53 protein-coding genes (2 of these 53 cut by a window edge) are annotated in these 57,032 nt (G+C 70.6%); 30 read left to right on the top strand and 23 right to left on the bottom strand.

What is annotated here, in order from left to right; all coding sequences use genetic code 11:
• The 9 genes from ACZ6TI_RS41470 to ACZ6TI_RS41430 form a co-directional block, all read right to left on the bottom strand.
• Positions 1 to 1,715, bottom strand: the 5' portion of a protein-coding gene (locus ACZ6TI_RS41470) for a polymorphic toxin-type HINT domain-containing protein (RefSeq protein ID WP_465350766.1). Its footprint begins 4,114 nt before the window's first position; 1,715 of the gene's 5,829 nt are visible here — the first part of the coding sequence; the start codon lies at positions 1,713 to 1,715; its stop codon lies beyond the left edge, outside the window.
• An 897-nt stretch (positions 1,716 to 2,612) separates the two neighbouring features.
• Positions 2,613 to 6,089, bottom strand: coding sequence for a LamG domain-containing protein (locus ACZ6TI_RS41465; protein WP_465350765.1), 3,477 nt, complete (start codon positions 6,087 to 6,089; stop codon positions 2,613 to 2,615).
• A 277-nt stretch (positions 6,090 to 6,366) separates the two neighbouring features.
• A complete protein-coding gene (locus ACZ6TI_RS41460) occupies positions 6,367 to 7,431 on the bottom strand; it encodes a Gfo/Idh/MocA family protein (RefSeq protein ID WP_465350764.1) in 1,065 nt (354 codons plus the stop codon).
• Positions 7,431 to 8,402, bottom strand: a complete 972-nt coding sequence (locus tag ACZ6TI_RS41455; RefSeq protein ID WP_465350763.1) for an ABC transporter permease — start codon at positions 8,400 to 8,402, stop codon at positions 7,431 to 7,433. The genes ACZ6TI_RS41460 and ACZ6TI_RS41455 overlap by 1 nt, the downstream gene beginning before the upstream one ends.
• Complete coding sequence (locus ACZ6TI_RS41450; RefSeq protein WP_465350762.1) at positions 8,399 to 9,364, bottom strand: ABC transporter permease; 966 nt, start codon at positions 9,362 to 9,364, stop codon at positions 8,399 to 8,401. Before ACZ6TI_RS41450 ends, ACZ6TI_RS41455 begins: the two co-directional genes overlap by 4 nt.
• Positions 9,357 to 10,919, bottom strand: a complete 1,563-nt coding sequence (locus ACZ6TI_RS41445) for a sugar ABC transporter ATP-binding protein (RefSeq protein ID WP_465350761.1) — start codon at positions 10,917 to 10,919, stop codon at positions 9,357 to 9,359. Before ACZ6TI_RS41445 ends, ACZ6TI_RS41450 begins: the two co-directional genes overlap by 8 nt.
• 31 nt (positions 10,920 to 10,950) lie before the next feature.
• Positions 10,951 to 12,030 carry an ABC transporter substrate-binding protein gene (locus ACZ6TI_RS41440; protein ID WP_465350760.1) on the bottom strand — a complete coding sequence of 360 codons (1,080 nt, stop codon included), beginning with the start codon at positions 12,028 to 12,030 and terminating at the stop codon, positions 10,951 to 10,953.
• Positions 12,031 to 12,184: 154 nt separating this feature from the next.
• Complete coding sequence (locus ACZ6TI_RS41435) at positions 12,185 to 12,970, bottom strand: DeoR/GlpR family DNA-binding transcription regulator (protein WP_465350759.1); 786 nt, start codon at positions 12,968 to 12,970, stop codon at positions 12,185 to 12,187.
• Between the two features lie 76 nt (positions 12,971 to 13,046).
• The gene (locus ACZ6TI_RS41430) at positions 13,047 to 14,423 is read right to left on the bottom strand and encodes a rhamnulokinase (RefSeq protein ID WP_465350758.1); all 1,377 of its coding nucleotides are present in this window, start codon (positions 14,421 to 14,423) and stop codon (positions 13,047 to 13,049) included.
• 267 nt (positions 14,424 to 14,690) lie between these two features.
• Between ACZ6TI_RS41430 and ACZ6TI_RS41425 the strand changes: the two genes are divergently transcribed.
• From ACZ6TI_RS41425 to ACZ6TI_RS41380, 10 genes are all read left to right on the top strand, one after another.
• The gene (locus ACZ6TI_RS41425) at positions 14,691 to 15,863 is read left to right on the top strand and encodes a glycoside hydrolase family 76 protein (protein WP_465350757.1); all 1,173 of its coding nucleotides are present in this window, start codon (positions 14,691 to 14,693) and stop codon (positions 15,861 to 15,863) included.
• A 130-nt stretch (positions 15,864 to 15,993) separates the two neighbouring features.
• On the top strand, positions 15,994 to 16,989 hold the full coding sequence (locus ACZ6TI_RS41420; RefSeq protein ID WP_465350756.1) for a hypothetical protein: 996 nt from the start codon (positions 15,994 to 15,996) through the stop codon (positions 16,987 to 16,989).
• 7 nt (positions 16,990 to 16,996) lie between these two features.
• On the top strand, positions 16,997 to 17,845 hold the full coding sequence (locus tag ACZ6TI_RS41415; protein WP_465350755.1) for a hypothetical protein: 849 nt from the start codon (positions 16,997 to 16,999) through the stop codon (positions 17,843 to 17,845).
• A 36-nt stretch (positions 17,846 to 17,881) separates the two neighbouring features.
• Positions 17,882 to 18,571, top strand: a complete 690-nt coding sequence (locus ACZ6TI_RS41410) for an LppX_LprAFG lipoprotein (protein ID WP_465350754.1) — start codon at positions 17,882 to 17,884, stop codon at positions 18,569 to 18,571.
• Complete coding sequence (locus ACZ6TI_RS41405; RefSeq protein ID WP_465350753.1) at positions 18,561 to 20,096, top strand: MFS transporter; 1,536 nt, start codon at positions 18,561 to 18,563, stop codon at positions 20,094 to 20,096. The genes ACZ6TI_RS41410 and ACZ6TI_RS41405 overlap by 11 nt, the downstream gene beginning before the upstream one ends.
• 107 nt (positions 20,097 to 20,203) lie before the next feature.
• The gene (locus ACZ6TI_RS41400) at positions 20,204 to 20,584 is read left to right on the top strand and encodes a GntR family transcriptional regulator (RefSeq protein ID WP_465350752.1); all 381 of its coding nucleotides are present in this window, start codon (positions 20,204 to 20,206) and stop codon (positions 20,582 to 20,584) included.
• Complete coding sequence (locus ACZ6TI_RS41395) at positions 20,581 to 21,423, top strand: ATP-binding cassette domain-containing protein (protein WP_465350751.1); 843 nt, start codon at positions 20,581 to 20,583, stop codon at positions 21,421 to 21,423. Before ACZ6TI_RS41400 ends, ACZ6TI_RS41395 begins: the two co-directional genes overlap by 4 nt.
• 1 nt (position 21,424) lies before the next feature.
• On the top strand, positions 21,425 to 22,144 hold the full coding sequence (locus tag ACZ6TI_RS41390) for an ABC-2 transporter permease (protein ID WP_465350750.1): 720 nt from the start codon (positions 21,425 to 21,427) through the stop codon (positions 22,142 to 22,144).
• Between the two features lie 191 nt (positions 22,145 to 22,335).
• Positions 22,336 to 22,806 (top strand): hypothetical protein, encoded by a 471-nt coding sequence (locus ACZ6TI_RS41385; protein WP_465350749.1) that lies wholly within the window; start codon positions 22,336 to 22,338, stop codon positions 22,804 to 22,806.
• A gap of 10 nt (positions 22,807 to 22,816) precedes the next feature.
• Positions 22,817 to 23,683, top strand: coding sequence for an alpha/beta fold hydrolase (locus ACZ6TI_RS41380; protein WP_465350748.1), 867 nt, complete (start codon positions 22,817 to 22,819; stop codon positions 23,681 to 23,683).
• A gap of 505 nt (positions 23,684 to 24,188) precedes the next feature.
• Here ACZ6TI_RS41380 and secD read toward each other — a convergent pair.
• Both secD and ACZ6TI_RS41370 read right to left on the bottom strand, forming a co-directional pair.
• Positions 24,189 to 26,447 (bottom strand): protein translocase subunit SecD, encoded by a 2,259-nt coding sequence (secD, locus tag ACZ6TI_RS41375; RefSeq protein WP_465350747.1) that lies wholly within the window; start codon positions 26,445 to 26,447, stop codon positions 24,189 to 24,191.
• A gap of 81 nt (positions 26,448 to 26,528) precedes the next feature.
• Complete coding sequence (locus tag ACZ6TI_RS41370) at positions 26,529 to 26,846, bottom strand: hypothetical protein (protein ID WP_465350746.1); 318 nt, start codon at positions 26,844 to 26,846, stop codon at positions 26,529 to 26,531.
• A 144-nt stretch (positions 26,847 to 26,990) separates the two neighbouring features.
• On the opposite strand from ACZ6TI_RS41370, the gene ACZ6TI_RS41365 reads away from it, so the two are divergent.
• The gene (locus tag ACZ6TI_RS41365) at positions 26,991 to 27,182 is read left to right on the top strand and encodes a VOC family protein (RefSeq protein ID WP_465350745.1); all 192 of its coding nucleotides are present in this window, start codon (positions 26,991 to 26,993) and stop codon (positions 27,180 to 27,182) included.
• Here ACZ6TI_RS41365 and ACZ6TI_RS41360 read toward each other — a convergent pair.
• Positions 27,124 to 27,744, bottom strand: coding sequence for a hypothetical protein (locus tag ACZ6TI_RS41360; protein WP_465350744.1), 621 nt, complete (start codon positions 27,742 to 27,744; stop codon positions 27,124 to 27,126). The two genes, ACZ6TI_RS41365 and ACZ6TI_RS41360, sit on opposite strands and share 59 nt — an antisense overlap.
• Positions 27,745 to 27,847: 103 nt before the next feature.
• The gene (locus ACZ6TI_RS41355; protein WP_465350743.1) at positions 27,848 to 29,029 is read right to left on the bottom strand and encodes a cytochrome P450; all 1,182 of its coding nucleotides are present in this window, start codon (positions 29,027 to 29,029) and stop codon (positions 27,848 to 27,850) included.
• Positions 29,030 to 29,169: 140 nt separating this feature from the next.
• Between ACZ6TI_RS41355 and ACZ6TI_RS41350 the strand changes: the two genes are divergently transcribed.
• Positions 29,170 to 31,650, top strand: coding sequence for a helix-turn-helix domain-containing protein (locus ACZ6TI_RS41350; RefSeq protein ID WP_465350742.1), 2,481 nt, complete (start codon positions 29,170 to 29,172; stop codon positions 31,648 to 31,650).
• 65 nt (positions 31,651 to 31,715) lie between these two features.
• Here ACZ6TI_RS41350 and ACZ6TI_RS41345 read toward each other — a convergent pair whose 3' ends face one another.
• Positions 31,716 to 33,530, bottom strand: coding sequence for an endonuclease/exonuclease/phosphatase family protein (locus ACZ6TI_RS41345; protein WP_465350741.1), 1,815 nt, complete (start codon positions 33,528 to 33,530; stop codon positions 31,716 to 31,718).
• 4 nt (positions 33,531 to 33,534) lie between these two features.
• Positions 33,535 to 35,598: a hypothetical protein gene (locus tag ACZ6TI_RS41340; RefSeq protein ID WP_465350740.1), complete on the bottom strand. Its 2,064-nt coding sequence runs from the start codon at positions 35,596 to 35,598 to the stop codon at positions 33,535 to 33,537.
• Positions 35,599 to 35,789: 191 nt separating this feature from the next.
• Between ACZ6TI_RS41340 and ACZ6TI_RS41335 the strand changes: the two genes are divergently transcribed.
• From ACZ6TI_RS41335 to ACZ6TI_RS41305, 7 genes are all read left to right on the top strand, one after another.
• A complete protein-coding gene (locus tag ACZ6TI_RS41335) occupies positions 35,790 to 36,401 on the top strand; it encodes a hypothetical protein (RefSeq protein ID WP_465350739.1) in 612 nt (203 codons plus the stop codon).
• Between the two features lie 10 nt (positions 36,402 to 36,411).
• Positions 36,412 to 36,855, top strand: coding sequence for an OsmC family protein (locus ACZ6TI_RS41330; protein ID WP_465350738.1), 444 nt, complete (start codon positions 36,412 to 36,414; stop codon positions 36,853 to 36,855).
• 123 nt (positions 36,856 to 36,978) lie between these two features.
• Positions 36,979 to 37,890: an SPFH domain-containing protein gene (locus tag ACZ6TI_RS41325; protein ID WP_465350737.1), complete on the top strand. Its 912-nt coding sequence runs from the start codon at positions 36,979 to 36,981 to the stop codon at positions 37,888 to 37,890.
• 45 nt (positions 37,891 to 37,935) lie between these two features.
• Entirely contained in the window at positions 37,936 to 38,292 is a 357-nt protein-coding gene (locus tag ACZ6TI_RS41320) for a nitroreductase/quinone reductase family protein (RefSeq protein WP_465350736.1), read from the top strand.
• The gene (locus ACZ6TI_RS41315) at positions 38,292 to 38,711 is read left to right on the top strand and encodes a hypothetical protein (RefSeq protein WP_465350735.1); all 420 of its coding nucleotides are present in this window, start codon (positions 38,292 to 38,294) and stop codon (positions 38,709 to 38,711) included. Before ACZ6TI_RS41320 ends, ACZ6TI_RS41315 begins: the two co-directional genes overlap by 1 nt.
• A 52-nt stretch (positions 38,712 to 38,763) precedes the next feature.
• Positions 38,764 to 39,663, top strand: coding sequence for a GyrI-like domain-containing protein (locus ACZ6TI_RS41310; protein ID WP_465350734.1), 900 nt, complete (start codon positions 38,764 to 38,766; stop codon positions 39,661 to 39,663).
• 95 nt (positions 39,664 to 39,758) lie between these two features.
• Positions 39,759 to 40,355 (top strand): VanZ family protein, encoded by a 597-nt coding sequence (locus tag ACZ6TI_RS41305; RefSeq protein WP_465350733.1) that lies wholly within the window; start codon positions 39,759 to 39,761, stop codon positions 40,353 to 40,355.
• Here the strand turns inward: ACZ6TI_RS41305 and ACZ6TI_RS41300 are convergent.
• A complete protein-coding gene (locus tag ACZ6TI_RS41300) occupies positions 40,344 to 40,958 on the bottom strand; it encodes a response regulator transcription factor (protein WP_465350732.1) in 615 nt (204 codons plus the stop codon). The two genes, ACZ6TI_RS41305 and ACZ6TI_RS41300, sit on opposite strands and share 12 nt — an antisense overlap.
• On the bottom strand, positions 40,955 to 42,184 hold the full coding sequence (locus tag ACZ6TI_RS41295; RefSeq protein ID WP_465350731.1) for a sensor histidine kinase: 1,230 nt from the start codon (positions 42,182 to 42,184) through the stop codon (positions 40,955 to 40,957). The genes ACZ6TI_RS41300 and ACZ6TI_RS41295 overlap by 4 nt, the downstream gene beginning before the upstream one ends.
• Positions 42,185 to 42,276: 92 nt before the next feature.
• Between ACZ6TI_RS41295 and ACZ6TI_RS41290 the strand changes: the two genes are divergently transcribed.
• From ACZ6TI_RS41290 to ACZ6TI_RS41280, 3 genes are read left to right on the top strand one after another with little or no spacing between them, the layout of a single operon-like run.
• Positions 42,277 to 42,723, top strand: coding sequence for a hypothetical protein (locus ACZ6TI_RS41290; protein ID WP_465350730.1), 447 nt, complete (start codon positions 42,277 to 42,279; stop codon positions 42,721 to 42,723).
• Between the two features lie 11 nt (positions 42,724 to 42,734).
• Entirely contained in the window at positions 42,735 to 43,259 is a 525-nt protein-coding gene (locus ACZ6TI_RS41285; protein ID WP_465350729.1) for a hypothetical protein, read from the top strand.
• Positions 43,260 to 43,275: 16 nt separating this feature from the next.
• On the top strand, positions 43,276 to 44,775 hold the full coding sequence (locus ACZ6TI_RS41280) for a flotillin family protein (RefSeq protein ID WP_465350728.1): 1,500 nt from the start codon (positions 43,276 to 43,278) through the stop codon (positions 44,773 to 44,775).
• Here ACZ6TI_RS41280 and ligA read toward each other — a convergent pair whose 3' ends face one another.
• Positions 44,776 to 46,755 (bottom strand): NAD-dependent DNA ligase LigA, encoded by a 1,980-nt coding sequence (ligA, locus tag ACZ6TI_RS41275; RefSeq protein WP_465350727.1) that lies wholly within the window; start codon positions 46,753 to 46,755, stop codon positions 44,776 to 44,778. It abuts the gene before it with no gap.
• 86 nt (positions 46,756 to 46,841) lie between these two features.
• Here ligA and ACZ6TI_RS41270 point away from each other — a divergent pair, with 86 nt between their 5' ends.
• Positions 46,842 to 47,276, top strand: coding sequence for a hypothetical protein (locus tag ACZ6TI_RS41270; protein WP_465350726.1), 435 nt, complete (start codon positions 46,842 to 46,844; stop codon positions 47,274 to 47,276).
• Between the two features lie 16 nt (positions 47,277 to 47,292).
• Here ACZ6TI_RS41270 and ACZ6TI_RS41265 read toward each other — a convergent pair whose 3' ends face one another.
• Together ACZ6TI_RS41265 and ACZ6TI_RS41260 are read right to left on the bottom strand one after the other, a co-directional pair.
• A complete protein-coding gene (locus ACZ6TI_RS41265) occupies positions 47,293 to 47,601 on the bottom strand; it encodes a hypothetical protein (RefSeq protein ID WP_465350725.1) in 309 nt (102 codons plus the stop codon).
• 19 nt (positions 47,602 to 47,620) lie between these two features.
• On the bottom strand, positions 47,621 to 48,199 hold the full coding sequence (locus ACZ6TI_RS41260) for a dihydrofolate reductase family protein (protein WP_465350724.1): 579 nt from the start codon (positions 48,197 to 48,199) through the stop codon (positions 47,621 to 47,623).
• A gap of 109 nt (positions 48,200 to 48,308) precedes the next feature.
• Between ACZ6TI_RS41260 and ACZ6TI_RS41255 the strand changes: the two genes are divergently transcribed.
• A complete protein-coding gene (locus tag ACZ6TI_RS41255; protein WP_465350723.1) occupies positions 48,309 to 48,515 on the top strand; it encodes a hypothetical protein in 207 nt (68 codons plus the stop codon).
• 12 nt (positions 48,516 to 48,527) lie between these two features.
• A complete protein-coding gene (locus tag ACZ6TI_RS41250; RefSeq protein ID WP_465350772.1) occupies positions 48,528 to 49,781 on the top strand; it encodes a protein kinase domain-containing protein in 1,254 nt (417 codons plus the stop codon).
• Here the strand turns inward: ACZ6TI_RS41250 and ACZ6TI_RS41245 are convergent.
• Entirely contained in the window at positions 49,778 to 50,464 is a 687-nt protein-coding gene (locus ACZ6TI_RS41245; RefSeq protein ID WP_465350722.1) for a M15 family metallopeptidase, read from the bottom strand. The genes ACZ6TI_RS41250 and ACZ6TI_RS41245 overlap by 4 nt on opposite strands.
• Before the next feature lie 26 nt (positions 50,465 to 50,490).
• A complete protein-coding gene (locus ACZ6TI_RS41240; protein ID WP_465350721.1) occupies positions 50,491 to 51,303 on the bottom strand; it encodes a ThuA domain-containing protein in 813 nt (270 codons plus the stop codon).
• A gap of 119 nt (positions 51,304 to 51,422) precedes the next feature.
• Here ACZ6TI_RS41240 and ACZ6TI_RS41235 point away from each other — a divergent pair, with 119 nt between their 5' ends.
• From ACZ6TI_RS41235 to ACZ6TI_RS41220, 4 genes are all read left to right on the top strand, one after another.
• Positions 51,423 to 52,016, top strand: a complete 594-nt coding sequence (locus ACZ6TI_RS41235; protein ID WP_465350720.1) for an RNA polymerase sigma factor — start codon at positions 51,423 to 51,425, stop codon at positions 52,014 to 52,016.
• Positions 52,013 to 52,999, top strand: a complete 987-nt coding sequence (locus tag ACZ6TI_RS41230; protein WP_465350719.1) for a CU044_5270 family protein — start codon at positions 52,013 to 52,015, stop codon at positions 52,997 to 52,999. The genes ACZ6TI_RS41235 and ACZ6TI_RS41230 overlap by 4 nt, the downstream gene beginning before the upstream one ends.
• Positions 53,000 to 53,128: 129 nt before the next feature.
• Positions 53,129 to 53,332 carry a hypothetical protein gene (locus tag ACZ6TI_RS41225; protein ID WP_465350718.1) on the top strand — a complete coding sequence of 68 codons (204 nt, stop codon included), beginning with the start codon at positions 53,129 to 53,131 and terminating at the stop codon, positions 53,330 to 53,332.
• A complete protein-coding gene (locus ACZ6TI_RS41220) occupies positions 53,299 to 56,037 on the top strand; it encodes an ATP-binding protein (protein ID WP_465350717.1) in 2,739 nt (912 codons plus the stop codon). The genes ACZ6TI_RS41225 and ACZ6TI_RS41220 overlap by 34 nt, the downstream gene beginning before the upstream one ends.
• A gap of 45 nt (positions 56,038 to 56,082) precedes the next feature.
• Here the strand turns inward: ACZ6TI_RS41220 and ACZ6TI_RS41215 are convergent, their stop codons facing one another.
• A complete protein-coding gene (locus ACZ6TI_RS41215) occupies positions 56,083 to 56,448 on the bottom strand; it encodes a hypothetical protein (RefSeq protein WP_465350716.1) in 366 nt (121 codons plus the stop codon).
• 92 nt (positions 56,449 to 56,540) lie between these two features.
• Here ACZ6TI_RS41215 and ACZ6TI_RS41210 point away from each other — a divergent pair, with 92 nt between their 5' ends.
• Positions 56,541 to 57,032: the 5' portion of a TetR/AcrR family transcriptional regulator gene (locus ACZ6TI_RS41210; protein WP_465350715.1), read on the top strand. Its footprint extends 144 nt past the window's final position; the window shows 492 of its 636 coding nt (coding positions 1-492); its start codon is at positions 56,541 to 56,543; its stop codon lies off the right edge, out of view.

The following is a 57,032-nucleotide window of genomic DNA, read 5'->3' as shown; positions in this document are numbered from 1 at the left end:
GTGGTTCGCCAGCCGCGTTCGCCGTTCTCGCCCAGCGCGGTGACCTCGTAACTGACCCGGGTGTCCACGAAGTGGGCGCTGGCGTCGTCGCGGGTGGCGGTCGCGGTTGAGCGCCACGGCACGTTGACCTGCTTGGTGATCGGCTTGTCCTCGATGCCGTTGTAGGTGACCTGCTCGCGGACCATGCCGGCGAACTGGTCCTCGTCGTAGACCGTTTCGTCGCCGATGGTGGCGTCGACCGTCACCGTGCGCTTCCCGCCGGCGGCGTTGGCTCGATCGCCGTGCATGCCGCGCAGATACTTCGTTCTGGTCAGCGTCTGGTTGCTGTCGCCGACGCGGACGGCCACGATCCGGTAACCGCGGAACTGGTCCCATGTTCGCCGGCTGGGCTTGGTCAAGCCGTCGTCGTCGGCGTAGTGCCACGCCGGGCTGTCCTCGTACTGGTAATAGGTGTTGACCGTCGGTCCTTGCCGTCCGTCCTGGAGCTGGACGTCGGCCTGGGACACCTTCTCCACCACGTACTTGTGCCAATACTCGGTGATGTCCGGCCCACCCGGGTCGTATGGGTTGGGCCCCTCAACCGGATAACAACGGCGTTCGTTGCTTTGTGGCGACGACGGCAGGTCGCCCGACGTGCAGTCGGGCAGCGAGTAGGTGACCTGGACCATCGCGCCGGTCTCGGTGGTGATCTTGTTCAGCCGCTGCCAGTTGTTGGTGGTGTTGGTCCGGGTCAGGACCCGGTTCGGCAGCGACTCGGGGAGGAACGTCACCGGCGGCAGCGTCACCGCCGGCGTGTCATCGGTGCCGTCGCCGTCAGTGTCGGTCACGTGGCCGGTGCGCACGACCGAGTCGAGCCACAGGCCGGCCTTCTGTCCGTCGCCCGGCGACGGAAAGGCCGGGTTCAACCTGTACGAATCGACGTCCTGCCAGCGCGCCGGACTGCGGGTGGTGTCCCAGACTCTCGTGACGATCCTGGCGAGGCGCTTGGTGGACCAGAACGTCGGCGTGTAGTCGTCGCAGGTCGTGGCGTCCGCCTTGCACTCCTGGTCCCAAGGCGTGTCCGGCCAATGGTCGCCGTCGTGCTCGGAGCATCCGGACAGGCAGCGGTCGCCCAGCTCGAACTGCGCCTGCGCCTGCGGTTGGACGGACCGCTGCACCACGCCGTCGACGATCCGATCCCACGTCCCGTAATCGATACGGCTCAGCGACCCGCCACGGGTATAGGACACGTTCTTGCTGGACGTCACCTCGGCGGCGTACTGGTTCTGCTCCTTGGCATACCAGTACGACGTCGTGTTCCCGCGGGTGTCGACAACGTAGTCGAGGTTCCAGCGCCACGCCTGAGCGCAGTCCGAGTCGGTGAAACTGTCCTGATGGCACCACTCGCCGGCGTGGTTGCCGTAGACCGGGACCGTCCAGGTCGAGCCCGTGGCATTGCTCTGGCCGGGCAGATTCGCCAGGCCGAAGTAGTAGACGATGCCGTCGTTGGTGGTGACCTTCCAGTGTTCACCGTTCTCGTCGCCGTTGTCGGCGCCGGTCAGCTTGACGATGTCGGCGCCGTTCTCGGTGCGCGCGTGCCAGCCCTTGCCGGACTGCCAGATCAACTCCGTGCTGGCGCCGTTCAGGGAGAGGGTCGCGTTGTCCGAGCGCCAGCACAGGTCGCCGGTCTGGGCCGGGTTGTTCGGCGAGCCCGACGTGTCCTCGGCGCAGGGCACGTAGCGCCGCTCGATATAGCCCGGGGAGTACTCGAAACCCTCGCCCAGCCAGGAGGGCTGGTTGTTGGTGGCGACGTTGCGGCCGTCCGCCGAGGCTGACGAATACGACAACGAAACCTGCGGTGCGGCGCCGCCGATCGCGGGCGGCGTCCGGACGTCGTAGTTCCACGAGAAATCGCCCGAGCCGCCGCCGACCGACCAGGTCGACGACGGGGCCAGCGAGGTCGCGCCGAAGTCTCCGGCCGGTCCAGAGGGTCCGGCGGCGAGCGTGACAAGCCCGGCGGCCTCACCGGTGACGGAGCCGGTGGCCGGGTCGTTGCGGGATCGGATCGGCGTGGCCCGGCACTCCGGCCGGTCGGGAGTGGTCAAACCGCACTCCGGAAGCTGCCACAGGCGAAGGCGCGACGCCCAGTCACCGCCGTAGGCGTACTGGAAGGCGCGGTAGTCGAACACCGCGGTGGACTTCATGGAGAGCCGGGCGACCAAGCCGTCTCGCCACACCTCGGGCACCAAGGCCCGATCGAGGAGTTCGACGCGTACGGTGCCGCCGGCCTTGGCCGCTGTCGACGCGACCTTGATCGGCAGTGAACCTGCGACGGTCAAAGACTTGCCGGCCACCAACGGGACCTCAGCCACGCCCGCGGCCGGCCACACCGGCGCGGGCAGCCGCACCTCCGGCGCCTTCTGCTGCGTGCGGGCGACACCGCGAACCGGACCGCCGTCGGCGTCGAGGTAGGTGGCAGCGTTCGACACGACCGGAGCGGCGGGCTCGGCGCTGGCCGGCGGCACCGCCAGCGCACCCATGGCGACCACGACCGTCAGCAGCCCGGGTGCCAGCAGACGACGAGCAAAGGTATTCATCGACACGCTCCAGGAAGGATGACGCTCAGCGGGCGGCTAGATCGAAGGGATCGCTTGGGACCGATAGAGAGTGAAGACGCGTGCCGGGGTCATCGCGCCCTGATAGGTGGCGACCTCGTCGATGCCGCCGAACCACTGATCGGTCCACGCACCGGTGGCCGTGCTCGCGCCACCGATCTCCAGGGGGCCGCTCGCATGCCAGTTGCTGCCCTGCGCGATCACGGCCTCCGGGTCACCGTTGACGTAGAGGGTGAGGGTTTTCGGTCCTCTGTCCCAGACCACCGCGAGATGTGTCCAGGCGCCGTTGTCCTCCGCGGTCAGCGGATCTGCCGCGATGGCCCGGCCGACGGTTACGCCGGTGTCCTGATCGGCGGAGGTCACCGCGAGTTCCCATCGGTTGCCGGTGACTCCGGCAACCGTCGAGGGCCGTACGCCGACCCTGAAGAACGACTGCCTCGTGCCCTTGGCGGCGATCGCTGTCATCGCCGTGTTGATCTTATCGGGGCGGACCCAGAGCGCCACGGTGAACGCCTGGTCGGTCCGGAGCGTCGGACTCGGCTGCCATTGCGGCTGCCCTTGCGAGACGCCGTGCTCGATCGTGGCCAAGCCGTGGAACGGATCGTCCGGATCCGCGGCAAAGTGGGTGCCGTCGAACTCGGCGGCCCAGCCGGAGAGCCCCTCGCCCACGTCAACGCCCTGGCTGAACCGGAAACGCCGCCCGAAGTCGGTGAGGTCGGGCGCCACACAGGTGCCGTCCAGGCTCTCGTCGTAACAGGCCTTCGCCGAGTCGAACGTCCACCGTCCGGTCAGAATCGGCGCGAGCATGCCCGGCTCGTCGAACCCGCCGGACTCGGGATCGCTCGCGCGCTGCCCGATGAGGTCGTGCTGCGTCAGCGATCGGTCGAAGACCTGCACGTCGGCCACCGAGCCGTGGAAGAACTCAGTACGGCCGGTCGTGGTCAGCCGCCGCGAACCGACCCAGATCCCGCTCGACGCCGCCCACGCAGTGGTGGCGGCCGCCTCGGTCTTCACACCGTCGACCCAGATGCGCAGCCTCTTCTCGGGTGCGTCATAGCTCAACGCGAGGTGCGTCCATCGGCCCACGACCGCCGCGTCGACCGCACAGACGAGGCTCGAAGCCGGCGCCGAATCCACGTCCCCGGCAGTGAGGACAAGGCACCACGAGTAGTCGAGCTGCCCGTCGCCGTCCCGGTCCTCGCGCCGGAACTGCAGCGCGAAGGCCGAGTTGCGCACGCCGTTCTGGGACACCACGGTCTGGTTCGTGGCGTTGCTCGCCACCTGGACCCAGGCGGCGACCCCGAAGCTCTTGTCCGTATCGATGACCTTCGCCGAGCTGACGACCGGGCTTTCGCCGCCGAACGTTGCCACGCGGCCACCGACCAGTCTGGCCCGGTCGGCCCAGGCCGGCGGCGGTGAGGTCAGCGGGGAGTCGGCCGTGACGCCCAGCGCGGGCTGCCGGTCGGCCAGCGCGGCTGCCTCGGTCACGCCGGGATAGGTCTCCAGTCCCCAGTGCGCGACCGGCGGGCGCGGACGGTTGACAACGAACTCGATGGACCCGTCCCCTGGGTTGTTCGCGCCGTCGACGGCTTGGATGTAGAAGACATTGGTGCCGTAGCTGTGCGGGGTGACCGTGATGCGGGCCGACTTGCCGGTATAGCCGGACAGCGTCCCGGCCGGCACCGATCGGGAAAGTGACTCACTCCAGCCGTATCTGAAGGTCACCACATCCGAGGCCGATGAGTTCATGACGATGGTGACCGGCTGCCCGGGGAAGCCGCCCGCGGTCTCCAGCACCGCGGTAGCGGCCGGCACCTTGGTGTCCACCCGGAACTTACAAAGATCGGACCAGGGCCCGGTTATCGAGAACGGAGCTGGATCGGTGCCGCGCACCCGGAAGGCGTACAGCTTGTTTTCGCCCAGCATCGACGGCTGATCGCCGGACCGGCTGACCGTGTTCGCCGGCGTGGACGTCGCCGGTGGGCCGCTCTGGCGCACGTACTCGCCGGACGACAGCACCTCGTAGAGCTCCCAGGACGCGGTAATCGACTGGCCCGCGTCGGCGTCCGGCATCTTCGCCGCGTAATACGGGGTCTCCGTGCCGATCGCGATGCCCGCCGCTGTGCATGCGACGCCGTTGACCCGCAGGCTGCTCGGCTTACCGGGGACCGCGTCGACGGTCGTGATCAGCCGGGCGCTGCCGGGATAAAACTTCTTCCAGCGCTTCTCGTCGTTCTCGAACTCGCCGGACTCGTTCCCGGCGCTCAGGCCGAAAGTCATGCTCGCCACACCGCGTTTCGCGCCGGTCTGCATCAGCGAAGTGACCAGCGAACCGATGAAGTTCACGGTCATGTCCGGCTGCGGCGAGTCGCTGCAACCATCGTCCTCATTGCCCCGTGACGCCGTCGCGGTCAGCCTGCTGTGCAAAGCGGTGGACCACGCCGTACGCGGCGTGCTCTTCAACGCGCCCGAATGGAAGAGATGCGTCCACGTGTCGTCACACGACCAGGAGTGATCGAGTTCGAGCTGCACATACGCCGACTCGACGTGCTTACCTTTGATCGCGGCGGTCGGAAACTCGAAAAAGGAACGGTAGACCTTGCTGCTGTCCGGGTCGGCGCCAACCCGCGCCCGGGAGACATCCTCGTTGTTCGCATTGTTGTTCGTCGCATAAGCCCACCGGCTCTTCCCCGTGCTCCACGCCGGGTCGATGAAAACCGGGTAACGCTGATGATCGCCGAGCATCGCGGCGTCCGGCCGAAGCAGCAACTCCCCATCGGAACCGACTTCGGCAGGGACGGTGACGGTGCGGGCCTCGTCGGCCGGCCCAGCGACATCCGAGCGTCCCCACGCATCCGACCGGCGGGTGTCAGTCGCCGGCGAGTCCCACATCGCCGGCGCCGCCGCGGCGGCCACCAGCTGGTTGCCGGCCACCGCTGAGAGCTCCCCATCGAGTCCCACGCGCACCTGGGCGTCGCCGCTGACATCGAAACCGATCTCGCGCAACGCGTTGTCTTCCGCCGCCTCCGCGCTGCGTACCACCAGCACGTGCGAGAAGCCCAGCACGGTTGCCCGCAGCGACAGGTCGACGTCGGGCAGCACATCGCGGTAGGTCGCGGTGTCCCCGGACAGCACCGGCTCCGGAAGCTCGCCGCCCTGCCAGCCCAGGACGAAGCTGCTGCCGTCCTTGCGCAGGACCACCATAGGGTCCGCGCCTCCGGTGGAGAAACGGACATCGGCCACAGATGCGCGAGGGTGCACACCGCCCACGTCACGGACCAGCTCGAGGTCGACGTCGGCCCAGGTGTTGTCGGCGCGGCGCACCCGCTGCGGCACGGCAGCCGCCTCATAGGTGATCTTGCCGGACGGCTCCAGGAAGGTTTGCGTGTACGACGTCCGCTCGGCAATCAGTTCAGCGCGCTCCGCCGGGGCCGCGCGAGCCGGTTCCTCAGCCGCCCGGCCGACGAAGACCACCGAGGTCAGGACAAGGGACAAGCCCAAGAGACCACGAAACCAGACGTGCGTCATCGGACAGCTCCCCCGCATTGACAACTGTCAGTGGCCGAGAGCCTACGGTGCGCCGCCCGTCGATGTAAACGAGACCCACTAAGAATTCGTCATCCACTGTGCACAGGCGCTTTACGTCGCCGCCCGCACCACCATGGTGCGCCGCGAGCCGTCCTTGGGCGGGCACGCGCTTCGTCTCCAGGGACACCAGCTCACGTCATCCGGCGCGGCGCCGGCGAACGTTGAGCTGGCGGGCACCGGTTTCTCATGGCGAGGGGGAAGGCGTCGTGGTGATCCGGGTGCCGGTTTCGAACGAGCGGATGACGGCGTGCGCAAGCTCCAGTGCGCGCTGTCCGGCGCTCGCGGGCACGGGCGGTTGGCGACCTGCGCGCAGCGCGGGAAGGAGCTCGTCCATGTGCCGGTCGAACGTGGCGTGGAAAGCCCGGTCGGTGTCGTTGAAGTAGCCCGCCTGCCAGACTCGCCCGACCTCGTCACCAGCGCGGTGCATCATGAATCGGCGCACCGAGTCCTCGACCAGCACCCGCGCCTCGGTGCCATTGACCTCCAGCAGATGGGTGCCCGGGTAGGCGTACGAGGAGTCGTAGGTCCCGAGTAGCGAGCCGACCGCCCCGCAGGTGAAGTGCAATGCCACCGCGAGTGTCGTCCAGCCGTTGCCGGACGGGCCGGTCATCTGGGCCATCACCGAGTCGATCGGGCCACACAGGGATTCCAGCATGTCGAATCCGTGGCACTGGGTCTCGATCAGATTGGCGTAGGGGTGGCGGCTGTCGCTCGTTTCGCCTCCGAAGCGCCAGCTCGCGAACACCAGATCGCCCAGGTCTCCGCGAGCGATCGCCTCGGCGGCGAGGCGGACCGGCCGGGCGTACCGATGATTGAAATTGATGGCGAAGAACAAGTCGCGTGCCGCCGCCTCCTCGATCAGCGTCTGGCCCTCGTCGGTCGAGAAGACCAGGGGCTTCTCGACGAGCAGCGGGAAGCCGGCGCGGATGACGCGCAGCGTGGGCTCGAAGTGCGCCTCATTGGACAAGCAGACGGAGACCAGGTCCGGACGCTCGCGGTCGAGCATCTCTTCGAGGTCCGTATAAGCCGGTATGCCGAAGAGGGCGCCGCGGGCGGCGGTTCGGCCGGGGTCGCGTCCGACCACCGCGACCAGCTGAGTGTCGGGTCGGTCGGCGAAGACCTGTCCATGCTGCAGACCCCACCAGCCACCGGTGCCCACCACGGCGACGCGCACCGGCCGGGTCCAGGCATCCGGCGCGGGCGGGTCGGGGGGTGTGACTCCGGGCGCGAACCGGGCGGCGGCTGTCATCACTGCCTCCTTCGGCTGAGGCGGGACTGGATCAGTACGACGACGATCAGGAAGGCGCCGCTCACGACCTGCTGGTAGTACGAGGTGAGCGTCCCGACCTGGTTGATCAGGTTCTGGATCGACTTGAGCAGCAGCACACCCGCGAGGGTGCCGCCGAGCGACCCGATGCCGCCGGTCAGCAGCGTGCCACCGATGACCACGGCAGCGATCGCCTCGAGTTCGCGACCCTCGCCGAGGGTGGGCAGACCGGACGATGTCTGGGCGGCGACCAGGACGCCGGCAAGTCCGGCCAGCAATGCGTTGAGCAGGTAGACGCGTGTCTTGATGCCGGCCACCGGCAGGCCCATCAGCTCGGCCGCCTCCTGATTGCCGCCGACGGCGAACACGTTCTGCCCGAAGCGGGTGCGGTTGAGCACCACCAGGGCGACCAGGAAAAGCCCGACGGAGAACCAGACCGGTGCGCTGATGCCCAGCAGCTTTGCTTGACCGACCCGGGTCAGGGTCAGGTCGGCCGGCATGATGTAGACCCGGTTGCCCTCCTGCGAAACCGCGAAGGCCAGACCGCGGGCGAACAGCAAGGAGGCGAGCGTCACGATGAAGGGCGCGAGCCGGGTACGGCCGATCAGCAGGCCGTTGGCGAGCCCGATGGCACCGCATGCTGCGAGCGGCAGCGCCACCGCGACGATCGAACCCCATTGGGCGCCGTAAGCGGTGAGCACACCGGCCAGTGCCAGCTGCGAGCCGACGGACAAGTCGATGCCACCGCTGATGATGACGAAGGTCATCCCGGTCGCGATGAGCAGCAGGTATGAGGCATCCAGTGCGATGTTGCGGAAGTTCTGCCCGCTGGCGAAGCTGTCGCCGAAGGCCACGGTTCCCGCCACAAGCACCACGACGAGTACGACGGCCGCGCCGGCACGCCTGGCCCATGCGGCGAGGGGCTGGAACCGGATGAGAGCGGCGGTGGTCATGCCCGGCTCCGTCCACGCTGGACGTACACGGCAGCCACGATGATCGCCGCCTGGATCATCCGGGCTGTCGAGTCGTGCAGGTTGTGCTGGATGACGGTCGCGATGATGAGCTGCATCAGCAGCGCACCGGCCAGCGTGCCGACGATGCGCACGCGGCCGCCGGACAGCGGGGTCCCGCCGACGACGACGGCGGTGATGGCGCTCAGCTCGATCAGCAGTCCCACGAAAGACGGGTCGCTCGCGCCGAGCCGGGCAGTGTTGAGGATGCCGGCGACGGCGGCGAGCACCCCCGAGATCACGTATACGGCCAGGAGTGTGCGGCGGACCGGTATGCCGGCGAGGGCGGCGGCCGGTCGGTTGCCACCGATCGCGACCAGCCGTCGCCCGAATGCGGCCTTGTGAACGCCCAGGCCGGCGAGGAGCGCCACCATCCCGGCGACGAGGATCGCGATCGGCACGCCGAGCACAGTCCCGTTGCCGACGGTGTTGAGTGTCGGGTCGAACAGCTCGACCAGTCGGCCGTCGGCGAAGACGAGCGCGAGCCCGCGGCCGGCTACGAAGAGGCCGAGTGTGGCGACGATGGGCTGGATGCCCGCGAACGCCACCAACCCACCGTTGACCAGACCGACCAGCGCGCCCGCGGCCACCGCGATCGCCATCGCCGGCCAGACGCCGTACCCGATGTAGAGCGGGATGAGCGCGGCTGCGATGGCCATGACCGACCCGACCGACAGGTCGATGCCCTCGGTGCCGATGACCAGTGCCATGCCGATCGCCACGATGGCGACCGGCACCATCTGCACGAGTTGCAGACGAAGGTTGGCCACGCTGGCGAAGTTGGGGGTGGCGGCCAGGTTGAAGGCGAGCAGCACCGCGATCGCGACGTAGGCGCCGTTGTCCTGCAGCCATCGGAGCACGTCCGCTCGGCCGCCCGGTGCGCGGGACACCGCGGTGTCAGCCACGGTCGGTTCCCTCATCCTGCGCCGCGGCGGCGATGGCGTGCATGATCTGGCCCTCGCTGATCTCAGTGCCTTGTAACGTGCCGACCACAGCGCCGTCGCGCAGCACCAGCACCCGATCGGCGCCCTCAACCACCTCTTCCAGTTCCGAGGAGATGAGCAGGACGGCGAGTCCTTGCGTGGCCAGTTCGTCGATGAGGGACTGGATCTCCGCCTTGGCACCGACGTCGATGCCGCGGGTCGGCTCGTCGAGCAGGAGCACCTTGGGGTGCAGGCAGAGCATCCGGGCCAGCAGTACCTTCTGTTGATTGCCACCGGAGAGTTCCCGGACCTTTTGGCTCGGATTCGAGATCTTGATCCCGAGCCGGCGGACGAAGGTCTCCACGAGCGCGTCCTGGCGCCGCTTCGAGACGATCCCGAGTCTGGTCAGCTGCGGGAGCGCCGCCAGGACGATGTTGTCGCGCACGGACAGGTCGGGTACAACGCCCTCGGCCTTGCGGTCCTCGGGCACCATGCCGACGCCTCGACGGATGGCGGCGGCGGGCGACCATCGCCGCACGGTCCGTCCGTTCACGCTGACGCTGCCCTCGTCGATGGGTTGCGCGCCGAACACGGCCTTCGCCGTCTCTGTTCGCCCCGATCCGAGGAGTCCGGCCAGACCGACGACCTCGCCGGCCCGCAGGTGGAGACTGACGTCCGCCAGCAGGGGCCGGTGGGTTAGTCCGGTCGCCTCCAGGATCGGCGCGCCGGCCGTGGTGTGGTGTTCGGCACCGAAACTGGTCGCGCCGTGTGCACGGACCTCAGCCAGGTCGCGGCCGAGCATCGTGGCGACCAGGCGCAGCTGAGTGGTGTCGCCGACAGGTCCGGTGTGGACGACCCGGCCGTCGCGGAGCACAGTCACGCGCTGGCAGACGCGGAAGACCTCGTCGAGTTTGTGGGTCACGTACAGGACAGCGATGTTCTGGTGGCGCAGGTGGTCGATGACGCCGATGAGTAGGTCGACCTCACGCGGTTCCAGCGATGAGGTCGGCTCATCCATGATCACCACCCGGGAGTCGCTGGACAGGGCACGCGCGACCGCGACCATCTGCTGCACACCAAGGCCGAGTTCGCCGAGCCGGCGGCGTACGTCCACGTCGATGCCGTACCGCGCCAGCGTGACTCGGGCGTCTCGCCGCATGCGGGTGAAGTCGACGAGGCCGATCCGGTTGAGCGGTTCGCTGCCCAGGAACAGGTTGTGCGCCACGCTGAGTGTGGGCACCAGATTGATCTCCTGATAAATGGTGCTGATTCCGGCCGTCTGGGCGTCCCGGGGACCGGCGAAAGCAACCGGCTCGCCCAGATATCGGACCTCTCCGCTGTCCGGCCGGTGCACCCCCGTGAGCACCTTGATCAGCGTCGACTTCCCGGCGCCGTTCTCGCCGACCAGTGCGTGCACTTCGCCGTGGTTCAGGTCCAGCGACACCTCGTCCAGCGCCCGGACGCCGGCGAACCGCTTGCCGACCGCACGTACCGAGATGGCCGGCCGTTGTGTCGGCGCAGAATGGGGGGTCGCCATTGCACACTCCGAGGGGTCCGGCCGACTGGGGTCAGTACGCGTTCGCCAGCTCGGACTGCGCGTTCTCCGGCGTGTATTCCTTGTCGGAGATGATGGTCTGCTCCGGCACGCCGGTGCCGCTGTAGAAGTCCTCCAATGCCTGGAAGGCCAGTGGCCCGAACCGCGGGTTGGACTCGATGACGCCGGCGATCCAGCCGTCGAGGATGCCCTGTACGGCGCCCTTCGTACCGTCGATCGTGATGATCTTGACGTCGCCGGCCTTCTTGCCCGACGCCTTCAACGCCGCGACCGCGCCCAGTGCCATCTCGTCGTTCTCCGCGTAGATGGCGGTGATCTTGGGATTGGCTGAGATCAGCTGTTCGGTGACCGAGCGGCCCTTTTCCCGGGTGAAGTCGGCGGTCTGCTCAGCGACGACCTTCAGCTTGGAGTTCTTGGCGGCCAGTTGGTCCTTGAAGCCTTTCGTCCGGTCGACGGTCACGTTGACGCCCGATGCGCCGAGCAGGATGGCGACATCGCCCTTGTCCCCGGTCGCCTTGATCATCGCGTCGGCGGCCCGCTCGCCCTGCGTCACGAAGTTCGACCCGGTCCAGCCGATGTAGTCGACGCAGGCCTTCTTGGTCGTCAGCAGGCGGTCGATGGTCATGATCGGGACCTTGGCGTCCTGCGCCGCCTTCAGCGCCGGGTCCAGGCCCTCGGAGTTGAGTGGCGAGATGATGAGTGCCTTGGCGCCCTGCGCGATCATGCCCTGGATGTCGGCGATCTCCTTGTTGAGGTCGGACTGGGCATTCGTGGTGATGAGCTTGATCCCGCGCTTGGCCGCCTCCTCCTTGATGGACTGTGTCTCGGTGATGCGGAACGGGTTGGCCTCCTTCTCGGATTGGGCGAAGCCGACGGTGATCGCCTTGAGGTCCTGCTTCGGCACGCCGCCGTTGTACTTCTCGAACGTGCAACCGTCGGTGCCTGTCGTCGTCTCCACCTGCTGCTGAGCAGAGGAGCCGGTGCTGGGCGCGTCTTCGCCGGCCGGGTTGGTGCAGCCGGCGCCGAGGACGACGACAGGCAGGATGACAAGGGTCAGGGCGTGAGGTCGTCGTAGACGGAGCACGGCAGGCATCCCTTCGGGGGGTACGACCGGTCGGCGCCCAGCACGGTGCGATGGGCGCGAAGACCAGATCTGAAATGCTCTGACAGGATCTGGACAGATCCTAGTTCAGGCCCGTCAAAGGTTGTCAAGAAAAAGCTCCCGGCGAATGAAGAGAGCTGTCCGGCTAGCGCTCGAGCGCGGCGACCTGCACGTCGATGCCGGCGCGGGCGAGACTGCGAACCGCCGCACGGTCGCTCGCCGGATCTGTGACGAGCACGTCGATGCGGTCACTCGGCACCGTCTGGCACATCGTGTCGTGCCCGATCTTGGTGTGGTCGGCCAGGACGACCACCTGCCGGCCGGCGGCCATGAATGCCTGGTCGGTCGCTGCCGCGAAGACATTGGGGGTGGTCAGGCCACGTTCGACGGTGACGCCGTCGCCGGAGAGAAAGACCTGTGCACCGCGCAGACCCCGCAGGTTCTGCTCGGTGATCGGGCCGACCAGCGCTCCGATCGAGCGGCGCAGCGTGCCGCCGAGCAGCACGACCTCGATCTGCGACGTGCCGGAAAGGGCCTGGGTGACCGGAATCGAGTTCGTCACCACCGTCAGCGGGCCACCACGGGCCAGGTGTCGTGCCAGCGCGTGAGTAGTGCGACCCGGGCCGAGCAGGACCGCGCTGCCGGGAGCGACAAGCGACGCGGCATGCGACGCGATCGCCTCGCGCTCCGCCTCAACCGGGTCGCCGTCCGGCGCCGGGCCGGGACCGGCCCGGTCCAGCGGGCCGGCGACGGTTGCCGTCGACACCCCGCCGCGCGTCGACTCCAGCAGACCTTCGGCAACGAGTTGCCGCAGGTCGCGCCGGACCGTCGACTCGGAGGCGCCCAACGCGCCGGCCAGCTCGCGAAATGACGCCCACCCACGCCGACTCACCTCTTCGAGCAGACGTGACCGCCGCTCGGCGATCAGCACCGCCGATCACCTTTCCCATCTGCCGCAGCACGTTCACCCACGGACGCCACCGTATAGCAGAACACGTCATTTTCTATCACGTCGTGTCACCGGCGCGCGCAAGAAGGGCCTGGAACTGGCCGAACGCCTCCTGGGCCTGCGCGCGCCGAGGGCCGGGCACGTATTGCCGGGGCGGCGAGGACCGGGCGACCACCGCGCGCAGTTCCGGCAGCGACCCGATCTCGCCGGCAGCCCACGCTTGAACGAGCAGGTTGCCGACTCCGGTCGCCTCCACCGGCCCGGCGAGCACACGTCGGTCGATCACGTCGGCCGTCAACTGGCAGAGGACCTGATTGGCAGCCCCGCCGCCGACCAGGTGCACGACGCCGGCGCGAACACCCGAGAGCGATTCGGCGCGTTCCAGGGTCAGCCGTTGACGGCAGGCGAGGCTGTCGAGGATGCAGCGCACCATCGCCGCCCGGCTCGCCGGCGGTCGCTGCCCGGTCTCTCGGCAGTAGGCCTCGATTCGCGCGGGCATGTCGCCATGCGCCTGGAAACGGGGGTCGTCCGGGTCGATCAGCGTCGTGGAGGCTAGCTCTGCGGCGACCCTGGTCAGGTCGGAATAGCTCGGCGCGGCCACGCCACCCCAAGCTTCCCGGCAGCGCTGAAGCAGCCACAGCCCAGTGCCGTTGCGAAGGAACCGCACCGTCCCGGCCACACCGAGCTCGTTGGAGAAGCCGGCGCGGCAGGCTTCCTCGGTCAGCACCGGCGCCGGCAGCTCGAGGCCGACCAGGCACCACGTTCCGCTGGCGATGTACGCGATCGGCGGCGAGCCGGGTGTGGCGGCCACGGCCGATGCAGTGTCGTGCCCGGCTACGGCGGTCACCATGACCGGCCCGCCCCCGTCGATGACGCCCTGGCGCAGGTGCCCGACCGGCGTCCCGGGCGGCACCACCTCGTGGTCGAACAGGCGGACCGGCAGGCCGAGCTTGTCGATCACATCGACCGCCCACCGCCGCTGAAGGAGGTCGAAGAGCTGGCTGGTGCTCGCGATGGTCGCCTCGCTCACCTGGACGCCGGTCAGCCAGTAGGCGAACAGATCGGGAAGCATCATCAGGCGGTCCGCCGCCGCCAACAAGGGCGAGTGCTCCATCGACAACAGCTGGCTCGCCGTCGTGATCGGCAGGCTCGGCGTCCCGGTGACACGGTAAAGTTCGCCCGCGCCGACCCGCGACTCCGCCTCACGCGGCATCCCCTCGGTGCGTGGGTCGCGATAGTGGAAAGGATTGCCCAGCAGGTGTCCGGAGCGGTCGAGGAGCCCGAAGTCGTTGCCCCACACATCGACGCCTATGCCGTCTATCGGTCCGGACGCCGCGGCTGCCGCCAGTCCCGCGGTCATGCCGTCGTAGAGGCCGAGCACATTCCAGTGCAAGCCGGTCGGCAGGTGCGCCGGCCGGTTGGCGAAGCGATGCACCTCCGAGACCGTCAGCCGGCCGTCGTCCAGAGTGCCCCGCAGGACTCGGCCACTTTCCGCGCCGAGATCGACCGCTAGGTAGGTGGACACTCTCCCAGCCTAGAGGCTGGCCATGGCTGCCGCGCGATCGTGGTGGATGCGGCGCCGACCACCGTCGTCAGTCGTACGCATTGACCCCTTTGATCACGGGCCGGTAACGTTCGGGATCGATACCTTTCCATGCGCGCCCCGCTCCCGAGCTGGGCCCGCCGGAACGGAGGATTCCACGTGCGATCACATCGGCTCGTGTGCGCGGGCGCCGCTCTCACCGCAGCACTCATGTGGATGACACCCCCGGCGGTGGCGGCACCACACCGCAGCGAGTCAAGCCGGGCCACGCAGACCACCCGCGCGCTGGCCGCCTTCTCGGCCCTGCAGCGATACTTCGGCACGACCGACGGCTCCGGGCTCTATCGCGAGCAGTATCCCGCGGCGCCCGGCGACAACCCGTACTCGTACGAGTGGCCGTACTCGCAGATCCACATCGCCGCGCTGGATCTCACCGTGGCCGATCCGCGGAGCGAACCCATCTACGCCGCGCGGGCCGCCGCCCAGGAGCGCTACTGGAACGCTGCCGGCGGCACGACCGGCCTGCCTGGCTACGACTCCTACCCGGTCGCGCCTTACGGCCAGGGTGGCGACATGTTCTACGACGACAACGAATGGGTCGGCCTGGCCAAGGTCCAGCGGTACCTGCAGACCGGAGACGTCGCCGCCTTGGCCCGCGCCGAGGAGATCTTCGCGCTGGTCGAGTCCGGCTGGGACACCGACGCCGGTCACAGTTCCCCGGGTGGCGTGTTCTGGACTCAGGCCGACTGGAGCCACGACCGCAACACGGTGTCGAACATGCCGGGCGCCGAGTTGGGCCTCCGGCTGTACCAGATCACCGGGCAGCGTCGGTACCTGAACTCCGCGTTGCGGTTCTACCACTGGACGAACACGTACTTGCAGAGCCCCAATGGTTTGTACTGGGACCACCTCGACCTCGACGGCGCGATCGAGAAGACCATGTGGTCCTACAACCAGGGCGTCCCGATCGGCGTGAACGTCCTGCTCTATCAGATCACTCACGACCGGACCTACCTCCGGCGGGCGGAGCGGATCGCCGACGCCGCGTACACCTACTACGTCACGCAGGGCCGGCTGCACGGCCAGCCGATCTTCTTCAACTCGATCTTCTTCAAGAACCTGCTCCTGCTGCAGTCGGTGTCCGGCGACGCCCGTTACCGGCAGGCGATGGCCCGGTACGCCGACCAGGTGTGGTCCACCATGCGCGATCCGCGGACCAACCTCGTGCACTTCGACGCCGACGGTGGCACCCAGGCCATCCAGCAGGCCGCGCTCGTCCAGATCTACGCGGTGCTGGCCTGGCCACGAGCGAAGTGGCCGATCCTGTACTGAGTCGCCAGCTCGTCGTGGTAGTAGAAGGAGGGTGCTCTGGGTACGCCGGGCGAGGTCCGCGGCCGAGCTGGCCGTACGGTCCTTGTTCGCCTTGTGGGGGCCCGCCACACTGGCTTCGGGGGTGGGGACGTTGGGTCGTTACCGGGAGCGAGCTCAGCTCGACGAGGACGAGAAGCTGCAGGCGGACGGGCGGCAGGACACTGCGGCGCCCACCGGCCCGGAGATTCTGTCGATGCATCGGACGGCCGGCAACCGCGCCGTCGCGCAGCTGCTCGGCGCCGCCGGCCGGCGGCGCGGCAAGCCGAGCCGATACACCACGACCGACAGCGCGATCGCCAACGCGGCGTCGCTGTTCGGGCTCGGCGGCTCCGCGGCCGCGGTGACCGGGGCGGTCACCTTCCAGTCCAACGGCTTCAACGCGACCGCGGCCAAGCCGCTGGCCGTCACGAAGACCGCTGCCGACGTCGAGATCGACAGCCAGACCTACAGCGCGACCGGCAGCGTCACCGCGACCGGCCCGGCGGCCCGCATCGGCGACTACGAGATCGGCTTCCTGCAGACGGTCTACCAGTCCACCCGCAATTTCTACTACCAGCCGCCCGGGCACACTCCCGGCCTGCTCGAGCAGCTCGCCCCGATCCTGTTCAGCGACAAGAAGAAGATTTCCGACACCATCGGCGATGCGCCGGTCCGCGACGGCGACGCGGGCGTGGTGCCGTGGTACGGATCGGAGACGGTCGACCAGTTCGCCGCCACCTCGCCGAGCACCAAGACGAGCACGATGCAGGACACCCCGGGCACCGGCGCGCGGGACTGGAAGATCGGCTCCGGCGCCACCGAGCAGCACCTCGTCCGGACCGATGGCCGCGATCGGTTCCGCAGCTGGCTGGCGGTCAAGAACGTCAACGAGACGACGGCCATCCCGCTGAACTTCGCCGACTGGGAGGTCGACTACAGCACCACCGTCGCCGTCAACCCGGGCTCGCCCGCGTCCAGTGTGGTGACACCGGGCCCGAACTCGGGGACGAAGGTCACCGCGAAGGGCGACGGCTCCGGAGGGCAGAGTCCGCTGCACGAGGATCCGGTGGCCAACGACGCGGCGCACGACGAGGAATCGGTATGGTGATCGCCGAATGAGCCGCCGCCGATCGCCGCGGCCGGCGACCTGGCTCAGCATCATCGAGTCGGCAACGGCGGCATTCACCGGCACCGCCCGCGTCGTGGAGGACTCTCCGGCGTCGACCTCCGCGCGCGGCAGCGGCTTCCGGGTAACCGCGGAGATCACCGCCGGCGAGGCGGTCTTCGGCCCGCTGCCGGATGCGCCGGTCACCGCGGACGGTGAGACGAGCCGCCCTCCGGACCGCCGCCCGGACCCGGCCGGACCACGTTTCCCGCCCGACTCGCTGCGCGAGGTCCCGTACTGGGATCAGGCGCGCCCCGGCGCCGGCACGCCGGTCCTTTGTGTGCGGTCGCACCCGCCGGCGGTGCGGGCGCTGCTGGGCGCGGACGACGACCTGCCGCGTGCGGTCGACCTGATCCGGGGCTGGGTCGCGCAGGGCGCCGACGTGATGGGTGGCCTGCCGGGTGCGCCGGCGCCGGCTTTCGTGGCCGGCTTCGAGCTGCTCATGCGTACGACGACAGACCTGCCCGGCCTGCTCGACAGCATCCTGGCGGTCCCGGGCCGCCCGGGCGCCGCCGTCCGTGGCATCGTCGCGCTTCTACCGCCGCACACGAACCTGCTCCCGGACGCCACCTTCACCGCCGTCGCGAGGATCCTCCTCGCGACCCTGTCCACCGAACGCGACCCGGAGGCCCTGGTCGCCTTGCTGACCTGGTTCGACGCGAACCGCGACCGCACGGCCGCCCTCGAGAAGGACATCAAGGAGGCGGCCGGACGCGCGACGACGCTGACCTTCGCCGGGCCGGACGGTGACGCCTGGCACCAGGAGGTGACCCGCTTCGCGATTCCCCTTCTCAGCTGAGCGGCGCGGCTTGCGCGCCGGTCTAGCATTCGCCGTATGTTCCGACTTCGCCCCGTCCTCGTGTTGTCCGCCGCTCTGCTGGCGTTGGTCGCGTGCACCCCCGACAAGGCCGAGAACGGCGGAAGCACGGCGCCGGCGGTCAGCCTGCCCGTCGGTGACACGCTGGTGAAAGAGTCCGCTGCGGCGATGCGTGAGATCAAGACCGCGCAGTTCCTGATCACCGCCGAAGGTGAGATCTCCGGGCTCAGTCTGCGCCGGGCCGAGGGCGCGCTGACCAGGGAAGGCAGCGCGAAGGGCACCGCGCAGGTCAATCAGGCCGGCTCGGACGTCGAGCTGGAGTTCGTAATCGTCGGTGACAAGCTCTATCTGAAGGGCCCGACCGGCGGTTTCCAGACGCTGCCGCTCACGCTGGCGGCCGCCGTCTACGACCCGTCGGCCATTCTCGATCCCGACCGGGGCATCGCCAAGGTGCTCGGATCGGCGACCGGGGCCACGACCGAGGCGTCGGAGCCGGTCGACGGCAAGAACGCCTGGCGCGTCGCGGTCACCACGACCGGCGCCGACCTGGCCGGGCTGATCCCCGGCCTGACCGGCAGCGTCCCGGCCAAGCTGTGGATCGCCGACGCCGACAAGCGCCTGGTCAAGGCGGCCTTCACACTGCCGGGCGGCGCGGCCACGGCGACGTTCGAGGAATTCGACGTACCGGTGAAGATCAGTGCGCCCTAGCACCACCTCCGCCGCGCCGGCATCGGCGCGGCGGCGCCTGGCGATCGGTGTCGGTGGCGCCACCGTCCTGCTAGCGGCCCTCGACGCGTACGTCGTGGTGACCGTCCTGACCGACATTCTGGGCGACGTCCACATCCCGCTCAACCGGCTCGAGCGCGCCACGCCGATCGTGACCGGCTACCTGCTCGGGTATGTGGCCGGCATGCCGCTGCTCGGCTCGCTCTCCGACCGGTTCGGCCGCCGCGCGGTCATCGTCGCCTGTCTGGCCGGTTTCGCCGTGGGTTCGGCGATGACCGCCGGCTCGGGTGAGTCGATCCATTGGCTGGTGGCCGGCCGCGCGGTGCAGGGGCTGGCCGGCGGCGCGCTGCTGCCGGTGACGATGGCCCTGGCCGGCGATCTCTGGACGGCGCAGCATCGCCGCGCGGTCGCCCTCGGAGCGGTCGGCGCCGCGCAGGAACTCGGCAGCGTGCTCGGCCCGATCTATGGCGGCGTGGTCGCCGCGCTGATCGGCTGGAGGGGCATCTTCTGGATCAACGTTCCGCTGGCCGCGCTGGCCGCCGTCGCCGTCCTGTTCGCGCTGCCCCGGGAGACCGCCGCCCGGCCGCACCGACCCGGCGTCGACCTGCTCGGTGGCGTCCTGCTCGCGGCCGGTCTGGCCCTGCTGGTCGTCGGTCTCTACAACCCGGATCCCGAGCGAGCGGTGCTGCCCTCGTGGGGTCCGGCCACGCTCGGCGCGGCTGTCGTCGTACTCGTGCTTTTCGGTTGGTGGGAAAGCCGGGCCCGGACCAAGCTCTTTGATCCGGCGGGCGTGCGCATGGCGCCTCTTCTCGCCGCGCTCGGCGCGAGTTTCTGCACCGGCGCTGCCCTGATGGTGACGCTCGTCGACGTTCAGCTGGTCGCGCAGACGCTGCTCGGCAAGGATGCGTTCGGCGGCACGCTGCTACTTACCCGCTTCCTGATCGCGCTCCCGGTCGGCGCTGTGCTCGGTGGCGCGGTGCTGGCCCGCCTCGGCGAGCGTCTGGTCACCCTGATCGGACTGCTCACGGCCGCTTTCGGGTACGGGCTGATCGCGTACTGGCCGTCCACCGTGCTTGCGGAGCGCTATGCCGGAGTCCTGCCTCGCCTCGACACCGACCTCGCCATCGCCGGCCTGGGCCTCGGCCTGGTCATCGCGCCACTCGCCGCGGCTGTGCTGCGCGTGACGCCTCCCGACCGGCACGGCGTGGCCTCGGCCGCCGCGGTCGTGTCCCGGATGGTCGGCATGCTGGTCGGCGTCGCGGCGCTCACCGCGTGGGGCCTGCACCGCTTCCAGGTGCTGACCGCGAACCTCGACACCCCGCTGCCGTTCGGCGTCGACCCGGCCGAATACCAAGCCCGGCTCGCCGTCTACGAGGTCGCGCTCGAGGCCGCACTGCGAACCGAATACCGAGAGATCTTCCTGGTCACGGCCGGCCTCTGCGCAGTCGGCGCCCTGCTCGGCCTGCTGCTGGGAGGCAGGCACACCGCCACGGGCAACCAAGCCTGAACCTGCGGTTCTCCGCGGGTCTGTCCGGCCATCAGCGCCCCCTTGACTCCGCAGTGGGCACCTGTCCATACTGAACATAGACAGTAGATGTGTTGGAGGCTTTGTGGATGCGTGTCATCGTCTCGCCTGGCCCCGGAGTGCCCCTGTATGAGCAGATCGTTGAGCAGATTCGACAGCAGATCATGGCCGGGGAGCTCGCGGCCGGGACGCCGCTGCCGTCATTACGCGCGCTGGCCGGAGAGTTGCGGGTCAGCCTGATCACGACCACGCGGGCGTACAACGACCTTGCCGCCGAGGGGCTGATCGTGAACGTGCCCGGCAAGGGCTCGTTCGTCGCACAGATCGACCCGGACGAGGCCCGCCGGGCCTCGCTGGAGCGGGCCCGGGCCGGATTGCGGCAGATCGTCGCCCGCACCCGGCACACCGGGCTGGTCTCGCTGGAGAAGCTGACCGCGATGCTCGCGGAGGAATGGGAGCGGGAGCGATGAACACGACAGAGCACGTTGTGGAGACCGTCGGGCTCGTGAAGCGCCGCGGAGACTTCACGCTCGGCCCGCTGGACCTTCGCGTTCCGCGGGGATTCGTCACCGGAATGGTCGGTGCCAACGGCTCGGGCAAGACGACGACGCTGCGCACGCTGCTCGGGCTCGTCCGCGCGGACGCGGGAAGGATCGCGATGCCGCCGATCGGCGAGGTCGGGATCGTGTTCGACCAACCGTTCGTGCTGCCGTACTGGCGGGTCCGTGACGCGGCGTCCGCCTATGCCGCGTCTCGACCCGGCTGGGACCAGGACTGGTTCGACCGGCTGTGCCGCCGGCTCAGACTGGGGGCCGACGAGCGAGTGAACAAGCTGTCGCGGGGCCAGGGCAACAAGCTGATGATCGCGCTGGCGATGGGCAATCATCCCGAAATGCTGATCCTGGACGAGCCCACCAGCGGCCTCGACCCGGCCGCGCGAGCCGACCTGGTCGACCTGCTGCGCGAGCACATGCACCGTCCCGAGGCGTCCCTGCTGTTCTCCACGCACATCACCAGCGACCTGGAGCACTTCGCCGACTACCTGGTGTTCGTCGATGGCGGCCAGATCGTCTACTCCGGCGCCGTGGACGAACTCATCGAGGAGTTCGCCTACGTTCGAGGAGCGTTGACGGACCTCACCGCGGAGAACAAGCCACTGATCCGGGGCCTGCGCCGCGGCCAGCACAACTTCGACGGCATCATCCGCACCGCCGACACCGCCGGGTTCGGCCCGGGCGTCCAGGTCGAGACCCCGACGATCGAGCGGGTCGTCGTTCATCATGTGCGGCCCAGAGACGAGGAGTCCTGACATGCACGCCATTGCTCGCTTCGTCGGTCTGGACCTGCGGTCCATGCGACCCAACGCGAAGTTCTTGATCATCCCTGCGGCGATCATCGTCGGCGCGAATCTGGTGGCCAGCGCAATGCTCCTGCTCAACGCCGACGACGCCGGCGAAGTCGAATCCGCCGGCCTTAGCGTGTACGTGCTGATTCCGGCGCTGTCCTGCTTGGCGGTCCTCAACACCCCGAGCCACCTGTTCGGAAACGACGAACGCGGCCGCCTCGACACCCTCTACGCCGCGCTCGGCATCCGGCGCCAGCACGTCGTCCTCGGCCGTTATGCGACCTGCCTACTGCTGCTGATCGCATTCACCGTCGCAGGGACCCTCGTGGCTCCGGTTGCCGCGCTCGCCTTCGGCGCCGAGTTCGACTGGGCGGTCGCCGCCGCCGTCGCCGCCGCCAGCGTCACACTCATCGGCACGCTGCTTGCCGCCCAACTACCCGCGTTCTTCGCGACCGGCCCGGGCCCGATTCGCATCGTCGCCGTCTTCCCTCCCGCCATCATCATGGCCGTCATATTCGGAGCAGTGGGGTTCCCCACTGTCCGCACTGCGGTGCCGTCGTGGCTCGACGACGCGAACCCCGCCCGGCTCACCATCGCCGCGATCGCCGCAATCGCGACCCTCAGCATCCTCGGACTCGCCACCACCACGCTCTCCGCGCGCCTGTACGCTCGGCGCGATCTCTAGCGCTCGGCCGCTTTCACTGTCAAGGCGTCCGTCCGCGCCCAACCTCCGGCGATCCGCCCAGCCGGGTCACCCCAGGAGGCGGCCGGGTCTTTGTTGTCGATCGTGCGTCCGCCGCGCCCGCAGCAAGGTGCTCGCCGAACAGCGGGGCCGCCCCTGCGAGGGAGGTTGAGCCATCTGGTCATAGTGGATCGATGGCGATGTGGCAGCGGCACTCTCTTCTTCCCGAGCTCGAGGGGTCCCAGGCGGTCCTGGTCGCTTGTGGTGACGGTGGCCCAGAACTGCGAGGCCGTTGGGGGCCGGAGGAGATGGTCCGCAAGCTCGCCGAAGTGCTCACGTCACCCGACGACGGGACGGCCGCGTTCCGTGCCGATTCCGTCCAGGTTCTGGTGGACCCGGAATCTACCGTCGAGCTGGTCGATGTTGTTCGGCGGGCCGGTGATCGCGCGCGGGACACGATGTTGTTCTTCTACGCTGGAAACGGTGTGAGGCACGAGAGGTTGGTCGAGTCAGGCGCGCTGAAAGCGGTGGCCGAAGCCGTGAGCGCCGGCGTCGCGGCCAGACCTGTCGTCATCCTCGACGGCGCGAACGAGCATTGGTTCACCAGGCTTGCTCCGGACTCGTTCGTTCTCGCCGGATCGAGTTTTGGGTCGGGCGATCAGTAACTTGGCGGATGTGGATCGGACGGCTGCCGTTGACGGGTTCCGGCTTGCGTACGAGCGAACCGGTGCTGGTCCCGCCGTGGTGTTGCTGCACGGGTGGCCCAGCGACCGAACCGAGTACCGCGACGTTGTGCCGCTCCTGCCGGCGGCCGACGTGGTGGTACCCGACCTGCGCGGCTTCGGCGCGTCTGACAAGCACGCGGCCGACCCGACGGCCCAATACAGCGCCGACGCGCAGGCGCGCAGCGTCATCGGGCTGATCGAAGAGCTCGGGCTGGACCGGCCGGTCCTCGGCGGGCACGACATCGGCAGCCGGATCGCGCAGGCTGTGGCCCGGCATCGCCCAGACCTGGTCCGGGCGTTGGTGCTCACGCCGCCGCTGCCGGGGATCGGCGAGCGGATCCTGACCCCGTCGGCGCAGCAGGAGTTCTGGTACGTGCCCTTCCACCAACTTCCGCTCGCGGACGAACTCATCGACGGCCGGCCCGACGCCGTGCGCCGCTACCTGCGCCACTTCTGGACGCACTGGTCCGGCCCCAGGTTCACCCTCGCCGAGGACCACCTCGACCATCTCGTCGGCCTGTACGCCGAGTCGGGCGCGTTCACCGCGTCCATCCACTGGTATCGCGTCGGCTCCGGTGGGCTCGCCAGGGTGGTGGCCGAACCGGTGCCGCCGCCGGCGGAGCGGATCACTGTGCCGACCACAGTGCTGTGGCCCGAACACGACCCACTGTTTCCCACCGGCTGGTCCGACCGGCTCGGCCAGTTCTTCGTCAATGTACGGCTGCAGCACCTTGACGGCGGGCACTTCCTACCGCTGGAGTGTCCGCGAGAATTCGCCGCAGCCGTGATCACCGCGGCGGCCACAACGCCCGCTTGAGCGACGACAGCGGAATTCCGTCAACTCGGAAACGTCCTCTGCCGCCGTCCGAGCACTCGGTGGGTTGCAGTGGCCTGGGGTGCATACGTTCTCGAGAGTGCGGCCTGTGAAACAAGCGCGGCCGCGCGTGGGTCTCGTGGGTTTCTGTCATTCGGCGTCGCCACGACGGCGATGAAGTGATGTTCACGTCTATCGTGTACTTCACCAGCATGGACGACATACGCGCCTTCGCCGGGGCGGAGCCTGAGCAAGCCGTCATAGAGGACGCCGCTCGCCGTGCTTTGACCCGATGGGACACGCGGGTTACCCACCATCAGGTCGCGATCGACATCGGGCCGTAGCCAACGCGAGATGTAGCCGCGTCGCGGCCGGGCCGGCAACGCGGCGATATCGAGTTGTTGGTGCGACCGACGTCGCTTTCCGGGCCATCAGACGATGAGTGGGCAGGGCGACTTGCTGACGGCTGGGCCACTCCCGCCGGCGCGGGCCGGCGGGAGTGCTGGTGTCAGCCTTGCCGGGACCGGCCGCCGCGCCGTGACTCGAACATGACGGTCATCGGCGCGGCGAGAAAGATCGACGAGTACGTGCCGGCGGTGATGCCGATCAGCAGGGCCAGCGCGAAGTCGAACAGCGAGTCACCGCCGAGCACGGCCAGGGCGATGAGGATGAAGATCGCGCCGAGGCCGGTGTTGACCGTACGCGGCACGGTCTGCAGGGAGCCGGTGTTGGCCAGCTCCGCGAAGGATCGGCCGGATTTCGCCCGGACCAGCTCGCGCATGCGGTCGAAGATGACCACCGAGTCGTTCACCGAGTAGCCGATCACGGTGAGCAGCGCGGCGAGGAACACCCCGTCGATGGGCCGGCCGAGCCACGCGAAGATGCCGAGCAGCAGCAACACGTCGTGGAGCATGGCGAGCACCGCGGCCGCGCCCCACTGCCAGCGGAAACGGATCGCCAGGTAGGCCAGTTGCGCCGCGAGCGCCACGCCGAGGGCGATGACGGCGTTGCGGCGCAGCTCCGCGCCCAGGGTGGGGCCGATCCGCTCGTCGCGGAGCCGCTGCACCTGCCCGCCGCCCGCATCGGTGAGCGCCGACCGGAGCTCAGCCTCCACGTCCTCGCCGAAGTTGCCGGCGCGGACGCTGATGTTGCCGTCGCCGGCGGTGTTGATCACCGCCCGGTCGAGGCCGGCCGAGGTCACCGCGTCGCGGGCGGTGTCGGCCGGCAGGGGAACGGTGGTGGCGTACTCGACGATCCGCCCGCCGGTGAACTCCACGCCCAGGTTGAGCCCGCGCACCCCGATGCCGGCGAGCGCGGCCAGGGTGGCCACGCCCGCGATCATCAGCCAAACTCGCCGGCGCCCCATGATGTCGGGGTTGCGTTCGGTCAGCTTGCGCCGGACCCAGCCGGTGCCGGCCAGACCGCTCAGGCCCGGCCGGCGCTCGGCCCAGCGACTGCCCATCAGCGGGGATGCGAGCACGCGGGTCAGGACCAGCGCGGTGAACATCGAGACCAGCACGCCGATGGTCAGCGTGACACCGAAGCCGCGTACCGGTCCGGAGGCCAGGAAGAACAGCAGTCCCGCCGCGAGCAGCGTGGTGATATTGGAATCGGCGATCGCGGACAGCGCGTTTCGGAAACCCGCCCGGAGCGCGGTCCGCAGGCTGCGCCGCGAACCGCGGGCGGCGTACTCCTCCCGGGCTCTCTCGAAGATCAGCACGTTGGCGTCGAGCGCCATGCCGATGGCCAGGACGAACCCGGCCAGGCCGGGCAGGGTCAGGGTGGCGCCGATGGCCAGCAGCGCAGCGTACGAGATGAGGCCGTAACCGATCAGCGCGACCGCGGCCACCCCACCGATCAGCCGGTACGCGCCGATGATGAACAGCAGCGTGGCGATCGTGCCCAGCACGGCGGCCGTCGCGGAGGCGTCGATCGCCGCCTGGCCCAGCGTCGGGCCGACCGTGCGCTGCTCGAGGATGTCCACCGGCACCGGCAGCCCTCCGGCACGGACCAGCAGGGCGAGGTTCTTGGCCTCGGCCTGGGTGAACGATCCGGTGATCTGCGTCCGGCCGCCCGCGATGCCGGCCTCGCAGACGACGTCCTCGCCGACCTGCGGTGACGAGATCACCTCCCGATCCAGGACGATCGCCACCCGCCGGGCCGGGTCACCGGCCGCGGCGCAGGCCGCCGTGCCGGTGAGCCGCTGCCAGGCGTCGCCGCCGTCGCCGCGGAAGTCGAGCGTGACCTGCCAGCCGCCGAACTGGTCGCGGACGGCGTCGGCGCCGGCGACCTGCTGCCCCGACAGGGCAGGCGGGCCCAGCCGCAACGGCTGTCCGTCCTCCGACGGCAGGGCGATCTCCTCGGCTGCGTTCTTCGGAGACGCCGGGCTCGGGCCGGTGCTCGGCTGGGCCTCGGCGACGCCGAGGACGGGGCGGAAGGTGAGCTGGGCGGTGCGGCCGATGACGCGTACGGCTTCGGCCGGATCGGTGACGCCGGGCAGCTCCACCACGATGCGCCGCTCGCCGGAGCGGGCCAGCGTCGGCTCGGTCACGCCGAGCTCGTCGACGCGGCGACGCAGCACTTCAAGGGCTTCGTCGGTGGTGACGGCGTTCGCCTCGGCGAACTCGCCGTCACGGGTTTCGAGAACAATCTGGGTGCCACCGCGCAGATCCAGCCCGAGCCGGGGCGTCCGGGTGGCCAGCAGCCAACCGGAAACCACCAGGACTACCAGGGCCAGAACAGCGCGCACGGCAGTAGCGCGCGACATGATTATCGATGCTCCTCAACACGGGATGTCCCGCGCGGGCCGCACTGAGCCCCGCCGCGGGCGAAAGGAAAGGGGACGCTGCTACGCCGTTCGGCGGGGCGGCGCCCGTCCTCTCACTGCGCTGAGAGCGGCCGCGGAAACAGCCGACGAGCCCGTCCGGGCAGCCGCCGACCAGCTGAAGCGCCGCGCGACTCCGAGCAAGAGCGCCGCAACCGCGGCGACCAGAAGGAAGAGCGCACCGACTGAAGGCTTGGCGATCGGCCGCACATCGGGAAGCACCGGCGCCATCGACGCCGGCGCGACCGCCGCGGTCACCGTCGCGACGCGGGGGTGCTCGATCTCGATGCCGGGAGTGAACCCGACCAGGGCGGTGCTGACAACGAGCGCGATCGCGAGCACAGCGGCGTGCCACGCCTGCTGACCCCGCCGCGTACGTTGCACGCCCAACTCCCTCATCCGACCAAGCGCGAGCGTAACCCAGCCGCGCAGCCTATCGGCCATGCGATGGAGTAGCGGCCCGGCGGCGGGGGTAACGGTGGGCTCATGGCGTTGAACAGTTTTCCGGTGAGAGCGTCGATCGCCGTGTCCGACATCGCGACGGCGGTCGAGTTCTACGAAGGCAAGCTGGGCCTGCGGGCGCTGCGGTCCGGCCCGAGCGCCACCATCGGGCCGGGCCTCACTGGTTGTAGGGAGCCGGACCGACGCCGTGCTGTGCCTGCGCGGCGAAATGGTTGAGTGTCGCGAGGAGATGGTCGCCGGTCGTGGTGGTGCCCTGGGTGCCGACCTGCAGGCCCCGCCGGTTCGCATGCCGCCAGATCTGCCGGTCTTCGAGGCCGGACGCGCCGGGATGATCGGGCTGGGTGCCCGGACGCAGCCGGATGCTGAGCACGGTGTGGCGCAGGTGGCCCCGCGCGGTGATCGGGCCCACCGCCGACCAGGGCAGGAACACCGAACCGGCGTCGGACTGCGGCACGGCGAGCCAGATGCCCCGGCGATCGATGACCAGAACGGGGTCGATCACTTGCCGGATCCGCAACCAGGCCAGGGTGCCCCGGCCGAAGACGGTCCAGGCCAGGCCGAAGCTGAGCATCCCGAATCCGGCGCCCAGCAGAATCGCCCACCCCGTGTTGTCCAGGACGCTGGCCAGCAGGCCGAACTGCGCACCGAGCGCCATCGCCAGGAAGGCATTGGCGGGCACCAGGAGCCAGGCCATCCGCCGGCTCAACCGCCGGAGGGCTGCTCGATCGGTGCGCACCTCGAACCGCTCCGGGCCGAGGCCGGCTCTGCTCCCGTCCATCCCTGACACCTGTCCTTCCGCCGGCCCGCCGGGCGAACGGCCACCATACCGACGGTCCGGCCGTGGCGGTGCCCCGTCGCGAGCCCGCGGATTCGACTGCCGCTCAGGGTCGGGTGCCGTCCACCGCGACGCGCAGGTTCGTCACCTCGTAGGAGGAAATTCCGGGGACGGCGCCGACCTTCGGCGACGTGATCATCCGCAGGCCGGGCAGGGCGAGCAGCTTCGTCAGGAAGATGTCGGTCTCCTGGATCGCGACGTGCTCGCCGGGGCAGCGGTGTGGGCCGTCGCCGAAGGACAGCACCGCCTCGCGGACCCCGGCGGCCAGGGGACGGTTCGGGCACACCTGGTCGGGCCGCTCGCCGACCACGTCCGGGTCCACGTTGGCCGCTGCCACGCCCATCTCGACCAGGGCGCCCGCCGGGATCACGGCTCCCGGCACGGTGATGTCGGCGGTGGTCCGGCGGAAGAGGTCGAATACCACCGGCTCGAGGCGGAGGATCTCCTGCAGGATCGCCGTCCGCTGCGCCTGCGTGCCGGTCGTGTAGGCGGCCCGCAGGTCGTCGTCGGTGCACAGATGCCAACTGGCGACCGCGATGAACTCCCTGGTGGTGACCATGCCGGCGGCGCCGAACGTGACACATTCGCCGAGGATCTCGGCGTCGGTGCAGCCCTCGTCGATCAGGTGGGAGATGAGGTCGTCGCGTCGTTCCCGGCGGCGGGCCCGCACGTTCGGCCGGACGTCGCGGTAGTAGAACATCACCACCGCGGCGTTGGACCACGCGCTCTTGATCAACCCGACCAGCGGCACGCGGGACGATCGCTCCATGAAGAAGCGGTCCAGGCGTTTCGGCATGCCGGGAGCCCGTTCGGTCAGGCCCATCACCTCGGCGGTGACGGCGACAGCCAGGTCGAAGGACAACTTCGACAGGTCGGCTTCGCCCCGGCGCCGCAATTTCGCGATCTGTTCGTCGGCGAGACGTTCCATCAGAGACCGGTACGCCGAGTCCACGCGCTTCGGAGTGAAGTATTTGGCCGTCTGCCGACGGTGCTCGCGGTGCTCCGTCCCGTCCCGATAGAGCACCGGCAGCCGCATCCGTTTCTCGGCCTTCTTCGCCTGTTCGGCCCGGAAGCCGGCCTGGCGGGTCTCGGTGTTCCGCAGAATCTCGCGGGCGGTGGCGAAGTCGTGCACCTGCCAGACGCCCTCGGCGGTGCGGTGGACCGGGCAGCCCGGGGTGAGCTCGCCGCGGGGGACTTTGCGCTGGGACACGAGCGGGGGCTCCTTCATCGATCGATATCACGATGATGTGGTGTCGCGTACCCGGAAGCAAATGCCTCGCCGCGACAAGCCGGACCGGAACGGGACAGCGGGGGACCGTCGATCCTTGGCACACTGGGCTTCGGGCTCCGGACTCTCAGGGGAGGCGCATGTTCGGGTGGCTCGTGGTGGATCACCGGCGGCGGCTGGGCCTGACCCAGGAGGAGCTGGCCGCGCGCGCCGGGGTGAGCGTCCGCACGATCCGTGAGCTCGAGGCCGGGCGGGTGCAGGCGCCGAGACCGGCGTCGGCGCGGCTGCTGGCCGACGCGTTCGGCCTGCGGGGCACGCAGCGGGACGATTTCGTGCGCGCCGGCTCCCCGGCGATGGAACACCACGCGGAGACGCCGGCGGCGATGGATGCGCACTGCCTCCCCAGGCCGGCGACCCACTTCAGCGGCCGCACCGGCGAGGTGGCTCGATTGCTGTCCGTCGTCGAAGGCCGCCGGTCCGACCGGCCGCTGGTCGTCGCGGTCGACGGCATGGCGGGCGTGGGCAAGACCGCGCTGACCGTGGAGGTCGCGCACCGGGTCGCGGACGCATACCCCGGCGCCCAGCTGTTCCTGGACCTGCACGGGCACAGCGCGCGGGATCCGCTCGAGCCGTCGGTGGCGCTCGGGCTGCTGCTCGGACAGCTCGGCGTGCCGATACCCGAGTTGCCGGAGGCGCTCGACGGCCGGATCGCCCGATGGCGCACCGAGCTGGCCGCCCGGTGGGTCGTCGTGGTGCTGGACAACGCCGCGGGCAGCGACCAGATCCGGCCGCTGCTGCCCGGCCGTTCGCCGGCCCTCGTGCTGGTGACGAGCCGGCGCCGGCTCGTCGGCCTGGACGCGGACGAGCAGGTGACCCTCGGCCCGATCGAGGAGGCCGCGGCCGTCGCGCTGCTGGTCGGGGTGATCGGTGCGCCGCGGATGGACGGGCAGCACGGCCATGCCCGCGAGGTCGCCGGGCTGTGCGGAAACCTGCCGCTCGCGCTGCGACTGGCCGCGGCCCGGCTGCGGCACCGGCCGGCGTGGACGGTGGCGGATCTGGCCGAGCGGCTGCGCCGCGCGCAGCCGCCGGTGGTCGAGCTGGACGCCGAGGGGGTGACCGTGGCGGCGGCGCTGACCCTGTCGTACCGGCAGCTCTCCGAGCCGGCGGCGGGTCTGCTGCGCGGGCTCGGGCTGCTCAGCGGCGAGGACTTCGACGAGCACGCGGCGACCGCGCTGACCGGCGCCGCGCCGGCCCAGGTGCGCGCCGCCGTCGACGAACTGCTCGACGCGCATCTCCTGCACGAACAGGGCGATCGCCGCTACCGCCTGCACGACCTGGTCCGTGACTACGCGAGCCGGCTCGCGGCCGAGGTGGACGACGAAGCCACCCGCCGGGCGGCGGCTCAGCGCCTGCTGGAGTACTACCTGCATTCGCTGGTCACGGACCTTCCGGACGGCACGGTCATCGACGGGCTGCACACACCGGACTGGGGCGTGCCCTCGCCGCACCGGAGAGTCTTCGCCGCCGAGGCCGAGCGGATCCGCTGGGAGGAGGCCGAGTGGCGCAACGTGCTCGCCGCGGTCGGCGTCGCCGAACGCTTCGGCATGGACCGGCTGGTGTGCCTGCTGGCCCGCGCCGTGTGGGGATTCCACTACCGCCGCGGCAACGCCGGCATCCTGATCACCGTGCAGGAAGCGGCGCTGGCCGCCGCACAGCGTCTCGACGATCCGCAGCTCACCGCCATCGCGCACAACTATCTGGCCGGGGCGCACGCCCGGGGCGGCCGGATGGCTCCGGCGCGACGCCATCTCGAGCACGCGATCGAGCTGTGGCGGTCGGCCGGCTCCGAGACCGCGGAGCTGATCACCCGCAACAACCTGATGTCGGTGGAGTTTCAATGCGGCCGGTTCGACGAGATGATCGCGCACGGCCGGTGGGTGCTTGCGCAGCCCGGGCGGCCGGCCGAGAGCGAGACGGTGCGGCGCCGCCTCGCCATCAGCCGGGCGTCGGTCCTGCGACTTCTCGGCGCGGTCCACGTCACGCGCGGCGATTGCGGCACGGCTCTGCACTACCTCCGGCGGGCGGCCGCACACCGGCAGGACCTGGGCGGCGACTACCGGCTGGCGTTCATCCTGCACGAGCTCGGCCGGGCCCACGCGCAGCTCGGGCACCGCGTGGTCGCGCCACTGCTGCTGCGGCGAGCGCTCACCCTCTTCGAACGGGTCGGCGCGTCGAGTGCCGCCGCCGAGGCGGAAGCCGAGCTCGGCATCATCCACCTGCACGCCGGCGAGGTGGCCGAGGCCGGGCGCCGGCACGAGTCGGCGTTGCGGCGCGCCGAGCAGGCGGGCCAGCTGCACGGCCACTGCATCACCCTCAACCGGCTGGGCGGCACCCGGTGCCGAGCCGGTGACGCGGAGTCGGCCGCCGGCCTGCACCGGCAGGCGCTGGCCCTCGCCCGGCGGATCGACGCCCGCTACGAGGAGGCGGTCGCGCACGCCGGCCTGGCCGCTGCGCTCGCCGGCGCCGACCCCGCGGCGGCCGCCCGGCACGACCACGCCGCCCGGGAGCTGTTCGCCGTCATGCGCGCGTTCGATCCCTACCACCTCGACGTCCGCCGGTGAGTTGCCGGTCGGCGGCCTGTTCCGGATCCAACTCCGGTGGGTGGTGGGGCTGATCCGGCCGCCCCTCATCCCTGCAATGTGACCGAGACCGGCGCGTGGTCCGATGCGGTCGTCGTGCCCACGCGCACGTCGGTCACCCGCAGTCCGCCCCGCACCAGCACGTGGTCGATCTCCTCGACCGGGTGGTCCGCCGGGAACGTCGGCACCGGCCGGAAAGGCGCCAGCCCATCGGTCAGCCCGCCGTTGCGGAAGAGGCCCATCGTGGCGCCTTCCGGCGTGATGTTCAGGTCTCCGGCGACCACGGCCGGGCCGCCGCCGAAACTGTCGGCGAAGTCGATCACGGCGCGGGCCTGTGCCTCCAGGGTGCCGTCCGGTGGCGGTTGCAGGTGGGTCGACACCACGGTCCACTCGCGACCGCCGACCGGCACGGTGACTCCGAGCGCCTGCGCGCCGGTCGGGGCGCCGGCGGCCGGCAAGGCCACACTGCGCACCGTGCCGACCGGCAGGCGGGTGAGGATCGCGTCGCCCCAGACGCTGTCGGCGGCAGGTGCGAAGTAGGACCGCATGTCGAGCCGGCGCGCGAGCAGAGCGAGGTCGTCATGGCCACCGTTGAGCAGCCAGGCCCGGTCGACCTCGGACAGGGTGACGATGTCGGGCCGCTCCGCGCCGATCGCCCGGGCGAGCGCGTCCGGATCGAATCGGCCGTCCAGCCCGAAGCCCATCCGGATGTTGTAGGTGACGAGCCGCAGCCGGGGCTGGTCGAGCGGCGGGCGGTCGGCGCCCTGTCGCGGCAGGGCGGCCAGGCCGATCGCGACGCCGAGCACCACGGCCGTGGTCACCGCCACGGCCGGCCGGACCACGGCAACCTCCGCCGGGCTCGGCGCGCGCCAGGCGTAGACCGCCACGGCGAGGCCGACCGCGATGGGCACCCACCCGTTCGGGTAGCCGATGTCGTACGACGCGTAGTAGGCGATCGCGGCGATGCCGAAGACCGCGATCCCGCTGACGAGCGCGTAGCCGTGGTGTCTGGCGCGGTCGGCGGCGAGTCCCACGCAGGTGCCGAGCGATGGCGCCCCGAGCAGGATCGCGACCGACAGCCAGCGGCCCTCGGCGTACGCGAAAATCACGGTGCTCGCGACGAGTCCCAACCCGGCGGCGAGCCGCAGCCGTTCGACCGGGCGGGCGGCGAGCCAGAGGAAGAGCAGCGCACCGGCGATGCTGACCGGGATGGAGAGGAACGGCCGGTCGGTGCTGCCCAGGTAGGACAGTGCCACCGAGGTGAGGGCCGGTGAGACGGCGAGCATGCCGGCGAGCAGCAGTGCGGGCCCGACGATGAACCAGCCGCCCGCCGGTGACTCGGGACCGTCCCGGCGGGCGAGGGCGAGACCCAGGAACACGGCCACCTCGGCGAGCCCGAGCAGCCACGCCCACCAGCTGGAACGCCAGCTCAGGTCGACCATGCCGAGCAGGGCGTGCTGCACGCCCGCCGCGGCGATCCCGAGCGGCACCCCCGGGCTGACCCGGGTGCCGGAATCGGCGGTCGCGGCCAGCCAGGCGATGCCGGCCAGCAGACCGGCCGAGGCCAGATAGAGCTGCGGCTGACCACCGTCGGCGAAGAGCAGCCCCGCCCGAGCCGCGCCGAGAAGCAGCGCGGCCGCGACGGCGATTTTCCGGGCGCCGAGCCACCGGCACAGCGGGGGTGCGGCGAATCCGCCGAGCAGCCAGGCCAGCCCGAAGGCGCCGAGCAGCCATGCCGGAGTCGAGGCCGCCTGGCCGAAGATCGTGATGATCGACGGCAGCCAGACGCGAAGCACGTCGACGAACAGCAGCACCCCCACCGCGAGCCCGCAGGCTCGGCGCGAAACGCCGGGAAGATCCATCGAGTCAGGCCGTGCCCGCCTGCTCCCACATCCGGACGTACGCCTCGGCGCCGGACGTCAACTGCTGGCGCAGCAGCGGGCTGTCGGCGCCCGCCTGCTGGATGAGGTCCGTCGTCCAGTCGGCGAACAAGCCGTACTGGGCGGCGCCGTCGGTGTTGACGTCGAAGGTGCGCGACCCGAAGACCTGCCTCGTCACCGTGGTGCCGTTCGGCGCGGTGAACGGGTAGGCCAGCGGGTTGGCCGCGGCGTCCGGGCGCGCGTTCGCCTGGTCGCCGAGGCCGTTGACGTCGGTGCCGTAGCCATAGCCGGTGATGGCGCTGCCGTGCGGCGCGGCGCGGTTGGCGCGCCACTCACTGAGGAACTCCGGTACGGAGTGCGCGTAGGTGGCCACGAATCCGCCCAGCGCCAGGATCCGGTCGATCATCGTCGGGTCGGACCAGCTGTGCACCGAGGTCACGCCCGGATAGTCGGCCGCCTCAGCCAAGTCCAGCACCGCACGGGCGGTCTTCACGCTCATGTGGTCGACGTGGATGATCATGCCGCGGTCCATCATCTGCCCGATGAGGTACCGGCCGAGATCGGTCAGCCCGCGGGTGTTGCAGATCTTGCCACTGGGATAGACCGGCAGCACCGCACCCGGCGGCAGGCCCACGACGCCGAAGCTCAGCAGCCGGACCAGATCGTCGTTGACCAGGGGCTGCTCGTTGTCGGACGGGCCGGTGCAGCTGGTGGCCGTCCACCAGTGCCCGGTGGACAGCAGGTTGGCCAGGTTGACGAACGCGCCGCTGACGCCGGAGTCGAATCGGGTGCCGCCGAAGGCGTTGTCGAACTTGTGCACCGGGTACAGACCGGAGACGCCGAGCGACTGCAGCTCGTCGAGGCCGGCGTCGATCTGGGCCGTCGTGCACTGCGGGACGTCGTTGATCTCCCGGCAGCCGAAGATCTCGGAGTTCTCGACGCCGACCGTCACGGCCAGCTTGCCCTGCGCGGCGATGTTGCGCACCTGCGCCGGCGTGGTGGCGATGCGGAACCAGCCCTTGCCGGCGCCGCCGTTCTGCGCGTCGATGTAGTCCTGCATCGAGTGCAGGTAGCGGGACTGGACCCGGATCTGGTCCATCTCGTCGCAGGAGGTGTCGCGGTAGGGGAACAGCTCGCAGATCGGGCGGTTCGCGACGAGCAGCGCGTTGAGCACCCGCTGACCGGCCCGCCAGGAGCGCTCGATGCCCCGGTAGTAGGACTGCTCGTGCAGCAACGAGTTGTGCTGCGGCCAGTCGCCGAAGGTCGGCCAGCCGTCCTCGGGCGAGTTCACCGGATCGGTGCCGCCGACGATCGCCTCGAACAGCGCGCCCACGTTGAGGCTGCGGTGCGTGTCGCAGCCGGCGAGCGCCACCTGCACGCCGCCGGGCGCGAACGCCTCGCCGCAGTGCATCTGGCCACCGAACGCGGCGGCCGCGGTGATGTGGGCGTGTGCGTCGATGGTGCCGACGAGCCGGCCGTTGCCGTCGACGCCGGGCGCGGCGGTGCCGGTGACGCCGGGGTCGATGTCCGGCGGGGTGTAGCACCCGGTCGCGGTCGCCAGCGCCACGGTGTGCGACGAGCCGGCCGCGCCGAGGCTGCCCAGGAAAGCGCCCATGACCTGGCCGGTTGCCGTCGAGGTGAACCGGTAACGGTCGCCGGACTTGGTCACCGTGAAGTCTGCCCGGGAGCCGTACGAGTCTCCGGCGAGGATGAAACCGATGACGCTCTGGTAGGCCGGTTTGCCGTCGGAGCCGAACACCTCATAACGGCCGAGCTGGGTGGCCTCCAGCCGGAACGACGTGGCGCCGGAGGCGGAGGAGGTGAAGCCGTAGCCGGCACCGCTGCGCACCACGTAGCCCACGGGGGTGGAGCCGTTGTGGACCCGCATCGTCGCGCAGGTGCCGTCGAGGGCGTCGGCGTCGGGGGTGATCGGTGCGGCGGAGGCGGGCGGCACGGCGACGACCGTGACGGCGGCGACCGGCAGGAACACCGCGATCGTGAGGGCGGCCAGGCGGGTGCGACGGAATCGTTTGCGCAGCGACAGGGACATGGTGGCGGTGCCCCCTCAGGTGTTCCGGGTCGCCCGAGGCGGCGGCCGGTGAGAAGTTGATTCAGCCTCGGATAGACCACGGTCGCTGTCAACCGGAAGCGAAAATTATTCAGTTGGCCGGGAGTCGTGCGCAAACGCCGACCGTCTCGTCGAGTTCTCCGAGCGGATCGCGGCGGCCTAGTCTTCGCGGCATGGCTTTGCGACCGGACGAGTTCTATGAACACGCCATTGCCGCCGCCGACGGTGAGCGCCGCCTCCCGCTGGCGCGGATGACGGGATGGGAGATCAGCCCCTTCGAGCAGGACGGACTGCGCGTCTCGCCGCTGCGGCCGCCGGTGCTACCGGAGCCGGCCCGGCACGGCGAGGACCCGGCGGACTGCGGCGCCTGCCGCAACCGGGACGACGGGATCTGGTTCAACGATCACTGGCGGCTGGCCCGGATGCCGGGAGCCGGCATCCCGCTGGTGCTCATGCTCTATCCGCGTGACCACCACGACATGGCGGATCTCCCGGATGAGCTGGCCGCCGAGCTGGGTCTCCTGAGCACCCGGATCGTGCGCCACGTGCAGGCCCTGCCGCACATCTCGCGGGCGCACGTCTATCGCATCGGGGACGGCGGCGCCCACCTGCACGTCTGGTTCTTCGCCCGGCCGGAGGGGCAGGCCCAGCTCTACGGTTCGTGGCTGGTCGTCTGGGACGATCTCCTGCCGGAATACCCGGCGGAGGTCGCCGAGGCGGACGCCGCGACCGTCGCCGACGCCCTGGTCGCCTCCCACGGAGGCCGCCGCACGGTCCGTCGGTAGGTTTCTCGGCATGACCGAGAACACCGCCCGCTCGGTGCGGATCGAGCGCACCAGCGTCGAGCGATATGTCGTGCACAACGTCCGCGGTGGTTCGATCCCGCTGGGGACGGGCCAGAACGAGGACTTCACCCCGGTGGAGTTGCTGCTGGCCGCGATCGGCGGGTGCATGGCGGCCGACGTGGACCTGATCACCAGTCGCCGCGCCGAGCCGACCGGGTTCTCCGTCGAGGTCACCGGGAACAAGGTGCGCGACGAGGCCGGCGGCAATCGGATGCGGGACCTGACCGTGGTGTTCACGGCGACGTTCCCGGACGGCCCGGACGGCGACCGGGCCCGCGAGGCGTTGCCCCGATCGATGCGGCAGGCGCACGACCGGCTCTGCACCGTGTCGCGCACCGTGGAGCTCGGCAGTCCGGTGACGGTGGTCGAGGGTGACGCCGACACGGAGCGGTGAGCGGTCCAGCGGTTGGCATCTTGTTGTCGCTCTGTCCGTCCGGTCGCCGGAGCGCTCTATCATGGCGCTGAGCCCTGGTGTCCACAATCTACTGTGGGTCGCGGGTGATCGGGGGCGATGGGGATGCGAAGGATCGCGGGCTTCGTTGCGGCGGGTGCGCTGCTGCTGATGACGGCCGGCACCGCCGGCTGCACCACGGTGAGCACGGACTCGGACCAGGTGGCGCTGCACTATGACGCGGGCGCCTTCTCCAGCACCACCTTCCAGGAGTGCGTGAAGACCAACAACCGCACCTGGGACGGCCTCGGCGAGGAGTACTACAAGTATCCGGCCGGGCAGCGGAACTTCGACTTCACCGGCAGCGAGGACGCGGAGTCCGCGCCGTACACGGTGGTGTCCCGGGACAACCAGGAGCTGACCATCTCCGGTGGGCTGACGTTCCACCTGGACACCTCGTGCGACGAGGACGGCGGGGCGCTGCGCACGTTCCACGAGGAGATCGGCCTGAAGTTCCAGCCGGTGCTCGACGGCGACGGCAAGACCACCGAGACCTGGCTGGAGATGCTGCGGTTCTACATCGGCCAGCCGCTGTCCAAGGCGCTGGCCACCGAGGCGCAGAAGTACGACTGGCTGGCGCTCTACAACGATCCGGCGACCCGGGAGAAGTTCGAGACGGCGATCAACGCGAACCTCGGCGCGGCCGTCACGGCCACCACCGGCGACAAGGCCTACTTCGAGAAGTTCAACCTGACGCTGCAGAAGCCGGCGCCGCGCAAGGAGCTGGTCGACGGGCTGGCCGCGGTGCAGGTGGCGATCACCCAGCGGCAGGCGCTGATCGAGCAGAACGCGACCCTCGACGAGAAGCTCAAGCAGATCCGCAAGCTGGTCGCCGTGCTCGGACCGGATGGCTACATCCTGTACGACGCGCTGCAGCGCTGCCTGACCGGCGAGGCGGCGAAGGGCTGCCCGACGTTCCTGCCGCTGCCTCCGGGCGGAATCGTGGAGCTGCCGGCGCCGGTCCCGGCCGCGACCTGACCGGCCCTTGAGGTGAAGTCGGCTCGAAGTTGCACCATGGACCCCATGACAGGTGCGGACGAGGCGTGGCGGGCAGTGCAGCGGCAGCGGACCGTGGAGATCACCACGATCGGGCGGCGCAGTGGCAGACCGCGGCGGATCGAGACGTGGCGTTACCAGGCCGCGGGCCGGTTCTGGCTGACCGGCAGCCCGGGAGCACGCGACTGGTACGCCAACGTGCTCGCGCATCCCGAGTTCACCCTGCACCTCGACGACCGGGACCTGCGGGTGCGCGGACGCGCGGTGACCGACGCCGACGAGCGGGCGCGGGTGTTCGGCGAGATCGTGCCGGGCCTGGACTGGGCGAAAAGTCTGGAGAGCTGGATCGCCGGCAGCCCGTTGGTAGAAATCGAGTTCGTCTGATGGACGACCGGACGAGCGGGCCGGTGCGCGCCGGCATGGATCTGCGCGACGCGCGGGTCCGCGATCGGCTGCTGGCCGAAGGTCCCATCGGCGAGTGGGAGACCATTCCCGGCACGCACACCGCCCTGATGTACGACGTGATCCGATTCGCCGCCGACGGCACCGGTGAGATCCGCGGCGACAGTGTGCTCGGCGGCGAGACCTTCGCGGCGTTCACCTGGTCGGTGGTCCGGCCCGGCCATCTCATCTGCGTCGTGGCGGACGACGAGGAGCCGGACGAGCCGGACGAACCGGAGAACGTTGGCTTCCGGTTCGAGCAACAGCACAGCGACGTCGGCACCTTCTGGGTGATGCGCGACCCCGATTTCGACGGCTTCTGGAACCTCTTCCTGCCGGTCGTGCCACGGACCCGCGGATAACCGCGCAAGAACCGTCAAGTGGCGGCGTGGCCCCAGGCGGTAGCGTCCAGGCGTGTCGTCGGGCCACCGTGAACTGCTTCAGCTTCTCGCCACCGCCAACTCCCGGCTGAGTGGGGACGTCTCGCTGACCGTGCTGGCGCGGTGGGCCCACCGGTCCCGGTTCGATCTGCACCGCCGGTTCCGGCGGCTGGCGGGCGAGACGCCGAAGGCCTACACCACGCGGGTGCGGATCGTCCGGGCCGCGGCCGAGCTGCTGTCCGGTGATCGCCGGGTCTCGGCCATCGCGGCCGGCCACGGATTCGCCAGTCACGAGGTCTTCACCCGCACGTTCACCCGGCACGTCGGTCGCAGCCCGCTGCGCTACCGCGCCCGCGGGCTGCACGTCGCCGGCCGCCGGGTCGCCGCCGTGCATGCCTCGGCGGTCGGTTCGGCGGCGCCGTGCATCAGCCTGTACCACCTGCGCACCACTGAGAGGAAACCCGCTGTGCCGCTCGACATCTCCGTTCGTGACCTGCCCGCCCAGCACGCCCTCGTGATGCGCCGGCGCATCACCCGCGACGAGATCGCGGCCACGCTCGCCGAGTGTCTCCCCGCCGTGTTCGGCTTCGCCGTGGGGCACGGGCTGGCTCTCGCCGGGCCGCCGTTCGCCCGCTATCCCGAGGTCGGCATGGGGTCGCTCGTCATCGAGGCCGGCGTCACCGTCGCCGGACCCACCTCGGCGGCGCTCGACGACGGGATCGAGGAGATCGTCATCCCGGCCGGGCGGGCGGCGGTCGCCATCCACCGCGGCCCCTACGACAGCCTGCCCGAGTCATATCAGGAGATCGAGAAGTGGATGCGTGAGCAGGGGATGTCCGCGGCGGGAGCGCCCCGGGAGACCTATCTGACCGACCCCGGCGAACTGCCGGACCCGGCGACCTGGGAGACGGAGATCGTCCAGCCGGTGCGGTGATATCGCGGACGTATCCAAAACCGCATACGCCCTGGCAACGGCGGTTCGCCTGAAATGGGGGCATGAAGCAGATCGCACCTCCCCGCCGTACCCAAATGATCTTGGTGGTCCTCGGTCTGGCGGGTTTGATCTTCGTCCTGCGGCGGCCCCTGCTGATGTCCGCGCCGACGTGCCTGGCCGGGCGGTGGCACGGCTGCTTCGACACCGAGAACGGCGTGCTGCTCATGATGCTGGCCGGGCTGCCGGTGGCCGCGCTGGTGGTGTGGGCGCTGGCCCGGCGCCGGCCGGGTCCGGACGCGTGGCGGCTGTCGGTGGCCGAGGTGGGCATGGTCTATGGGACGGTGCCGTTCCTGTGGCTGACCCTGATGCCGGGGGCGGGAGCGGGCATCGTCCCCGGCCGGGTGAGTCTGGTCCCGCTGCGCGACCTGGTCACGATGGGGCCGATCGGGATCGGCGGCAACCTGCTGATCTTCGCGGCACTGGGGTTCTTCGCCCCGATCCGGTACGCGGCGCTGGCGTCCGTGCCGCGGATCCTGGCACTCGGCGCGGGCTGCTCGGTGCTGGTCGAGACCGCGCAGTACGTCTTCCAGCTGGACCGGGTGTCGTCGGTGGACGACGTGCTGGTCAACGCCACCGGCGCCGCGCTGGCCGGGCTGGCGTCGAGCCCCTGGTGGCGGCGCTCAGCCGGCTGAATCGGGACGTGGCTGATATTGGTCGATCAGGGTGCGGACGTCGTCGACCGGCTCGTCGATGGCGGCCCACTTGGCGCGGATCCGGGTCAGATAGGAGCGGACGGTGGGGATCGTCACGTTCATCCGGCGGGCGGTGGCGGCCAGGGTGCTGCCGGTGCCGTACAGGTAGAGGGCGCGCGCCTCCTGCGGTGACAGTTCCGGCGGGTCGTCGTTGATGATGGTCATCAGCTCGGCGGTGAGCGCCGGTTGCCCGTCGTGGACGCTGCGGATGGCGTCGGTGAGCTTCGCGGCGTCGTCGTCCTTGACGAGATATCCGCCGGCGCCGGCCCGGACGGTCGCGCGGACGTGCCGCCGGTCGCCGTGCACCGAGAAGACCAGCACCCGGGCGCCGTGGCCGCGCAGCTTCGCGACGTTGGCGGCGGCCTCGGTGCCGTCCTCGAGTCGCAGGTCGAGCAGGACGACGTCGGTGTCGGGCGCGGCGGCGAGGTGTTCGCCGACGGTGGTGGCGGCGTGCACGACCAGGATGTCGCCGGTGCCGGCGAGCAGGGCGCGCAGCCCGGCCGGCACCAGCTTGTCGTTGTCGATGATCGCGACCCGGATCATGCCGGCCACCGCAGGTCGACGCGGGTGCCCTGGCCGGGATGGCTGTCCACGCCGGCGGCGCCACCGACCTCGTGCATGCGCGCCGTGATGGAATGCCGGATGCCGTAACCGAGCGGTGTGGTGTCCGGGTCGAAACCCTTGCCCTGGTCGACGACGGCGACCGTGACCGTCGGGGCGGCCTGCCGGTCGGACAGGGCGGTCAACCGGACCCGGCTGCTGCCGGCGTGCCGGGCCACGTTCGCGAGAGCCTCGCCGGTCGCGTGCCGGAACGCCTGCAGCACCTCGGACGGCAGCGTGTCCGGCAGGTTGGCGAAGTGGTACTCCACCCGCAGACCCTGGGTGGCGCTGTCGTTGCCGGCCTCGATGAGGGCGAGCGAGAGCTCGGTGAGCGTGCCGTCCGGGTCGTCGGGGGTGGTGCCGCGCAGCACGTTCGCGCTGATCGCGGCCTGGCTGCGCACCCGGGGGTCGGGATGCGCCGCGGGGCCCTGGCCGGCGATCGCGGTCAGCAGCCGCAGCGGCCCGTCGTGCAGGGCCCGATGCCGGCGTAACTGCTCCTGGAAGTGGCGGATCCGCTCCTCGGCCTGGCTGCGCCGGGCGGCGACGCGTTCCCGCGCGGAGATCACCTGCTCGGTGGCCGCGTCCACCGCGTCCGCCACCGCCCGCAGCCGGCGGATGAACAGGCAGCAGCAGACCGCCGTGACCACCTGCCAGCCGATGACGTTCAGGGTGGAGGCCACGTCGAGATAGTCGACCGCCGCCAGCTCGGCCGCGGCATATGCCACCGCCAGCGCCAGGCACCCGGCGGCGGTGGCCCGCCAGGACGCGGTGGCCAGTGCCACGGTGACCGCGGTCGAGACCCCGACCGGTTCCAGATCGGGCACCGCCACCAGGGCGAACGCCTCGTCGCTCAGAGCCCAGGGCAGCACCGCCGCGGCGGTCGCGGTGACCGCGACGTCAATGGCCAGCACCCCGCGCGAGATCGGATCGCGCATCGCGACGACCGGCAGGAACACCACACTCCACACCAGAACGACGAGGTAGGTGACCGCGGCCAGCGGACCGTTCGTGTAACCGTCGGCCCGGGCCAGCGCCGCGATGCTCAACGCGACCATGGCCAGGGTGCCGAACCGGGACAGCAGGATCACGCCGGTGGAGATCGCCCGGATGCGCTGGTGCAGGTCGACCGCCCGCGGCAGGTCCACCGTGCCGTCCGGCTCGCTGTCCACGCCCGCAGTTTTACACGCGGGCGTACCCCGGTCCATGCCGCACCGGTGCGGCATGGACCGGCCTCCGGCGGGCCATCCACACTCATCGACAGGTGCTGCAGAAGGAGGCGTTTCCGTTGTACGAAGCCGGTGTCCAGAGCGATCCGGAACCCACCCTGCCGAAGCGGCCACGGAAGGCGACCCTGCTGTCCGTGCTGCTGATCGTGTTCGGCGTGCTGGGCATCCTGTTCGCGGTTCTCCTGATGGCGATCGTCAACGATTCGGCCGATCACGGCCAGTCGGTTCCGGCCTACCTGTCCATCCTGGTCTTCGCCCAGTTCGCGCTCTCCGCGGCGGAGGCGGTGTCCGGCGTGTTCGTCTGGCAGGGCCGCAACTGGGCCCGGGTGCTGGCGATCGGGCTGTGCTCGCTGAACATCGTCGGTGGCGTGGTGTCGCTGTTCACCGGGGCGATTCCCCAGGCGATCGCCGGCATCGCCATCAACATCGCACTCATCCGCATGCTCAACGACTACGAGGTCCAAGCGTGGTGTGACAGATAGCGGAGACCTCGATGGACGGTGCGACCCTGGTCTTCCTGCTGATCGGCGCGTCCGGCGCCGCGATCCTGCTGCTCGGAGTGCTCGGCTCCGGTCTGCTCGGCCTGATCGGGTTCGGCCGGGTCGGCGGGGCGTCGGCACAGACCGTCGCCGCCTTCCTCGGGGCGTTCGGTTTCGCCGCGGCGATCGCCGCCGAGCTGCTCGGGGCGCGTACCCCGGGTGGGGTGGCCGTGGCCGGCGCGATCGGCCTGTCGACCGCGGTGCCCACCGCCTACCTGGCGGTCCGGCTCTCCCGCTGGGCGCAGGCCATGCCGACGGATGCCACACCGGGTCGCGCCGATCTGGTCGGCGCCATCGGCGTCGTGGTCACTCCGATCTCCGGGCACGGGTACGGCGAGGTGCGCGTGCGCGTCGCCGGCCATCCGGTGAAACTGCACGCCCGCGCCGCATCCGCCCTGCCCCTCGGCGCCGAGGTCTTCGTGATCGAGGCGACCAGTCACACCAGCGTCATCGTCGAACCACTCCCATCCGCGCGCTGACTGCAAGGAGCGCAGAATGTCTCTGCTGATCGCCACCGCCGGTGGCGTACTGGTCGTCTTCCTCCTCGTGATGTTCGTGCTGTCCCGGATCAAGGTCGCCGGGCCCAACGAAGCCTTCATCATCACCGGCCGCCGGGGCCGGTCGGTGACCGACTCGCAAGGCGGCCGGTCCACCGACATGTCCGGGCAGAAGGTCGTGATGGGCGCCTCGGTCTTCGTTCTCCCGGTCGTCCAGCGCAAGCAGTCGCTCGACCTGTCCAGCCGGCGGATCTCCGTCGACATCCAGGGCGCGGTCAGCAAGCAGGGCATCCGCGCCAACCTGCACGGGGTGGCGATCGTCAAGGTCGGCGGCACCGAGGACGCGGTGCGCGCGGCCGCCCAGCGATTCCTGCACCAGCAGAAGGAGATCGAGCAGTTCACCCGGGAGGTGCTGGCCGGCTCGCTGCGCGCGATCGTCGGCCGGCTCACCATCGAGGAGATCATCGGCGACCGGGTGGCGTTCGCCAGCGCGGTGGCCGAGGAGGCCGAGCACTCGATGACCAACCAGGGCCTGGTGCTGGACACGTTCCAGGTGCAGGACATCCTGACCGAGGGCAGCTATCTGCAGGACCTCGGCCGTCCCGAGGCGGCCCGGATCTCCAAGGACGCGGCGGTCGCCGAGGCGATCGCGACGCAGGCGTCCGAGGAGGCCCGGCTGCTCGCCGAGGAGGCGATCGCGACCGCCGAACGCAACCTGGCGCTCAAGAAGGCGCAGATCCGTGCCGAGGTCGAGGCGGCGCAGGCGCGCTCGGCCGCGGCCGGACCGCTCGCCAAGGCGGAACAGGAGCAGGGCGTCATCAGCGAGCAGCAGAAGGTCGCCGAGCGCCGGGCCGAGCTCAAGCAGCGGGAGCTCGACATCGAGGTGCGCCGGCCGGCCGACGCCGAGCGCTATCGGGTGGAGCAGGTGGCCGAGGCGTCACGCAACGCGGAGGTGTTCGCCGCGGACGCTCGCCGGCAGGCGACGATCGCCGAAGCGCAGGCCGACGCCGAGCAGTCCCGGCTGATCGGTGAGGGTGAGCGTGCCCGTCGCTCGGCCCTGGCCGAGGCGACCGAGCGGGAAGGGCTCGCGGAAGGAGCGGCGGCCCTGGCCCGCGGTCAGGGCGATGCCGAGGCGATGCGCCTCAAGGCGGACGCGTTCGCGCAGTATGGCGAGGCGGCCGTGCTCGACCTGCTCGCCCAGGTGCTGCCCCAGGTGGTGGAGGCGGCGAGCCGGCCGATCGGTGCGATCGACAAGATGACGGTCATCTCCACGGACGGCGCGTCGACGCTGACCCGCTCGGTGGCGAGCAACGTCGCCCAGGGCCTGCAACTCGGCACCGACATCACCGGCGTGGACCTCTCCGGTCTGCTGTCCCGCCTCGGCCGCACCAACGGCGTGGTGGAGCCGGCTCCCCCCGCAAAGCCGGCTCCCGCGGCAAAGCCGGCTTCCTCCGTGAAGCCGGCTTCCGTCGTGGTGCCGGCTCGGGAGCCTGGCTAGTCAGTCCGCGAGCAGCTCCGCGAACTCGGCCGGGTCGATGATCGGGATGCCCAGCTGGACGGCCTTCTTCGCTTTCGCGGTGGTGGTCTCGGACGTGACGAGCGCCGTGGTGTTCGCCGAGACGCTGCCGCTGGCCCGGCCGCCCAGCTGCTCGATGCGCTCGCTCACGGTGGTGCGCGTGTAACCCGGAACGCTGCCACTGACCACATAGGTCTTGCCGTCGAGAGGTTTGTCGCCGCCGGTCTCCGGGACGCTCATGGTCACGCCGGCGGCGGCGAGCCGGTCGATGACGCCGGACATGGCGGCGAGACCGTCGACGACGTGCTGCGCCTTGATCAGGCCCATCTTGTCGATCTCGGCGATCTCCTCGACCGTGGCGGCGCGCAGCGCCTCCATCGTCTTGAAGCGGGCGGCGAGCCAGCGGCCGACGCTGCGGCCGGTCATCCGGATGCCGAGGCCGGTGATGACGCGATTGAAGGGTTGGGACCTGCTGTGTTCGAGCGACGTGATGACCTTGGCGGCGTTGAGCTTGCCGAGCAGGACCACGCCGCCGGTCTTGGTGTTGCCGACGGGCAGCTCGGCCAGCTGCTCCTCGGTGAGGGTGTAGAGGTCGGCCACGTCGTTGGCGAGGCCGGCGTTGACCAGGGCGACACAGAGCGCCTCGCCGGCGCCCTCGACGTCCATCGCCTCGCGGCTGCACCAGTATTCGAGAGCGTTGGTGGCGCTGCACGAAGCCGTGTGGCAGCGCCACAGCAAGCTGGACTTGTCCCACGGCTCGCCGCACTGCGGACAGGTCTCCGGCGGCGTCCACGGGGTGAGGCCGTGCGGCTGCTCGCCGATCGGGGCGGTGACCCGCGGGATCACGTCTCCAGCCCGCCACACGGCGACGGTCTGGCCGATGGCGAGGCCCTGCTCCTCGACGAACTTCGGGTTGTGCAGCGTCGCATAGGTGATCGTGGTGCCGTCGACGAAGACCGGTTCGAGGACGGCGCGCAGCGAGATGCGCCCGGTGCGCCCCACCCGCACCTCGATGTCGCGCAGCACCGTGGAGCCGGTGTCCGCCGGGTATTTGAACGCGGCGGCCCAATAGGGCGTGCGGCTGGCCGAGCCGAGCCGCCGGCGCGTCGACTCCAGGTCGGCGGTGAGGACCGCGCCGTCGATCGGGAATTCGAGGCCGCGGCGCAGCTCGCCGATGCCCGCGATGGCGGCGAGCGCGGCCTCCACGTCGCCGGCGAGCTGGATCTCGCCGGTGGCGAGCCGCCCGGCCACCGGGAAACCGAGCTTGACCGCCCGGGCCATGCGCTCGCGGTGCGAGGCGAAGTCGCCGGAGATGTCGTATGCCGCGAAGGTCATCGGTGTCTCATAGGTGCGGTCGACACTGCGGATGGAACCGGCGACCGCGCCGCGCGAGTTGATGAACGCCTTGCCGCCGGCGGCGACCCGGTTGGCGCTCGCGGCCTCGAAGTCGTCAAGGGTCATGTAGATCTCGCCGCGGACCTCGCCGGTCCACGCGGTGCCGAGCCGGGCGGGCAGACCGTGGACACCGCGCAGCACCTGAGCCGTCACGTCCTCGCCGGTGGTGCCGTCGCCGCGCAGCGCGGCCAGGGTGAGCCGGCCGGACCGGTATTCCACCCGGATCGCGAGCCCGTCGAGCTTGACCTCGACCAGGCAGGGGTCGCCGCCGAGACTCGCGACGAACGCCCGCACGCCCTCCTCGCCGGTGACCTTGTCGAGCGACATCATCGGCACCGGATGCCGCACGTCGCCACCGCGGGACGCTCCGGCCGCGACCCGGGTCGTGACGCCGCGGTCGTCCCACTCCGGCTGTGCCCGCTTCGCCGCGGCGATGCGGTCGAGCAACGCGTCGTAGTCGGCGTCGGTCATCAGCACGTCGCCGGTGTCGTAGTAAGACTGGGCGGCGGTCTGCGCCCGGTCGACGGCGGCGGCGAAGTCGGCCTCGGTGAGGGCGGTGTCCGTCATGCCGACAACCTACGACGCCGGTACGACAAATCCGCGGACCCGGTCGAGCCGGCGGCCGTCCACAGTGGCCCTCTAGGATCGTTGGGATGTGGGTGATGGTTCTCCCGACCGTGGTCGTCGCCGTCTACGGCTATGTCATCGGCCTCTCGCTCTGGGCGCGCCGGGTGCAGCTGAACGCCGCCCGGACCGCGCACCACCCGCACGATCACCACGCGATGTCGCACGTCGTCGAGCGCAACCTGCACGGCTACATCGCGCGGGTCCTGATCGCCTCGCTCTCCGTGCGGCTGTTGCAGCTGCTCTTCGACGTCACGGCCTGGCTGCTCGTCCCGCTCACCATCCTGTGGGCGCTGTGGACGTGGAGCGTGGCGGCCGGGGTGTTCCGGATGGCGCTGGAGGATCTCGACAACTGGTACATCGGGGGCCTCAACCGGGTGAAGACGGTCGTCCTCGTGGTGTCCGCCGGCGCCATCCTCACCGACCAGGTGTGGCGCGTGATCACGCTGTTCTGGTTCCGTTGATCTCCGGCGGGCGCCGTCAGCCCGAGGCCATCCGGATCAGGGCGTTGCCGCCCAGCAGCAGCACGTCCGCGCCGGCGACGAAGGCCATGCCCAGGTGCAGCCGGCGCTGCGCGGTCTCCGGGTCGGCCTCGCGGAACCCCCGCACCACGCTGACCAGCCCGGCCACCACGAGCGGCACCCCGCCGATCAGCAGCAGGCCGACCGGGCGCGGGGTGTTGCCGCGGGCCACCAGCAGGGCGACCAGCACCACCGGAAGGATCCCGAAGAAGACCAGTGCCAGGCTCGCATACCACTTCAGCGGCCGGGTCGGGTCGGTCGTCTGCACGCGGCGATCCTAGCTGCCGCTAATGGATGGTCGGGCGGTAGACCAGCTCCTGGGTGTGGCCGTCCAGCGTGCGGCTCTCCAGCAGCTCGAGGTCGAAGTCGCCGGCGCCGCCGAGGATCGGGCTGGTCCCGGTGCGTCCGGAGATGACCGGGAAGATCGTCACCTGCAGGCGGTCGACCAGGCCGGCGGCCATCAGCGCCCAGTTCAGCGACAGGCTGGCCTGCGAGCGCAGCGGCACATCCGACTCCTCCTTGAGCCGGCCGACGATCTCCGCGGCGTCACCGCTCACGATGGTCGCGTCCGGCCAGCCGAGGGTGTCCGTCAGCGTGGAGGAGATCACCGTCGCCGGCGAGCGCATCGTGCGCACGTTCCACTCGTCGAGGGTGTGCGGGTCGAGGCCCGAGGTCATGATCTCGGCGTTCTCCCGGAACGTGGTGGCCCCGAAGACCATCCGCTGCTCGGTGTCGAACAGCGAGGCCCGGTGCGCGAGCAGCTCGGGACCCTGCTTGCTCCAATAGCCGCCCCAGTCGCCGTCCTCGCCGTAGGAGCCGTAGCCGTCGAGCGTGGAGAAGACGTCCCAGGTGTAGATGGCAGTCATGTCCGAATCCTTCCGGTGCCGGGCGTGGCCCCGGTGGCCACCCTCCACCTTCACTACGCACGAGGGCCGCCCGATCCGACAACGGGCCTTGATTCGATAGGGTCGCGATGTGACGGAGGGGCGCCCGCGGGTGGTCGCCGGCCGCTACCGGCTGGACCGGATCCTCGGCCGGGGCGGGATGGGCGCTGTCTGGCAGGGCAGTGACCTGCTGCTCGACCGGAACGTCGCGATCAAGGAGATCTACATCCCGGGCGCCGACTCCGGGCCGGTCGACCCCGAGGACCCGCGGATCCGGCGGGCGATGCGCGAGGCCTAGGCGGCGGCGCGGCTGCGGCACCCGAGCATCGTCACCGTGCACGACGTGGCCCTCGACGCCGACCGGCCGTGGATCGTGATGGAGCTGGTCGACGGCCCCTCGCTGGCGGACGTGATCGCCAAGGAGGGCTCGCTGTCGCCGGGCCGGGCGGCCGAGATCGGGCTGCAGGTCCTCGACGCGCTGAGCGCCGCCCACCGCCGGGGCACCGTGCACCGCGACGTCAAACCGGCGAACATCCTGATCGACCCCGAGCGGGCGATGCTGACGGACTTCGGCATCGCGGCCGTCGACGACGCCTCCGCGCTGACCGCGACCGGGCAGATGATCGGCTCCCCGGCCTACATGGCGCCGGAGCGGATCAACGGTCACCCCGCCGCCCCGCCGGCCGACATGTGGGCGCTCGGCATCACGCTCTACACGGCGGTGACCGGCCGCTCACCCTTTCAGCGGGAGGACACCCAGGGCACCATCGTGGCGATCCTGACCAGCCCGCCGGCCGCGCCGATGGGGGTCGGCAATCTCTGGCCGGTGATCGCCGGTCTGCTGGAGAAGGATCCGGCCCGCCGGCTGACCGCCGACCAGGCCCGGCCGATGCTGGTCGCGGAGGCCAGGTCGGACGCCACCAGGCAGTACCAACCACCCGCACCGACCCTGGTCGCGCCGCAGTTTCACCCACCGACGCCTCGGGGCATGCTGCCGGCCGACTTCCCGGTGCAGCTCGTCGAGCTCACGGTGGGCGACCGCGTCGGGTACACGCTGCGGGCCTACGTGCCGGAGAGCGACGGCTGGGCCACACCGGTCTTCACCAGCGCCGCCGGCCGTCTCCAGCTGGTGCCTCGCCCGGAACACGCGGCCGGGTTCGCGCTGTCGACCCGCGAGCACGACCTGTCCGGCATTCCGCACTGGGACTGGCTGTGCCAGGCGATGTCGCAGGCCTACCTGCCCCTGCTGGACGACAACCGGTACGACCTCGGTCTGCCGGTGGCCAGTCTGGAGATGGAACCGGCCCGGTGGCTGCCCGACCTGATGGTCAAGACCGGCAAGATCGCGAACGAGCTGATGCTGGCCCTGGACATCGAGGAGATCTACCCCCTGCTCGGCGCCGGCGCCCCGCTGGACCAGCTCGACGACTCCCTGCGCCAGGCCGGCGCCCGGCCCCGCCGAAGCCAGGTCAAGCATTGGGAGCAGTGCGACCGGGGTCAGCTGATCGCCTGGTGGCAGCACGTCGCCGACACCATCGAGACGCGCCTGGACTGGCGCGGTTAGGGATTGCTCCAGCTGTCCGGACGGCCCTGGATGGGGGCCTCGAAGTGCTGGTAGTCCTTGAGCGACTTCCAGTTGCCGCCCCAGCTGAAGCCACGTGCGACGAACGCCCGCCAGATCCGGTCGTGATGTTTGATCATGCCGGGGCGCGGGTGCGCGCGATCCGTGAACGCCGTGCCGGCCGGCGGCAGCACGGTCCGGCCCTTGACGTACGGGTTCTCCAGCGGATTGACGTCGATGGCCTTGCCGTACGAATGCACCGAGAATCCCCGCGTCGACCCGGTGACCGGCCGGCAGTTGAACGCCGAGGTGTTGTCGGCGATCATCGACGCGTCGTCGTCGGCGCGGTAGCGATCCACCCGGAGCATCCGCCGCACCGGGAAACGCACCGAATACATGGTGTGGAAGACGGACACCACGCCGCGCGCCACATCCTTGTGGACGACCAGCTCACCCCGGTGCAGGGCCCGGTCGAATCCCCAGTGCGTGAGCTGCACCAGGCGCAGGTCCGCGATGCGCACCGGGCAGCCCGGCCGCCAGGACACCCCGATCATCGTCCGCGCGGTGGCCGCATCGATGGTCCGGATCGAGGACCGGAAGCCGTCGCCGACGCCGGCCGGTGCCGCCGCGCCCGATGCGGCCAGCATCGCGCCGATCACCGCGGATGCGATCGAAGCCAGGCCCATACGTGGGATTTTGTCAGATTTCGGCCTCAGGCGCGGCCGCAATGGAACGGCGTCACCCCGGCCGCCATCCGGATGCCGCCGAGGAGGTGGGCCAGCAGCAGCGGGTCGGAGTAGTACTCGGCCTTGTGGCCCATCGCGGTGTAGAAGGCGCGGCCACCTTTATAAGGCTGGCACCAGGAGATCGGGTGGTGCCGGCCCATCCCGGGTGAGCCGCCGGGGACGCTGTAGCCGCGCGGGTCGTAGGTGCGCTCGTCCACCTCGGTCAGGACCCGCACGGTGTGCCGCGGGTTGGTGCGGAAGTTGTACCACTCCTCCTCGCGGTCCCAGCGGCGTGGCAGCGGCCGGGTGGCGGGGGTGTCGCGGCTGAGGACCTTCAGCGTGGCGACCTGGAACTGCGGGTTGACCGCGCCCGGGTGATCACGGAAATAGGCCCCGACCAGCCCGCCGTACCAGGGCCAGTCGTACTCGGTGTCGGAGGCGGCGTGGATGCCCGCGTAACCACCGCCGCGCCGGATGTAGCGCTCGAAGGCGGCCTGTTGGGTGTCGTCCAGCACGTCGCCGGTGGTGCTCAGCCACACCACGACGTCATAGCGGGCCAGGTTTGCGTCGGTGAACGCCGCGGCGTCCTCGGTCGCGTCGACCCGGAAGTGGTGCCGGGCGCCGAGCTGCTGGATCGCGGCCACGCCGGCCGGGATCGAGTCGTGCCGGAAAGCCGCGGTCTTGGAGAAGACCAGCGCGCTGAACCGGGGATGCCCGGAAGCCGACGCCGCCGGACTCGTCGAGACAACGAGTCCGAGAGCCACCACCACCGCGATCAGGAACTTGGCCGAGCGCCTCATGACCCCTCCTCAGCGTTCATCGAAGCCTATGACTTGGAGCCGGTCAGTGGAAGGTGGCGCCTACCGTGAACACTTTTCCGGCCGGTGGCGAAGAGGGGTTGAGAGGACGGTGACTGCCTATGAGTACGGACGTGGATGTGGTTGTGAGCCGCTACGCCCGAGATGCGCCCACCGATGCCGAGACGATCGCCGCGGCCCGGCGGGCGCCGGAGCGGTTCGCGGCGGTGTTCGACCGGCACTACGCGCGGATCTTCGCGTACGCCGCCCGGCGGCTCGGCCGTGACCTGGCCGAGGACGTCGTGTCGGAGACGTTCCTGGTGGCGTTCAGCCTGATCGACGGCTACGACACGGATCGCCCGGACGCGGCGCCGTGGCTCTACGGCATCGCGTCGAACCTGATCGCGAGGCAGGGCCGGGCCGAGTCGAAGCGCTACCGGACGCTGGCCAAGCTGTCGCCGGACGACCCGGTGCACGCGCACGACGACGCCGTGGCCGGGCGGCTCGACGCGGCGACGGCCAAGGGACAGCTCGCGAAGGCACTCGGCCGGCTGTCCACGGCCGACCGCGATGTGCTGCTGCTCGTCGCCTGGGCGGGCCTGAGCCAGCCCGAGGTGGCGGTGGCGCTCGACATTCCGGCCGGCACCGTCCGGTCACGGCTGCACCGCGCGCGCCAGGAGATGCGCACGGCACTCGGCGGAAGGGAAGATCAGTGAACGAGATCGACGTGCTGCAGGATGTCTTCGGGCCGGACGAGGCCGCGTCGCCGCAGGCGCGCGACCGGGCCCGCGCGGCCCTGCTCGATCGGATGAGCGTGCCGGAGCCGGTCGCTCGCCGGCGGCCGCGCTGGACGCTGCGGATCGCCGCGGCGCTGGCCACCGCGGCGGCCGCCACCGTCGGCGTGGTGGCGGTGGAGAACTTCACCGTGACCCAGCCGGCCACCGTGGTCAGCCAGAACCCGGCGGTCCCGGTGGTGCCGAGACTGCCGTTCGCCAAGCCGGCCGCGGCCGCCGAGGTGCTGGAGAACGCGGCGTTCACGGTCGCGCAGAAGCCGTGGGCGATGCCGCGCCCGGACCAGTTCGCCTACATCGAGCGGACGCAGACCTTCAACAAGAAGGGCGTCGCCGACGACAAGCCGAACGGTCCGCTGATCAAGGGCAAGACCCGTGAGTTGCACCAGGAGAGCTGGGTGCGCATCGACGGCAAGGTGCACGCCCGGCGGAACGACGGCGGCAAGGTCGAGTTCGCGGACGACCGGACGACGTTCGCGGACCACGACTACAACGTGCTGGCCGGGCTGACCACACCGGAGAAGATTGACCGGTACCTCACCGAGCCGAAGCAGGCCGGCTGGGCCGACCCGGCCATGATGATCCTGCAGGAGGTCCTCCCGCCGGACGTCGAGGCCGCGGTCTTCCGGTGGTATGCCCGTCAGCCCGGGGTGAAGGTCGACCCGAAGGCGGTCAACTTCGACGGGCGCCCGGCGGTCGCGGTCACCCTGAGCGTGGAGGGCTGGATCAAGCAGGACTTCCTGTTCGATCCGAAGACCTACCAGCTGATCGGCCTGCGCTCGGTGGTCGTGAAGAACCACGTCTCCGAGGCGCTCGACGGAAAGACCCGGTTCCGCAAGGGCGACGTGCTGAACCTGGAGATCCGCGACAGCGCCGGCATCGTGGACCGGGTGGGCGACACCGTCTAGGTATGCCTAGGCGGCCTGCCTACGACGTCTAGGGAGCCCTGACCAGGCAATATAGGTAAGGGCTCCCGATGTGGCCGCGGCCCTGTCGACCGAGGATTGATCCATCGACGGTTGACAAGGAGACAGGCCATGATGATCCACCCCGACATGATGCTGACGATGGCGAACGACCGGCACCGCGAGCTGATCGCCGAGGCCGACCGGCGGCACCTGCTGGCCGGCGCCCGCACGGCGCGCGCCGGCCGCCGGGCCGGGAAGACCGCGGCGGTACGCGGACGACCCACCGGTAGCCTGGCGTCGTGCGAGCCATCCGCGGCGGTGCCAGCCCGGTGATGATCGGGCGGGAGGGCGAGCTGCGGCAGTTGACGCAGCTCGCCTTGTCGCGTTCCCCGGCGGTCGCGCTCATCGCGGGCGAGCCGGGCATCGGCAAGACCCGGCTGGTGCACGAGCTGCTGGCCGCCGTGCCGCAGGACACCGTGGTGCTGGTCGGCCAGGCGGAGCCCGGATCGCTGTCCCGGCCCTACGAAGTGTTGCTGGACGCGATCGACGGGCGCCCGGAGGTGGACGAGGAGCAGCTGGCGGCGCTCGCAGACGCGCGGCGCAGCCCGGTCGAGCGGTTGCACACCGGGCTGGCCGTCCTGGCCGACCTGATCGGCGACGCGCCCGCGATCCTCGTCTTCGAGGACCTGCACTGGGCCGACTCGGAGAGCGCGGCGCTGTTCGAGCGGATCGCCGAGCAGCGCGGACCGCGGCTGCTGATCGGCACCTACCGGCCGGACGAGGTGACCCACCGTCAGCCGGTGGCCGGACTGCTGGCCCGGATGGAACGCCGGCACGCCGTCACGCACGTGCGCCTGGATCGCCTCAGCCCGGCGCAGACCGCGGCGATGCTCGCCGCGGTGACCGGCGCGCCGGCCCCGATGCGCGCCGCGACCGCGCTGCACCACCGCACCGGCGGCAATCCGTTCTTCCTGGAGGAGCTGCTGCGCGCGTTGCCGGCCTCCGACGTCGCGGCGCTGGTCGAGCAGCCGCTGCCGTGGAGCCTCGCCGACGTGTTGCGCCGCCAGGTCGACGATCTCGACCCGGAGACCCACCGGATCGTCGAGGCCGCCGCCGTGCTCGGCCAGCGGATCCCGTTCGACCTGCTCGCCGACGTGACCGGCACCGGCGAGGACGAGCTCATCGCCGCGCTGCGCGACCTGGTCACCGGTGGCGTCCTGGTGGAGTCCGGAGAGGACGAGTTCGCGTTCCGGCACGCGCTGGTGCGCGAGGCGATCGGCGCCCAGATGCTCGGCCGGCAGCGCCGGCGGCTGCACGAGGCGGCGCTGGACGTGCTGCTCCGCAGCGGCGCCGCGGATCCGGCCATGGTGGCGCACCACGCCCGCGGCGCCGGCCGTTACGAGGACATGATCGCCGCGGCCCGTGGCGGCGCCGCGATGTACCTCTCGATCGGTTCCGCATACCAGGCGCTGCAGCTCGCCGAGATGGGTCTCGAGGAGGCGCCCGACGACAGCGGCCTGCTGGCCGGCGCGGCCCGGGCCGCCTGGCTGGCCGGCCTGCTGGACGACGCACTGCGCTACGGCCGGCGCTGGCGCGATCTGGCCGGCACCTCGACCGACCGGGCCGAGTCGCTCTATCTGCTGGTCCGGATCGCCTGGGAATCCCGCGAGACCGCCGAGATGCGCGCCCTGACGCGAGACATCGAGACGCTGATCGCGCAGCTGCCGCCCGGCGCCGACCAGGCCCGCGCGATGACCGCGATCGCGCAGTCGGCCTATCTGCGCGACGACGTCGACGCGGCGCTGCTGTGGTCGGACCGCGCGCTGGCGCTGGCCGACGAGTTCGATCTGCCGGTGATCCGGCTGGCCGCCCAGCTGGAGAAGGGCTCGACGCTGGCCGAGCGACCGCAGACCGCCGCCGAGGGCCGGGAGATCCTGTCCGCCCTCGTCGACGACGCCGAGAAGGCGGGCGAGTGGGTGCTGGCCGCGCGTGCCCTGAGCACCCTGGTGCACGGCGAGCCGCCGACGTCGCCGGTCGAGCACGCCGAGACGCTGGAGCGGATGCGGGTGGACGCCGAGCGGGCCGGCTTCGAGAGGCTCGCGGTGGCCACCTATTTCCAGGGCCGGGCCCGGCTCGCGCTGCGCGCCGGGGACCTGGACACCGCGATCGCGTCCCTCGAGGAGGGTCGCGAGCAGGACCTCAACAACGTGCGGCGCGGCCGCTGGGCCGACTACCACGGGGTCTTCCTGGCCGGGCTCTATCTGGAGGCCGGCGAACTGGACCGGGTCGAGGACCTGATCGTCGACCTGGCGACGGTGCCGAACAACCCGCCGCCCACGATCCCCGGACTCGCGTTCCATCTCGCCTGCCGCCGCCTGGATCTGCCCCGCGCGGAGGCGACGCTGGACGAGTTCATCGCGTCCCTGGCCGGGCAGCCGTGGCGCAGCGGCGAGCAGGCCCACGATCTGTTCTCCGCCGCGCTGTGGGTCGGCCTGCCGGTGGACCGGCTCGACCGGATGGCCGCCGTGCTGCTCGACGACGACGTGTGGGACGCCTTTCGCACCCTGGTCGAGGCGCAGCTCGCGGAGGCGCACGGCCGGCTCGCCGAGGCGCTGGACGGCTACCTGTCCATCACCGAGGCGCACATCCTGGCGCCGGCGACCCGCGGCACCGTACGCGTCGGCGCGGCCCGCTGCCTGCTCGCGGCCGACCGCCGGGCGGAGGCCACCACCCAGGTCGAGGCCGCCTCGTCCCTGCTCGCCGAGTGGCGCGGCTGGCGGGTGGACCAGCTCGCCCAGGTGCGCGCCCAGCTGGGTCTGGCCCCGGCGGACGCGCCGCCCGCGGTGACCGGCCCGGCCGCGCTGACCCCGCGCGAGCGTGAGGTGGCGGTGCTGATCAGCGACGGACTGTCCAACGCCGAGCTGGCCCGGCGGCTCTACATCTCGCCGAAGACCGCGGCGGTGCACGTCTCGAACATCCTGCGCAAGCTGGGCGTCCCGTCCCGCACCGAGGTCGGCGAGGTGATCGGTCGCGGCTGAGAGTGCCACTGACCATCATCGATGCATCTGGTGTAGTCTTCCTCGCTAAGACCGGCGTCTTCCCCCGTGGACGCCGGTCTCTTCCGTTGCCCGGCCGCGGCGCCGCAGGACGTGGTAGGCCACGGCGACCGCGACGCCCAGCGCGCTGATCAGCACCTCGTGCGCCGGGTGCAGGCTCTTCGACAGGCTGGGCGCGCGGTCCGGCCCGATCGCCCAGAGGATCAGCCCGGCGCCATAGGCCGCGGCGAGCGCGGCCGCCCACCAGCGCAGGGCCCGCAGACGCGCGTTGCGCAGGACGGCCACCAGCACGACGGCGACCGGTACGACAGCCACCATCGCGAACTGGCCCAGCACGAGCACCGGCACCGTCCAGGCGGAAATGATCACGGGCAACGAGCGCGGAGTCGACATCAGGATCTCCTCAGTTATTGGTATTCGCTTGAGTTAGAGGCTATAACGCAAATTGCGTTTCGGTCAATAGCAAGAGTGATAGCCTCTAACTCATGGACGCCGGGGTGGCGCATCCGCGCGAGCGATATCGGGCTCGCGTGCGGGCGGAGATCAAGGAGCTGGCCTGGGAGCAGATCGCCACCACCGGCGTGGCCGCGCTGTCCCTCAAGGCGATCGCCCAGCGGCTGGGCCTGAGCGGGCCCGCGCTGTACCGCTACTTCGCCGGGCGGCACGAGCTGATCACCGAGCTGATCCGGGACGCGTACCGGAGTCTCGCGGACGCCGTGGGCACGGCCGACGCCGACGTCGCCGGGCTGGCTCGGGTGGTGCGCGCGTGGGCGATCAGCGATCCGCAGCGCTACCTGCTGATCTATGGCACCCCGGTGCCCGGCTATCACGCGCCCGACGACACCACCGCGATCGCGCGCGAGATCATGACGGCGGTCGTGGCCGCGTACCGGAGAGGTGCGGTCCTGCCGTCAGGCAGTGTTCTGGAGATCCACCTCGACCACCATCGACAGTGGGCGGCCGACCCGGCCGTGCCC

It is taken from the genome of Actinoplanes sp. NPDC051388, assembly GCF_055586225.1.
Note: the sequence above shows the minus strand (reverse complement) of the source record. Positions and strands in the feature narration are given on the sequence as shown.

Coding starts and splice junctions, on each gene's coding strand:
- ACZ6TI_RS41390 (WP_465350750.1), top strand. CDS start 21,425: ATGCACGCCATTGCTCGCTTCGTCGGTCTGGACCTGCGGTCCATGCGA.
- ACZ6TI_RS41360 (WP_465350744.1), bottom strand. CDS start 27,744: ATGGACGGGAGCAGAGCCGGCCTCGGCCCGGAGCGGTTCGAGGTGCGC.
- ACZ6TI_RS41260 (WP_465350724.1), bottom strand. CDS start 48,199: ATGACTGCCATCTACACCTGGGACGTCTTCTCCACGCTCGACGGCTAC.
- ACZ6TI_RS41365 (WP_465350745.1), top strand. CDS start 26,991: ATGGCGTTGAACAGTTTTCCGGTGAGAGCGTCGATCGCCGTGTCCGAC.
- ACZ6TI_RS41440 (WP_465350760.1), bottom strand. CDS start 12,030: ATGCCTGCCGTGCTCCGTCTACGACGACCTCACGCCCTGACCCTTGTC.
- ACZ6TI_RS41245 (WP_465350722.1), bottom strand. CDS start 50,464: ATGGGCCTGGCTTCGATCGCATCCGCGGTGATCGGCGCGATGCTGGCC.
- ACZ6TI_RS41335 (WP_465350739.1), top strand. CDS start 35,790: ATGGCTTTGCGACCGGACGAGTTCTATGAACACGCCATTGCCGCCGCC.
- ACZ6TI_RS41300 (WP_465350732.1), bottom strand. CDS start 40,958: ATGATCCGGGTCGCGATCATCGACAACGACAAGCTGGTGCCGGCCGGG.
- ACZ6TI_RS41350 (WP_465350742.1), top strand. CDS start 29,170: ATGTTCGGGTGGCTCGTGGTGGATCACCGGCGGCGGCTGGGCCTGACC.
- ACZ6TI_RS41280 (WP_465350728.1), top strand. CDS start 43,276: ATGTCTCTGCTGATCGCCACCGCCGGTGGCGTACTGGTCGTCTTCCTC.
- ACZ6TI_RS41240 (WP_465350721.1), bottom strand. CDS start 51,303: ATGAGGCGCTCGGCCAAGTTCCTGATCGCGGTGGTGGTGGCTCTCGGA.
- ACZ6TI_RS41345 (WP_465350741.1), bottom strand. CDS start 33,530: ATGGATCTTCCCGGCGTTTCGCGCCGAGCCTGCGGGCTCGCGGTGGGG.
- ACZ6TI_RS41330 (WP_465350738.1), top strand. CDS start 36,412: ATGACCGAGAACACCGCCCGCTCGGTGCGGATCGAGCGCACCAGCGTC.
- ACZ6TI_RS41320 (WP_465350736.1), top strand. CDS start 37,936: ATGACAGGTGCGGACGAGGCGTGGCGGGCAGTGCAGCGGCAGCGGACC.
- ACZ6TI_RS41305 (WP_465350733.1), top strand. CDS start 39,759: ATGATCTTGGTGGTCCTCGGTCTGGCGGGTTTGATCTTCGTCCTGCGG.
- ACZ6TI_RS41385 (WP_465350749.1), top strand. CDS start 22,336: ATGGCGATGTGGCAGCGGCACTCTCTTCTTCCCGAGCTCGAGGGGTCC.
- ACZ6TI_RS41355 (WP_465350743.1), bottom strand. CDS start 29,029: ATGAAGGAGCCCCCGCTCGTGTCCCAGCGCAAAGTCCCCCGCGGCGAG.
- ACZ6TI_RS41455 (WP_465350763.1), bottom strand. CDS start 8,402: ATGACCACCGCCGCTCTCATCCGGTTCCAGCCCCTCGCCGCATGGGCC.
- ACZ6TI_RS41445 (WP_465350761.1), bottom strand. CDS start 10,919: ATGGCGACCCCCCATTCTGCGCCGACACAACGGCCGGCCATCTCGGTA.
- ACZ6TI_RS41325 (WP_465350737.1), top strand. CDS start 36,979: ATGCGAAGGATCGCGGGCTTCGTTGCGGCGGGTGCGCTGCTGCTGATG.
- ACZ6TI_RS41400 (WP_465350752.1), top strand. CDS start 20,204: ATGCGTGTCATCGTCTCGCCTGGCCCCGGAGTGCCCCTGTATGAGCAG.
- ACZ6TI_RS41235 (WP_465350720.1), top strand. CDS start 51,423: ATGAGTACGGACGTGGATGTGGTTGTGAGCCGCTACGCCCGAGATGCG.
- secD (WP_465350747.1), bottom strand. CDS start 26,447: ATGTCGCGCGCTACTGCCGTGCGCGCTGTTCTGGCCCTGGTAGTCCTG.
- ACZ6TI_RS41270 (WP_465350726.1), top strand. CDS start 46,842: ATGTGGGTGATGGTTCTCCCGACCGTGGTCGTCGCCGTCTACGGCTAT.
- ACZ6TI_RS41215 (WP_465350716.1), bottom strand. CDS start 56,448: ATGTCGACTCCGCGCTCGTTGCCCGTGATCATTTCCGCCTGGACGGTG.
- ACZ6TI_RS41315 (WP_465350735.1), top strand. CDS start 38,292: ATGGACGACCGGACGAGCGGGCCGGTGCGCGCCGGCATGGATCTGCGC.
- ACZ6TI_RS41460 (WP_465350764.1), bottom strand. CDS start 7,431: ATGACAGCCGCCGCCCGGTTCGCGCCCGGAGTCACACCCCCCGACCCG.
- ACZ6TI_RS41415 (WP_465350755.1), top strand. CDS start 16,997: ATGAGCCGCCGCCGATCGCCGCGGCCGGCGACCTGGCTCAGCATCATC.
- ACZ6TI_RS41285 (WP_465350729.1), top strand. CDS start 42,735: ATGGACGGTGCGACCCTGGTCTTCCTGCTGATCGGCGCGTCCGGCGCC.
- ligA (WP_465350727.1), bottom strand. CDS start 46,755: ATGACGGACACCGCCCTCACCGAGGCCGACTTCGCCGCCGCCGTCGAC.
- ACZ6TI_RS41340 (WP_465350740.1), bottom strand. CDS start 35,598: ATGTCCCTGTCGCTGCGCAAACGATTCCGTCGCACCCGCCTGGCCGCC.
- ACZ6TI_RS41225 (WP_465350718.1), top strand. CDS start 53,129: ATGATGATCCACCCCGACATGATGCTGACGATGGCGAACGACCGGCAC.
- ACZ6TI_RS41395 (WP_465350751.1), top strand. CDS start 20,581: ATGAACACGACAGAGCACGTTGTGGAGACCGTCGGGCTCGTGAAGCGC.
- ACZ6TI_RS41410 (WP_465350754.1), top strand. CDS start 17,882: ATGTTCCGACTTCGCCCCGTCCTCGTGTTGTCCGCCGCTCTGCTGGCG.